This is a genomic window from Sessilibacter corallicola (genome assembly GCF_021290925.1).
Classification (GTDB): Bacteria; Pseudomonadota; Gammaproteobacteria; order Pseudomonadales; family Cellvibrionaceae; genus Sessilibacter; species Sessilibacter corallicola.
This window is the reverse complement of record NZ_JAJSLX010000002.1, coordinates 1,140,072-1,197,742: the sequence shown is the minus strand read 5'-3', so window position 1 is coordinate 1,197,742 and position 57,671 is coordinate 1,140,072. Positions and strand designations below refer to the sequence as shown.

General features: G+C 42.8%; 51 protein-coding genes, 1 tRNA gene and 1 pseudogene (2 of these 53 cut by a window edge). 17 read left to right on the top strand and 36 right to left on the bottom strand.

All coding sequences use genetic code 11. From position 1 onward, the window contains the following. The 3 genes from LU361_RS12395 to LU361_RS12385 form a co-directional block, all read left to right on the top strand. Positions 1–713: the final stretch of a tetratricopeptide repeat-containing glycosyltransferase family protein gene (locus LU361_RS12395; RefSeq protein ID WP_233089155.1), read on the top strand. 880 nt of this gene lie to the left of the window's left edge; only the last 713 of its 1,593 coding nucleotides appear in the window; the start codon falls outside the window, past its left edge; it ends in the stop codon at positions 711–713. 475 nt (positions 714–1,188) lie between these two features. Beyond that, positions 1,189–1,884 carry a CatA-like O-acetyltransferase gene (locus LU361_RS12390; protein ID WP_233089154.1) on the top strand — a complete coding sequence of 232 codons (696 nt, stop codon included), beginning with the start codon at positions 1,189–1,191 and terminating at the stop codon, positions 1,882–1,884. A gap of 9 nt (positions 1,885–1,893) precedes the next feature. Continuing rightward, complete coding sequence (locus LU361_RS12385; RefSeq protein ID WP_233089153.1) at positions 1,894–2,613, top strand: SDR family NAD(P)-dependent oxidoreductase; 720 nt, start codon at positions 1,894–1,896, stop codon at positions 2,611–2,613. Between the two features lie 145 nt (positions 2,614–2,758). Here LU361_RS12385 and ppc read toward each other — a convergent pair whose 3' ends face one another. Next, entirely contained in the window at positions 2,759–5,422 is a 2,664-nt protein-coding gene (gene ppc, locus LU361_RS12380; protein ID WP_350338014.1) for a phosphoenolpyruvate carboxylase, read from the bottom strand. 419 nt (positions 5,423–5,841) lie between these two features. Beyond that, the gene (locus LU361_RS12375; protein WP_233089152.1) at positions 5,842–6,417 is read right to left on the bottom strand and encodes a phosphoribosyltransferase; all 576 of its coding nucleotides are present in this window, start codon (positions 6,415–6,417) and stop codon (positions 5,842–5,844) included. 136 nt (positions 6,418–6,553) lie between these two features. Between LU361_RS12375 and LU361_RS12370 the strand changes: the two genes are divergently transcribed. After that, positions 6,554–7,135, top strand: a complete 582-nt coding sequence (locus LU361_RS12370; RefSeq protein ID WP_233089151.1) for a phosphoribosyltransferase — start codon at positions 6,554–6,556, stop codon at positions 7,133–7,135. A 48-nt stretch (positions 7,136–7,183) separates the two neighbouring features. Beyond that, a complete protein-coding gene (locus LU361_RS12365) occupies positions 7,184–7,972 on the top strand; it encodes an amidohydrolase (RefSeq protein WP_233089150.1) in 789 nt (262 codons plus the stop codon). A 56-nt stretch (positions 7,973–8,028) separates the two neighbouring features. On the opposite strand, the gene LU361_RS12360 is transcribed toward LU361_RS12365, so the two are convergent. Both LU361_RS12360 and LU361_RS12355 read right to left on the bottom strand, forming a co-directional pair. Then, entirely contained in the window at positions 8,029–8,556 is a 528-nt protein-coding gene (locus tag LU361_RS12360) for a rhomboid family intramembrane serine protease (RefSeq protein WP_233089149.1), read from the bottom strand. 337 nt (positions 8,557–8,893) lie between these two features. Beyond that, positions 8,894–9,262 carry a hypothetical protein gene (locus LU361_RS12355; RefSeq protein ID WP_233089148.1) on the bottom strand — a complete coding sequence of 123 codons (369 nt, stop codon included), beginning with the start codon at positions 9,260–9,262 and terminating at the stop codon, positions 8,894–8,896. Positions 9,263–9,390: 128 nt separating this feature from the next. Between LU361_RS12355 and LU361_RS12350 the strand changes: the two genes are divergently transcribed. Next, a complete protein-coding gene (locus LU361_RS12350) occupies positions 9,391–10,317 on the top strand; it encodes an AraC family transcriptional regulator (RefSeq protein ID WP_233089147.1) in 927 nt (308 codons plus the stop codon). 1,191 nt (positions 10,318–11,508) lie between these two features. Here LU361_RS12350 and LU361_RS12345 read toward each other — a convergent pair. The 8 genes from LU361_RS12345 to rlmKL all read right to left on the bottom strand — a co-directional run bounded on the left by LU361_RS12345 (position 11,509) and on the right by rlmKL (position 21,495). Further along, on the bottom strand, positions 11,509–13,347 hold the full coding sequence (locus LU361_RS12345) for a V-type ATP synthase subunit A (RefSeq protein WP_233089146.1): 1,839 nt from the start codon (positions 13,345–13,347) through the stop codon (positions 11,509–11,511). A gap of 16 nt (positions 13,348–13,363) precedes the next feature. Continuing rightward, positions 13,364–13,969 (bottom strand): hypothetical protein, encoded by a 606-nt coding sequence (locus tag LU361_RS12340; RefSeq protein WP_233089145.1) that lies wholly within the window; start codon positions 13,967–13,969, stop codon positions 13,364–13,366. Between the two features lie 80 nt (positions 13,970–14,049). Continuing rightward, on the bottom strand, positions 14,050–14,733 hold the full coding sequence (locus tag LU361_RS12335; protein ID WP_233089144.1) for a hypothetical protein: 684 nt from the start codon (positions 14,731–14,733) through the stop codon (positions 14,050–14,052). 11 nt (positions 14,734–14,744) lie between these two features. After that, positions 14,745–15,191, bottom strand: a complete 447-nt coding sequence (locus LU361_RS12330) for an ATP synthase subunit C (RefSeq protein WP_233089143.1) — start codon at positions 15,189–15,191, stop codon at positions 14,745–14,747. A gap of 1 nt (position 15,192) precedes the next feature. Further along, positions 15,193–16,986, bottom strand: coding sequence for a V-type ATP synthase subunit I (locus tag LU361_RS12325; protein WP_233089142.1), 1,794 nt, complete (start codon positions 16,984–16,986; stop codon positions 15,193–15,195). Next, a complete protein-coding gene (locus LU361_RS12320; protein WP_233089141.1) occupies positions 16,973–17,584 on the bottom strand; it encodes a V-type ATP synthase subunit D in 612 nt (203 codons plus the stop codon). Before LU361_RS12320 ends, LU361_RS12325 begins: the two co-directional genes overlap by 14 nt. 21 nt (positions 17,585–17,605) lie before the next feature. After that, positions 17,606–18,952, bottom strand: coding sequence for a V-type ATP synthase subunit B (locus tag LU361_RS12315; RefSeq protein ID WP_233089140.1), 1,347 nt, complete (start codon positions 18,950–18,952; stop codon positions 17,606–17,608). 380 nt (positions 18,953–19,332) lie between these two features. After that, entirely contained in the window at positions 19,333–21,495 is a 2,163-nt protein-coding gene (rlmKL, locus tag LU361_RS12310) for a bifunctional 23S rRNA (guanine(2069)-N(7))-methyltransferase RlmK/23S rRNA (guanine(2445)-N(2))-methyltransferase RlmL (RefSeq protein WP_233089139.1), read from the bottom strand. Positions 21,496–22,499: 1,004 nt separating this feature from the next. Between rlmKL and rmf the strand changes: the two genes are divergently transcribed. Further along, positions 22,500–22,703, top strand: a complete 204-nt coding sequence (gene rmf, locus LU361_RS12305; protein WP_233089138.1) for a ribosome modulation factor — start codon at positions 22,500–22,502, stop codon at positions 22,701–22,703. Between the two features lie 636 nt (positions 22,704–23,339). Here the strand turns inward: rmf and LU361_RS12300 are convergent. The 3 genes from LU361_RS12300 to LU361_RS12290 form a co-directional block, all read right to left on the bottom strand. Next, positions 23,340–24,377: a quinone-dependent dihydroorotate dehydrogenase gene (locus LU361_RS12300; protein ID WP_233089137.1), complete on the bottom strand. Its 1,038-nt coding sequence runs from the start codon at positions 24,375–24,377 to the stop codon at positions 23,340–23,342. A 79-nt stretch (positions 24,378–24,456) separates the two neighbouring features. Next, on the bottom strand, positions 24,457–24,681 hold the full coding sequence (locus LU361_RS12295; RefSeq protein ID WP_233089136.1) for a DUF2835 family protein: 225 nt from the start codon (positions 24,679–24,681) through the stop codon (positions 24,457–24,459). Between the two features lie 39 nt (positions 24,682–24,720). Further along, on the bottom strand, positions 24,721–29,727 hold the full coding sequence (locus LU361_RS12290; RefSeq protein ID WP_233089135.1) for an NAD-glutamate dehydrogenase: 5,007 nt from the start codon (positions 29,725–29,727) through the stop codon (positions 24,721–24,723). A gap of 581 nt (positions 29,728–30,308) precedes the next feature. Between LU361_RS12290 and LU361_RS12285 the strand changes: the two genes are divergently transcribed. From LU361_RS12285 to LU361_RS12260, 6 genes are all read left to right on the top strand, one after another. Beyond that, positions 30,309–31,268, top strand: coding sequence for an AAA family ATPase (locus tag LU361_RS12285; RefSeq protein WP_233089134.1), 960 nt, complete (start codon positions 30,309–30,311; stop codon positions 31,266–31,268). Positions 31,269–31,353: 85 nt separating this feature from the next. Beyond that, a complete protein-coding gene (locus tag LU361_RS12280) occupies positions 31,354–32,316 on the top strand; it encodes a DUF58 domain-containing protein (RefSeq protein ID WP_233089133.1) in 963 nt (320 codons plus the stop codon). A 96-nt stretch (positions 32,317–32,412) separates the two neighbouring features. Continuing rightward, a complete protein-coding gene (locus LU361_RS12275; RefSeq protein WP_233089132.1) occupies positions 32,413–32,973 on the top strand; it encodes a DUF4381 domain-containing protein in 561 nt (186 codons plus the stop codon). Continuing rightward, complete coding sequence (locus tag LU361_RS12270) at positions 32,966–33,982, top strand: vWA domain-containing protein (RefSeq protein ID WP_233089131.1); 1,017 nt, start codon at positions 32,966–32,968, stop codon at positions 33,980–33,982. The genes LU361_RS12275 and LU361_RS12270 overlap by 8 nt, the downstream gene beginning before the upstream one ends. A gap of 18 nt (positions 33,983–34,000) precedes the next feature. After that, positions 34,001–35,869, top strand: coding sequence for a VWA domain-containing protein (locus LU361_RS12265; protein WP_233089130.1), 1,869 nt, complete (start codon positions 34,001–34,003; stop codon positions 35,867–35,869). Positions 35,870–35,970: 101 nt separating this feature from the next. Then, the gene (locus LU361_RS12260; protein ID WP_233089129.1) at positions 35,971–37,698 is read left to right on the top strand and encodes a BatD family protein; all 1,728 of its coding nucleotides are present in this window, start codon (positions 35,971–35,973) and stop codon (positions 37,696–37,698) included. A gap of 81 nt (positions 37,699–37,779) precedes the next feature. On the opposite strand, the gene LU361_RS12255 is transcribed toward LU361_RS12260, so the two are convergent. Then, entirely contained in the window at positions 37,780–39,498 is a 1,719-nt protein-coding gene (locus LU361_RS12255; RefSeq protein WP_233089128.1) for an Aq_1262 family (lipo)protein, read from the bottom strand. A gap of 411 nt (positions 39,499–39,909) precedes the next feature. On the opposite strand from LU361_RS12255, the gene LU361_RS12250 reads away from it, so the two are divergent. Continuing rightward, on the top strand, positions 39,910–40,095 hold the full coding sequence (locus LU361_RS12250) for a hypothetical protein (protein ID WP_233089127.1): 186 nt from the start codon (positions 39,910–39,912) through the stop codon (positions 40,093–40,095). Positions 40,096–40,099: 4 nt separating this feature from the next. Here the strand turns inward: LU361_RS12250 and nhaD are convergent, their stop codons facing one another. The 4 genes from nhaD to LU361_RS12230 form a co-directional block, all read right to left on the bottom strand. Next, entirely contained in the window at positions 40,100–41,341 is a 1,242-nt protein-coding gene (nhaD, locus tag LU361_RS12245) for a sodium:proton antiporter NhaD (RefSeq protein WP_233089126.1), read from the bottom strand. A 226-nt stretch (positions 41,342–41,567) separates the two neighbouring features. Next, positions 41,568–42,368 (bottom strand): SDR family NAD(P)-dependent oxidoreductase, encoded by an 801-nt coding sequence (locus LU361_RS12240; protein ID WP_233089125.1) that lies wholly within the window; start codon positions 42,366–42,368, stop codon positions 41,568–41,570. Between the two features lie 62 nt (positions 42,369–42,430). After that, the gene (locus LU361_RS12235) at positions 42,431–43,276 is read right to left on the bottom strand and encodes an enoyl-CoA hydratase/isomerase family protein (RefSeq protein WP_233089124.1); all 846 of its coding nucleotides are present in this window, start codon (positions 43,274–43,276) and stop codon (positions 42,431–42,433) included. Between the two features lie 120 nt (positions 43,277–43,396). Further along, complete coding sequence (locus LU361_RS12230) at positions 43,397–44,305, bottom strand: LysR family transcriptional regulator (RefSeq protein WP_233089538.1); 909 nt, start codon at positions 44,303–44,305, stop codon at positions 43,397–43,399. Between the two features lie 109 nt (positions 44,306–44,414). On the opposite strand from LU361_RS12230, the gene LU361_RS12225 reads away from it, so the two are divergent. Continuing rightward, on the top strand, positions 44,415–45,401 hold the full coding sequence (locus LU361_RS12225) for a zinc-dependent alcohol dehydrogenase family protein (RefSeq protein WP_233089123.1): 987 nt from the start codon (positions 44,415–44,417) through the stop codon (positions 45,399–45,401). A 57-nt stretch (positions 45,402–45,458) separates the two neighbouring features. Here LU361_RS12225 and LU361_RS12220 read toward each other — a convergent pair whose 3' ends face one another. Next, positions 45,459–45,866, bottom strand: coding sequence for a hypothetical protein (locus LU361_RS12220; RefSeq protein ID WP_233089122.1), 408 nt, complete (start codon positions 45,864–45,866; stop codon positions 45,459–45,461). 20 nt (positions 45,867–45,886) lie between these two features. Then, a complete protein-coding gene (locus LU361_RS12215; protein ID WP_233089121.1) occupies positions 45,887–46,612 on the bottom strand; it encodes a hypothetical protein in 726 nt (241 codons plus the stop codon). 480 nt (positions 46,613–47,092) lie between these two features. Between LU361_RS12215 and LU361_RS12210 the strand changes: the two genes are divergently transcribed. Further along, on the top strand, positions 47,093–47,320 hold the full coding sequence (locus LU361_RS12210) for a hypothetical protein (RefSeq protein WP_233089120.1): 228 nt from the start codon (positions 47,093–47,095) through the stop codon (positions 47,318–47,320). Positions 47,321–47,455: 135 nt separating this feature from the next. Here the strand turns inward: LU361_RS12210 and LU361_RS12205 are convergent, their stop codons facing one another. The 4 genes from LU361_RS12205 to LU361_RS12190 are packed head-to-tail and all read right to left on the bottom strand — an operon-like array spanning position 47,456 to position 49,158. Continuing rightward, positions 47,456–47,779, bottom strand: coding sequence for a hypothetical protein (locus LU361_RS12205; protein WP_233089119.1), 324 nt, complete (start codon positions 47,777–47,779; stop codon positions 47,456–47,458). Further along, positions 47,776–47,979 carry a hypothetical protein gene (locus LU361_RS12200; protein WP_233089118.1) on the bottom strand — a complete coding sequence of 68 codons (204 nt, stop codon included), beginning with the start codon at positions 47,977–47,979 and terminating at the stop codon, positions 47,776–47,778. The genes LU361_RS12205 and LU361_RS12200 overlap by 4 nt, the downstream gene beginning before the upstream one ends. A 22-nt stretch (positions 47,980–48,001) precedes the next feature. Continuing rightward, positions 48,002–48,583, bottom strand: a complete 582-nt coding sequence (locus LU361_RS12195) for a hypothetical protein (protein ID WP_233089117.1) — start codon at positions 48,581–48,583, stop codon at positions 48,002–48,004. Continuing rightward, positions 48,580–49,158: an AHH domain-containing protein gene (locus LU361_RS12190; protein ID WP_233089116.1), complete on the bottom strand. Its 579-nt coding sequence runs from the start codon at positions 49,156–49,158 to the stop codon at positions 48,580–48,582. The genes LU361_RS12195 and LU361_RS12190 overlap by 4 nt, the downstream gene beginning before the upstream one ends. A 212-nt stretch (positions 49,159–49,370) precedes the next feature. On the opposite strand from LU361_RS12190, the pseudogene LU361_RS12185 reads away from it, so the two are divergent. Next, positions 49,371–50,121 (top strand): annotated as a pseudogene (locus tag LU361_RS12185) (IS5 family transposase). 138 nt (positions 50,122–50,259) lie between these two features. Here the strand turns inward: LU361_RS12185 and LU361_RS12180 are convergent. The 10 genes from LU361_RS12180 to LU361_RS12135 all read right to left on the bottom strand — a co-directional run. After that, positions 50,260–50,721 (bottom strand): hypothetical protein, encoded by a 462-nt coding sequence (locus tag LU361_RS12180; protein ID WP_233089115.1) that lies wholly within the window; start codon positions 50,719–50,721, stop codon positions 50,260–50,262. A 10-nt stretch (positions 50,722–50,731) separates the two neighbouring features. Next, positions 50,732–51,298 (bottom strand): hypothetical protein, encoded by a 567-nt coding sequence (locus tag LU361_RS12175; protein WP_233089114.1) that lies wholly within the window; start codon positions 51,296–51,298, stop codon positions 50,732–50,734. Positions 51,299–51,918: 620 nt separating this feature from the next. After that, positions 51,919–52,701 carry a GNAT family N-acetyltransferase gene (locus LU361_RS12170; RefSeq protein WP_233089113.1) on the bottom strand — a complete coding sequence of 261 codons (783 nt, stop codon included), beginning with the start codon at positions 52,699–52,701 and terminating at the stop codon, positions 51,919–51,921. After that, positions 52,691–53,146: a DMT family transporter gene (locus tag LU361_RS12165; protein WP_233089112.1), complete on the bottom strand. Its 456-nt coding sequence runs from the start codon at positions 53,144–53,146 to the stop codon at positions 52,691–52,693. Before LU361_RS12165 ends, LU361_RS12170 begins: the two co-directional genes overlap by 11 nt. Position 53,147: 1 nt before the next feature. Then, entirely contained in the window at positions 53,148–53,774 is a 627-nt protein-coding gene (locus tag LU361_RS12160) for an NAD(P)H-dependent oxidoreductase (protein WP_233089111.1), read from the bottom strand. 112 nt (positions 53,775–53,886) lie between these two features. Continuing rightward, positions 53,887–54,495, bottom strand: a complete 609-nt coding sequence (locus LU361_RS12155) for a Crp/Fnr family transcriptional regulator (RefSeq protein ID WP_233089110.1) — start codon at positions 54,493–54,495, stop codon at positions 53,887–53,889. A gap of 440 nt (positions 54,496–54,935) precedes the next feature. Further along, positions 54,936–56,081, bottom strand: coding sequence for a slipin family protein (locus LU361_RS12150; RefSeq protein ID WP_233089109.1), 1,146 nt, complete (start codon positions 56,079–56,081; stop codon positions 54,936–54,938). Positions 56,082–56,323: 242 nt separating this feature from the next. Continuing rightward, positions 56,324–56,396, bottom strand: a tRNA-Lys gene (locus LU361_RS12145). A gap of 306 nt (positions 56,397–56,702) precedes the next feature. Continuing rightward, positions 56,703–57,410 (bottom strand): response regulator transcription factor, encoded by a 708-nt coding sequence (locus LU361_RS12140; RefSeq protein ID WP_233089108.1) that lies wholly within the window; start codon positions 57,408–57,410, stop codon positions 56,703–56,705. Next, a protein-coding gene (locus LU361_RS12135; protein ID WP_233089107.1) for a cache domain-containing protein crosses the window boundary here: on the bottom strand, positions 57,397–57,671 show its final stretch. It continues 2,578 nt past the right edge of the window; 275 of the gene's 2,853 nt are visible here — the last part of the coding sequence; its start codon lies beyond the right edge, outside the window; the stop codon is at positions 57,397–57,399. The genes LU361_RS12140 and LU361_RS12135 overlap by 14 nt, the downstream gene beginning before the upstream one ends.

Genomic DNA, 57,671 nt, shown 5'->3' with positions numbered 1-57,671 from the left:
CAGAAAATTCCAACATCAAACTATTACCGAGTGACTATTCTCAGGACTATTCGGAATTCGACGGTTTTATTGCCTTGGGATCCATGGCGCAATATTTTTTCCGTGATTTTTCCGATTTAATGCATCCGAAAGATTACACAATGTTTAAAAAGTCAAAACCGACCATGCAATCAAACCGTAAGATCAGAATTGGTTTTTCCTGGAAAACAGACGCAGCCTCTGAAGCGCGAACTCAAATTGATCTGCGACACTGGCATCATTTATTGAGCAATACCAACTGCGAATTTGTGGCACTGGAAAGTGACATCAATTCAGAAGACTTAGGGTATTTAAAAACGTTGAATGTCACCGTGAATAGACAGGATTCAGCCAATCCTCTGATCGAATTATCGTCTCAATTGAATACACTTGATTTATTAATAACAGTCGATAACGTCACAGTGCATCTTGCAGGTGCCCTAGGAATTCCAACTATTTTATTCCTTCCGCCAATCAGCCATTGGTATTGGTTCAGCGATGAGCACGACGCTTGTTGGTATTCCTCGGTTGTAATCTCAAGATCGCTACCGACGATTAATTGCTCAGGCTTCGAGCCATCGGTTAATAACGCTATAAAGGAGTGGCAAAAAGACTCACAACAGCTTGTTGACGATCAATTATTGCGTTTATCAGGGAAAAAATGTGATTCACATACAACGGATTTGGCTATATAACTGGTATTGTATTATTCTGCGTTCGAGCCGCTGAGCAATTTCGGATAAGCACAATTTTAATAATGAATTAGCCGAGAACGACATACACGGTCTGGAACATCGCAATTAACACAAGAGCTTGCCATTACAAACCTGAATATGCAGATGTAATTTACGATTTACGAACAACCACCTATTATCCGCGGTACTTTATGACGCTGTATAACAGCCTGCTGTAACGAGATGTTAACCAACCAGTTAGAATTCAGAAACCTGTGGTGAAAGAACCTATGTAGTATATGTAGTAAAAGAACCTATGGTGAAAAAACCTCTGATTGGTACATACATCTTAATTTAAACAATTTTTTTTAGTTCAATTTACATTAAATAATACCCAAATTCTTCTTTCAACGAAGAAACAGGAGTGGCAAACTTTTCACTGTGTTTGCTCGACGACTGATTATTAATTTAATAACTACTTATTCAGGAGAGTACTATGGGCGCTTATCGGTATCCTCAAAAAAAGTTAATCGATTTAGACTCCTACGCACGCAAAGATTTATTCCACGTTTTTAAGCAATACGACAACCCCACCATTAGTGTCACCGCAGAGGTGGACGTCACTGATCTTAAACATGCGACAAAAGAAAATGGATTTAGCTTTTTTATTGCCCTGGTGTACTGTTTTTCTCGCGTAATGAATGAGATTCCAGAATTCAGACACAGAGTTGTCAACGACGAACTGTGCGAATTCGAATCGGTCGATCCTGGATACACCGTTTTATTGGAAGATAAAACATTCAGTTTTTGCGATTCGAAATACAATCAGGAATTTTACGCGTTTAATCAATCGCTCAGCGACGACATTGCCCAAACCCGAGAAAAACCGGATTTGGCCATTAAAGATAAAAATCATATGTTTTTTATTTCCAGCATTCCCTGGATTTCATTCACCCATTTTCAACAACCGTTTTTTTCTCACTACGGTTACAACCCGGTATTAACCATCGGTAAAAAAATAGGTTCGAGACGAAAAGATTTTATCGTACCCGTTGCGCTGCAATGCCATCACGGTGTCGTCGATGGTTACCATTTAGGGTTGTTCTACGAACACTTAGAGTTTCAAATAAAAGAACTGTCATCTGAGCTATTGAGACATTACAATAAGCGAGAAATCAGTTACAAATTCTAAGGACGTATTTTGGCAGAGAACAACGCAAACCTCGCGGTCGTCGTTACTGGAGGTACAAAAGGTATTGGTCGTGCACTGGTTGAGCGCTTTTTTCAAGAAGGTTATACCGTTATCACCTGTGCACGCTCTCTCGAAGATTTAGACGCATTAAAAAAATCGCTAGAACAAAACGGTTCCAACAAACTTTACGTTAAGCAGGCCGATTTATCGCAAAAGCCAGAAACATTCGCGTTTGCAGAGTTTGTTCTGTCGTTGAATTTACCGATTGAAGTACTCATTAACAATACCGGCGTATTTACACCCGGTGAAGTGCACACCGAAGACGACGGTGTTTTAGAATCGCAAATAAATACCAATTTGTATTCGGCCTACTATCTGACTCGCGCACTTATTGAGCCCATGAAATCGCAAAAGCGCGGTCACATCTTCAATATGTGCTCTATAGCCTCGGTGATGGCCTACAGCAATGGCGGCTCTTACAGTATCAGTAAATTTGCGTTGTATGGGTTTTCGAAGGTTCTCAGGGAAGAAATGAAGCCGTTTAATATTCGAGTGACCTCGTTGCTGCCAGGCGCGACCTACACCGACAGTTGGGCGGGAGTTGATGTTGCACAAGAGCGACTGATGAAACCGGAAGATATTGCCGAACTCACCTACACCACTTACTGCCTCAGCGAAAGAACCGTGGTAGAAGACTTATTGATTCGACCTCAGTTGGGTGACTTGTAATACAAAGCGTATTCACATCAGATTGATTACTTAAATCACTCGTTAGAGAAATATTCGAAAAAATAAAAGCCGGTAATCAGTACCGGCTTTTATTGATCTTAAACGTCTAATGTTTTACTAGAAGCTAGAATCTAGCAGCCAACAATTAACCCGTATTTCTCAAGCCAGCGGCAACACCAGCAATGGTGACCATCAAGGCTTTTTCTAGCATGGTACCGCCACACACCTCACCGCAATCGCGCATGCGCTTTAACAGCTCTACTTGCAAAATATTCAGCGGATCAATGTAAGGACTGCGGCCTTTAATAGACGCTTGAATTTGCGGATCGGTCTTCATCAATTGATGTTCAGGAACCAATTCAACCACTTGGTCAACGGAGTTTTGCAGCATTTTCCGCAGACGTTCGCCCCAGTGTTGCTGACTCTCATCCACCAGTTTTTCATCGTACAGCGCCGCCAACCAAGGGTCAGTTTTGGAAAACACCATTTCTAGCATCGACAAGCGAGTTCTGAAAAACGGCCACTGTTCGGTCATTTCATGCAACGCTTCTGATTGTTCGCGCAAGGCGATTTGCAGTGCTTCACCGGTACCTAACCAGGCCGGTAACATCATGCGATTTTGCGACCAGGCAAAAATCCAAGGAATCGCGCGTAAAGTTTCAACACCACCGCCGGGCTTGCGCTTGGTTGGGCGTGAACCTAACGGCAATTTACCCAGTTCTTGCTCAGGCGTTGCAGCACGGAAGTAAGGAACAAACTCAGGATCTTCACGCACAACCGATCGATACACGCGACAGGATTCTTCGCTGAGTTTTGCCATAGCGTCGCGCCAAGACTGTTTTGGTTTTGGCGGTGGAATTAAATTGCCTTCCAAAATTGCAGCGGTGAATCGCGACATGGATTGCACGGCCAGTTCAGGCAAACCGTATTTAAAGCGAATCATTTCGCCCTGCTCGGTTACGCGTAATCCGCCCGCCAAACTGCCCGGAGGTTGAGACAACAACGCACTGTGTGCAGGCGCACCGCCACGACCAACCGTGCCGCCGCGACCGTGGAATAGTACTAATTTGAGATTATTGTCTTCGGCGACTTTAATCAGGGATTCTTGAGCGTGGTACTGCGCCCAACCTGCGGCAAAGAAGCCTGCATCTTTGGCGGAATCGGAGTAGCCAATCATTACGTATTGACTGCCTTGAAGGTAACCGCGATACCAATCGTATTGCAGCAACTGGCTGATTACCGACTCTGCTCGCTCCAAGTCATCAAGCGTTTCAAACAATGGTGCAACGGGCATTCGGAATTGGCATCCGCACTCCCGCAATAACAGTTGCACGGCCAATACATCCGACGGCTGACGCGCCATAGAAATAATGTAAATACCCAGTGCTTCTGGATCGGTATCGGCAATCAGTTTGCAGGTATCGAGCACTTCTTGCACGGGTTCAGAAGCTTGCCAATCGGCCGGAATTAATGGCCGTTTGGAGGTGAGCTCAGTAAGTAAGAAATTTTGTTTATCGGATTCAGTCCACTGGGCGTAATCGCCAATGCCTAAATAGCGCGTTAATTCCGACAACACATCAGTATGGCGCTCGCTGTCTTGACGAATATCCAATTTCAGCAGAGGCACACCAAACGCGTAAACACGCCAAAGTGTATCGCGTAAGCGGCCATTGGCAATTGCGTCTAAACCAACTTCAACCAGAGACTGATAACACAGCTCCAGAGGCTCAACGAGTTGCTGGGTATTTTTAATGAGGTCTCGGGCTGGAGATTTCTCGTTCTTTAATACAGCGGCAATCGCGGCTTTGGTCTCGCCGATTTCATCGCGTAATTTACGCATGATGGCTCGGTAAGGTTCGGAGCTGCCTTCGGCTTTTGCCTTCAGTTCATCGTTGCATTGCCAAACAGATAACTCGGTATAAAGACGATCGATGTCTTTATAGTACAGATCCATCGCCATCCAACGGCTCGACAACAAAACTTCTTGAGTAACAGTGGCCGTTACAAAAGGATTGCCATCGCGATCGCCACCCATCCAAGAACCAAAAGTTAACGGCATCCAATTTAATGGCATGGTCGCGTCCATTTCGGATTCGAGCATTTTGTGTAGGCTGCGCATAAATTTGGGCACGGCAAACCACAAGGAGTGTTCGAAAACCGAGAATCCCCACTTTGCCTCGTCCACAGGTGTTGGTCGGCGCTCACGAATTTCATCGGTATGCCAAGCTTGGGTGATTAAATCGGCAATGCGCAATTCGATTTCTTCGCGCTCTTGGGCATCGCCAACCCGAGTTAAGGCATCCAAACAGCTGTTAATGGACTGATGTTTTTGGACAAGGGTTCGACGCGATACTTCTGTTGGGTGAGCGGTAAAAACCAGATCAATTGATAAGTCATCCAACGCTTTATAAAACTCCGCCGGATTGACATCATTTTTGGCTTTGATCAAAAAGGCCCGAAGAGAACTTTCGCCTGCGTGGGCAGAACCTTCTCCGGGTGTGATTGTTTGATATTGCTCGGCAATATTGGCGAGATTCAAAAACTGATTAAAAGAGCGTGCTACCAGCAACATTTGCTCATCAGAAAGAGAGGCGAGTAATTGGGTGAGCTGATTTCTAGCGTCGTCATTACCTTTGCGAGAATCTAAAGACATTTGCCGAATGGCTTCGATTTGTTCGAGTACTTCGTCGCCGTGGGCTTTAGAAATCGTATTGCCAAGGACACGACCGAGCATACGAATATTTTCACGCAAGACATCGTCACCCGATGTGGTCGGCTGCGTTAGTTCTGAGCCAAGTGATTGTTTCACAGACGTTTCTCTCCTTTCTATGAGCTTGGTACCTATAAGCTTGGTACACCTACCCTATCATTGAAGCTCTGAGGTTGAAATTGAAATAGCCTATTACAATTATTTAACACCAAGTAATAAGCATATTCAATTTAAAAGGAGTTTGTGAAGGAACTTTTCGGACTCACAACTTAAGCAAATCGCTACAAATTAAAGAACTGAGGAAAGAAAGCCGAGAAAAGAGAACTGAGAAAATAATTCAGAAAGCGATTTAGACAATAAAAAACAACGGAATGAAAAAAGGTGAAATCACAGGAGAAAACGAGCGTCGGTTAATTCATCACCTTACTGACTTATCAATCAATTATTCGATGCTCGTTCTATTTATGGATATCTATCGCTATCCATTGAAATCAAGCATCGAATATTTAAAAAAGCAGTTACTGGTCGTCTTCTAAAAGGTCACCGATAATTTCATAGATTTTCGGGCGATTTTTCTTGATCTCATCAACGGTAAGACCTTCAAGCGAAAATGGAAACTTCAACCACTGCTCGGTCTCGTGTAAATAATAGTCAGGAACACGATCCGTTAAATTCGATTTAGGCTTGTAATAAGGAACAGCAACGCGAATATCCTGAGGACAATTCTTTTTCGTTTTATTTTTAAGTTCCTTAATTAATGCATCAATGGTGCGGCCGGTGTCGAACACATCGTCCACAATCAACAGCGGATCGTCGTAATTGATGTTCTTCAATAAGTAGTTCAAACCGTGAATGCGAATGTTATCGGAACGCTCACCAATGCCCGAGTAAGAAGACGTTCGAATCGCGATGTGATCAGACTGACAATTGCCGTAGTAATCGATAAATTCTTGTACCGCAATACCAATGGGGGTTCCACCGCGCCACAGTGCGATGATAACTTTCGGCCGAAACCCACTGGCAAGCACTTGTGCGCCCAGCTTAAAAGAATCCTCTAACAGTTGTTGGGAAGAAAGGTACAGTTTGTCGGCCATGAATGTTTTTACTCAAGTTTTTGTCTCTTCGGTCAGTTATTATATACTTGCGTTCTATGTTAATGCGAACTTTTGCTGAATACCTATTTTTTCACTGAATTTCACCGAATACTTATAAAGACGAGAAACGTCCTGAATGATCAAACAATTTTTAACCGCAGAAGATACCCTTCTTGATTCCTACCGCCTTGCTGCAAAAATCTACAAAAGCGGCTTCAGACCGGATTTTATCGTGGGCCTTTGGCGCGGTGGCTCTCCAGTCGGTATTGCGGTGCAAGATTGTTTGGAGTATCTGGGCGTCAAAACCAATCATATCTCGTTGCGCACGTCTTATCGCGGCTTGAGCAGCTACAACGAGATGGTTGAACAACACGAGAACATTCGTGTTCACGGCACACAATATCTATTAGATAATCTCGAATCGCACCATAAATTGTTGATCGTTGACGACGTATACAGCACCGGCCTGAACGTGCAGGCAGTGATCAGCCGATTAGAGAAAAAAACACGTCGCAATATGCCCCAAGAGGTAAAAATCGCAACCTTGTACCGTAAACCGAGTTTTGAACGCGTAGAACGAGCGCCGGATTTTTATATTCACTCAACCGAAGATTGGCTGGTTCTTCCCTATGAATTGGATGGCCTGGACCAATCTGAGATTACGATTGAAAAACCGTTTATCAAAGAAATTGCCGACCAATACAACATTGCTCAGTAAATTTTAAAATCACGCGATTCTAATTTATTACTATTAGGTTAGCTCACCATGATCCAGCCCTTGCGAGTCTCTTTGGTTCAAACCGATTTAATTTGGCACGAACCGGAAAAAAACCGCCAAATGCTGGGTAAAAAATTCGATCAGTTATCGGGAAAAACCGATCTTATCGTACTTCCAGAAATGTTTACCTCAGGCTTTACTACCGAGCCTGACTTAGACATTACCGACAGCGCAGCGCCAACGCTCGCCTGGATGGTTGAGCAAGCCAATCGACTGGATGCAGCCATTTGCGGCAGCACGGCCTTTAATGATGGAACGTCCAATACCAATCGATTGTGGTTTGTGCCGCCTCATGGCGAGCCGGTTCACTATGACAAGGTTCATTTGTTCCGCATGGCCGACGAACACAAGCGTTATGCGCCGGGCGATCAGCGCAAATGCGTGACCTATAAAGGTTGGAAGATTTTATTGACCGTCTGCTACGACCTTCGCTTCCCGGTATTTTGTCGCAACAAAAACGACTACGACGCAATGATCTGTATCGCCAGTTGGCCTGAAAGCAGGCGTCACCCTTGGCGCAGCTTATTAATGGCTCGCGCGATTGAAAATCTGAGCTACGTTATTGGTGTGAATCGAGTCGGAGAAGACGGAAAAGGTTGGCGTTTTAGCGGCGATTCTATGTTGATCAATCACCGAGGTGAAACACTGATTGATCAACCGACACATCAAGAATTTATTGAAACAGGTGTATTGGACTACAACGAATTACACGCATTCAGAGAAAAGTTTCCCGCCTGGATGGACGCCGACGATTTTGACATTACGCTAAAACAGTAAACGATCCATTCATTGGTAATAGGTGCCCTCTCGGCACCTCTAATGTAATGCTACTGCTACTGCGCCCAGGACTTTTTAGCAAACAAAGACGCAAATACTGCCCCGGCAATAGCGCCAAATAAATGCGATTCAAACGAGATTCGCGCGTTAGTCGGCAACACACCAAACACCATACCGCCGTAAAAAATCACCACTAATACGGCAATCGCAATACTGCCAAATCGACGATCAAACCACCCCATCAAGATCAGCAAACTCCACAAACCAAACACCCAGCCACTGGCCCCCACGTGCAATGTGCCGCGAGCCAACGCCCAGGTAAGAAATCCACCAACGGTAATGATAAAAATCGAAGCCGTCAGCCAAAATCGCAGCGATCGCATCAGGCACAAAGCGCTGAAAATAACCAAACCAATCAGATTATTGATAAGGTGCCCCCAGCTACCGTGAATAAAGGGCGCCGTATAAATATGCCACAGTTCCGGCACATTTCTCGGGGCAATACCTAAGTAAACCAAACGTCCGCTCAGATAAATATTCAATGCGTGAATACCAATGAGTACCAAACACAAGATAATCAGCATCTTAAGATGCCGTTCTGCCTTTTTTATCACCCGCCACCTCGACGTATTAATTCGCAGAAATACACTGCTTTCATCCACTATTTTAGAGCGATTAACGACGAGCCTACAAATAGCAAACCGAGTACTGGTTAAAGCATAGGAGATAAACCACAGAAGATTATGAGGCAATCAAAACTGAGAGATTATTATTGACGGGTTAAAGCTCAAAACAGGCGGCTATTAAAAGCCTGCAAGCAAAAGAGAAAATGACGGAAAAAGAAGCGTAAATTTGCTGGGCATTAAAACGAAAAAAGCACGCCTGTAAGCGTGCTTTTAAAGCGTTTTTTAACTAAATAACTTAGTTAATAACGTCTACGTCGTACCAAGGAGTTGGGTTTAGCGGACAACGGAAACGAACGCCTTCTTTACCAACTTCTACCTTAGAAGTACGAGTTTCGCCTGGTTCAAGAAGAAATACGTCTAAGTTTTTCTTGTTAGAAAGATTTTGTACTTGGAAGCCAACTTGCTTTTCAGACTTGTTTTCTACTACGAATTCGTATTTACCTGGTTTTAGATCAGCTAGAGTTTCTTGTGCAGCGAAATAGCCACCGTGCTGATCAAGGTGAATTACAGTTACACCGTCTTTATTTTGCTTAGCAACCTCAGCATTGGCAAATACGCCACAAAGTACAAAGAAAGCCACCGCTAGAGTTTTTAAAGCTTGCATGTTTACCTCCGAGAGGATGAATTAATAGTTCTATAGATTTCGACGCCTGAATTCGCTGGCAAGCAAATTAGGCAGGCGCTACTATAAAGGAACATTTCATACGCAATGAATCAGTTAGTGCAATATTTATGTCCATTCGTACAGATTACTCGATAGATCAACCCGATGCCCTCAGCTCGGTTGTCTCCAAACTCGACTTGAGAGCTGAGGTGTATATGGACGGTCGTTTCTGCGGCAATTGGGCGGTTGATACCTCTGGCCATCGCAAAATGCCCTTTCACCTAATTGCCCACGGCGAAGCTTGGCTGCATTTTGAAAATCAGCCGCCAACCCGAATGGGTGCAGGCGATATGGTGGTTTTTCCAAGAGACGATCAACACATTATTTGTCACGGTCGCAATCCACCTGATCAAAAATGGATCAACCAACCACCAGAAGTGTTACAGCATTTAGAGGAAACACCCGATACCCGAATGATTTGTGGTTTTTTCGAATTTCGAAATCAAACCAGTTGGCCATTACTGGATTCTTTGGATTCTATGATTTTCCTCGGTTTGCAGCAGATGAGTGAAACACCTTCATTAAGATTGTTGATTGATTTATTAGTGGCCGAATTACAACGCAAAGACGCAGGCTTTCATGCAACGGTTAATCAGATTTCTTTTTTAATGTTTATTGAAATTTTACGCCTGCAAATTCGTCGCGGTTACGTTAAAGAAGGATTACTCACCGCCTTTTTTGATCCGAAACTCAGCAACGTGCTCACCGCAATTCACAATCAGCCTCAAGAATCTTGGACATTGGAAAAATTATCGAAATTAGCACTGATGGGCCGCTCCACCTTTGCGCAGTATTTTCACGAAAAGGTAGGAATTCCTGCTATGCAGTATTTATCGCAATGGCGAATGACCGTGGCAACCAACCTACTTAAAACAACCGATTTATCCATTGCCCAAATTTCTGATCAAGTTGGCTACGAAACCGAAGCAGCATTTCGTAAAGCCTATAAAAATCGTGTGGGAATACCGCCGGGTCAAATCAGGAAGACTAACTAGTGCTCAGATTCGAACGTGTGCATTCAGACTAAACACAATTTTTCAAACTAGATTTAATCTCCAGGCCAGACACGCACTCTTAAGTATTTCAATCTTGTGAAGAGTGGCCTGGATTATTTTAAATAGTAAAATTGAATATTAATAAAAATTTAATTCCCAATTGCTTTAGAAAACGAAATTGTACAATTTTGGAAATTAAAATAATCAGAAAACTTAACAATATTAAAAAAATAGCACCAAATCGGTGCATAAAAATCATAGCCGCAAATTAAAGAAAAATAATGCGCTGCAATTGCATCAGTTCTGCCTTGAAATAAAAACCTACTCTCTTAACAACATATCTGTTTTACTTTAAATAATTAATTTAAAGCAAATGGTTCTTATTTATAATTTAAAGTTTACAAAACGAATTTAATCGAACCATTTGAATACAAAAGCAACAAGCTTAACCGACTCACCGGTATTTAAATCAAAATAATTTTTCTTCAGTACAAATTTATTCAAAAAAAATCGCGTTAAATTCCATCACTAAAGTCGATTTAATACTTTAGTTGATTAATATAAAATCATTACTCATTGGTAATTTAAACGGCTAACACTCAATCATTTAACGCCGTTAAATACCCTGGCGCTTAAAAACAAATCAAAGAAAACAATTCACCGGTTAAGTTAATCGGTTCGCAGAACATCATGTTCAATAATTTTGTCTTCACTTTTCTACAAAATCGCCCACAATACATTTATCGATGAATGCGAACTTATTATTCGTTTAATACTTAACTATGATTTTGGCTTTATTAAAACCACAGAATACAGACAAGCAGTAAAAATCACCTATGACTGCGATTAGAAATTCTATATAGTACTGTTGATAAATTTCTAATTAAATGTATTCCAACGTGTAGATAATAATTCAGTGTTGGCAATTTTTATTTTTTGTATTTATACTCTGATCAAATCACGAAATTTAGCTTTCTAGCATCAGAGTTATTCCACTCAGAACCAATTTTTTGTACATCAGTTTTTGTAATACATAATGTGTAACACACAACAACTGGTGTCACCGATTTCAGTAGGTAGAAGCACTTGAGTCGGCAATGTAAATTGCCTAAAGAGTGATTGTTGGCTGTGGCACGGATGCCAGCCATTTTTCTCAGGAAGGGAACCTGCAGCTTACCTCTTTTATAAAAATTACTTCATCATTTCTTTTATTTTAGAAATATAATTTTTATAGCCAACATCATTCATTTTTGAATAATTTAAGTTCTTTACGATGTTTGTTAACTCCGTAAACCATTCTCGGATTTCGGTTTTGTCACTGCATTTAAGATCATAAACGCAAATCTCATCGATTAAATTTAATAGTGCATTTTGCCGTTCTAACGGTACTGATACGTCCACCGAATCAAAGGCATCTTGTTGTAAAAAGATTCTGTCGATGAATTCTGCCCTCTGATGTAAAATAAAATCATCAACTGTAATACCTTCTTCACCAGCGACCTGCATCATACTTCTGACATCTTCCCCTTTAGTGAGAATCTGTTTTAACTTATTAATCCTTGGTAACCAATCTTCACCCATATTGTTGACATACCAATCTTTTAATTGAGGTACGTATCGAGACCAAGAAATCAAAGGATCAATGGCAGGATAAAAACGGCGGTAAGCACGATCAGACGATAAACCTAAAAATGTTTTCACCGTCGACAAAGTAGACTGAGTTACGGGCTCCTCAAAATTACCGCCCGCTGGTGACACTGTACCGATCATGGTCAAACTGCCCGAACGAGATTTTTCGGTATTCATCGTCGTTAAAATTCCGGCGCGTTCATAAACCGATTTAATCGAAGAATCCAAATACGCTGGAAACGCCTCTTCACCGGGAATCTCTTCTAAGCGCCCGGAAGTTTCTCGCATGGCTTGAGCCCAACGAGACGTAGAATCGGCAATGAGCAACACATCGAGACCCATCGATTGATAATATTCCCCCAATGTAATGCCGGTATAAATGGATGCCTCTCGGGCGGCCACAGGCATCGACGAGGTATTGCAAATGATGATCGTGCGCTCCATTAACGTGCCGCCGGTTTTTGGATCTTGCAGATTGGGAAATTCTCGGATGGTTTCAACGACTTCACCCGCTCGCTCACCACAGGCCACAACAATGACGATATCTACATCGCTGTAGCGAGAAATCAAACCCTGCAATACTGTCTTACCGGCGCCGAAAGGCCCAGGAATACAAGCAGTGCCACCTTTAGCAATAGGAAAAAAAGTATCGATCAACCGAATTGTGGTGACCAACGGATGAGTAGGGTAACCTCGCTCGGCTTGGCTGCGCTGAATTAAACTTTTACCGATGGGAATACGAATTGGCCACCGCTGTTTTAAACCGATCAACCGAGGCGCTTGCACAGAATTCACCTCATCGGAAACCGGTACAATTTCTAATACGTTTTCCTCAACGGTAAAACTGCCCTTTTGAATCCAAGAAATTTTCCACGGCCCCAACAAATCAAAAGGAGCCATAATTAAGTGATTAAAACGAGATTCCGCCACCCAGCCAAGTTCGTCACCGGCTCGGACAATATCTCCGGCTTTCACCGACGGATTAAACAGCCATTTTCGCGAGTGATCTAATGCACTGAGATCAACGCCACGCGGCAAAAAAGTTCCGTATTGATTCGATAACTCATTTAAGGGGTTTTGCAAACCGTCGTACACGGTACCGAGCAAGCCAGGCCCCAATTCCACCGAGAGCAATTCATCCGTTTGCACAACACTATCGCCAACGCCGACGCCTGATGTACTTTCATACACCTGAGCATCCGCGCGATTACCGGAAATTCTTAAAACCTCAGCCTTCAGATATTCCTGGCGGCCGTCGTCAGCCAATCGCGAAGGTAAGATGTAAATCACTTCATTTTTGGTTAATGGATGAGAGCCATTCTCCGTAGTAATACTCTCGATAGTGACCAAATCATCCTGAACAGCAACGACTCTCGCGGTAATTTTTGGCTTGGTATCCATTGTCGACTCAACAAAGTTAATCTTTCTGTGTTTGGTAACGGTGAATTGCGCGCTGGGCAGAGTGTTCGAACATGTCGAAAATGGGATTCTCAGACGCGGTTAACTTGTGGTTTACCATTAGCCATTGCATGACATACATCGTTACGCTGTGAATATCAAATTCCGTCTCATTCAGTTTGTTATAGAGCAGTTTCCAAACGGATTGCATCTCCAGTTTTTTCAGTTCGGCAAACTGGTTACTTTCAATCAATTGCTCCATACTTTCTAGATACGCGTAGCGTAATTTAAAGATGCTTTTATCAATATCCCATCGACTGCGTACGTTCATTGCAAAGGTTTTATTAACCCATTTAGGGATCAACAATTCTTTATCGTAGGTTTTGTATGTAAAAAACAAGGCAAAGAATCTGAACTGTGACAAATAATTCAGCACGTCGGATTCAATCGACGGAGAAATACCAAATGGATTATTTAAATCGTATTCTTTCCGATGAAAAAACATATTATTCAGTGGTTTATCGAACAACAAAAAAGAAAATACATTGCAGGCATTGTTCAATAAACGGCGATCAGATTCGGTTAACGAGTTCAGGCGCTGATTCAATCTTGGTTTTGAAATCAAAGACGAATTCTTTTCCCATGTTTTGTGAAACCTGGGTAAACTGGACATCAAAAACGTATACTGATAACGCCTAGAGGACATCATGTATGAATAATTCCATCCAACACCGCGCGAAATCTTGGATTTAGGTACGACAGCAATAAATCCGAAATGGCTTTATCACTAACATCCACTTCCACCGTGTTGTCATTCAGCAATATTTTAATGCCCGATAAATTGTCGTTTCTCTTGGTAAAGAAAATGCCTTGCTCAAGAACATCTTTTTGCACAGAAAAAGCCAAATCAGCGATTTTTCCCTGAGCCGCTTTTTCGGGGTTCTCTTTAATATCGTGCAGATCTAGTGCTTCCCGAGATAATTGAACTTCAACTTTATCGTCGCTGTTGGCCCCAATATCACTGAGCAAATGTTTGCATGCTTCAACTACAAGTGTTTCGAGGATTTCCGTTTGATTGACGGTCGAACGCACCAAATGACTGACCTCTTCTGAAAAGCGATTCAGCAAATGCCCTTTGATATCTAAGATCATATCTCGATAAGCAACCTGCAACGCATCGGTAGCTGCTTGATGATCGCGCTGAATTTGTAAGCGTGCATCTAACAGAATTTTTTCAGCTTGTTGTTCGGCATTACGAACGATATCGTTCGCCTGATTATTGGCATCGGCAAGAATTTGTTTGGATTCTGATTTCGCATCTTCTACGCCTTCCGTGCGAATCCGCTCAATTAATTCTTGAACACCCGACGATATAACAGTCGATTTCATGGATGAGCCCCTTACGCAGAAAGATTACCAGAAAGCACCAAAGCAAAAATAAAAACAAAAACACCAAACCCTTCGATGATTGCTACGGGAGTAATCGACAAACCAAAGATTTCAGGTTTTTCTTTGATTGCATTAATCGCCGACACACACAACCGACCCTGCCAGAGCGCCGTCACCAATAGCGCAATGCCCGACAACACTCCAATGGCAAACAAACCACCACCTGAAACTGGGGACACTTGAGCTTGCAAGGTAAACATTAAAACAATGCCGTAAATCACAAACGTTGACGGTAGAACCGACAAGCCGATAAAGCGGCCGTAATTAGTATCGGTATCGAGGAGCGCTCCTATGGCCGCTTGACCGGCAAACGCACACCCTAAAACACTGCCAATGGCACCAAACGCAACCGGAGCAAAAACCCCAACCCAAGCCAACATATTGATAAAGCTTTCCACGTTAAACCTCTTTCATCATAAAAGGTACAAAGGCGTATCCCTCTCCGGGATTTGACCAATTATAAAACTCTATAAAATTCAGTCGTAAACCGTGAACAACCCCACTCATAATTCCTAAGATAAAATTAATACTGTGACCAATCAGCCAAATTAAGCAGCCACCAATTAAGCCTACGCCACCGTAATCGAACGCACTTTGAGACAAATCATTAAATGTTATTGCCAAGGAAGCACTGGCCAACCCCAAGGCAAAAAGGCGCATGTAACTCAACACATCACCAAATAATTTAGTGATATTGCACAATGCCAAAAATCCAGATTTAATCGTCAACCAGAATTTCTCGTTAACGTTTTTCTCTACCAACGAATCGTGACTGAACAGAAAAATACCGATCAAGCCCATTGCTATCATAGAAGCAAACATTCGAAATGCGCTGTCATGCGCAGAGAAAACCCAAGAAAAATAAGCACCAACCGACACTAAAATCCAACCAATTTTGGCAAGCCAACGATTATCAGAAAATGTTAAAACACGCATGTGTACGATGTTGGCAATAACGATGTGAACAACGCCAATACCAACCGCTAAAAACATCATGAGGTCATAGTTGTTGATATCAACCACAGGAGCTACACGGTTAGTGTCTATCAACGAATAGCCAAAAAAGCTATTGACCAGCACTCCCCAGACGGATGCCGCCAGTGCCATTGCCAATAACAGCGGGCGCAATACTTTCAGTGTTTTTTGATTCGACATCTTTTTCCAAAAAACCAATAACGCTAAAAGAGATATCGACGCGTAGCCAACATCCGATAAAATCAGCGCAAAAAACAAAGAAAACGAAAGGTATAGATGAATCGAAGGATCCGAAGAATAATAGCTGGGCAATTGATAAATTTTTGCCAACAACGATCCTGACTCAAACATACTGTTAGGCTTAAGTAATGTAGGTGGATCGTCTTGCTCCTTTGGCGTCTCAAGCGTCAACGCGAACTGCGCTTTTTTTGATAAAGCAGTCAAATCTTTTACATTAACTTCGGGCACCCAAGCTTCAAGCGAGAAAAATTCACCATAAGACGTTATATTGCGGATTGTATTGTCACGTTGACGAATATTTTCTTCTTTGTACGCCGCACTTCTGAGAGCATCGAGGTATTTCGTACAGTGAATTCGTTCTACGTTAAGTTCATCTAGTGTTAATAGTAGATTGTGTCGTTTCTCATACAAGACGGATAAACTTTCCGAAGGCAAATCCAACGATTTTTCCGGCAAACAGTCTTCGACTGGTTTTTGCTCGGAAATAACCACCACGTAAATCCGAGTATTATTCTGATTAACGACCTGATAAGGCAGCGACAACCGGTGGATTTTTTTCAAACTTGCCAAGGGTAAATCATAAAACCAGAATGTACGCCGAATATCAGCCTCTAACCCCAAAAGCTCGAAATCACCCCAGGGTTCCAGCTGCTTTATTTCGTGCATAACGTGATCATAGTGATTTTTTTCAGCATGAATATTGGCTTTTAACGCGCCGATTTTGCTGATCACCTCATTCAAATCGTATGATTGATACCGTTTTTCTTGTTTTATCTTTCTCTCAGATTTTTCTAAAAAATTAACGTAATCAATCATTCGACCGTAATTGTCGCTGTTACGGTTTTCAGTGTTATCTTGAGCTTCGTTTGGTTTTTCAATAATGTGTAATCGACCAAATTTTTGCAACGCCTCAACGACTTGCTCTACTTGATTGTTACTTGCCAAAACGGTGGCTTTTTTTAGCTTAACAATACTCACTGCGACTCGCCGATCTTTTCTTTGACAGTTTAGATACCACTACGGATTCTCTTGCCCTTTCTCCCAAACTGAGTTCGATGGTACTGATGAATTGCTCAGACCGGGGAATCAGCAGTTTTTCGAATAGATTAATGCGTTGGGTTACCTTTAATAAAGCCGCATTCAGCGTGAATATCTGTTGTTCCAAATTCTCTACTTGCAAAAGGAGTTTGACATATTTCTCCAAGCTTGCTTGATAGAACAATCCCCACACGGGCAAACGAGCAAAATCACTGCCTGATTCAGAAAACGTAACGTCCGTCATCTGAGAAACCTTTACGCCAGCAATGCTTTTTAATTCGTAATCGATGGTACTGATTGCCACTAGTTGGTCGATATCAGAGACATCAACGTAAGAACTTGGGATTAGGTTGGGAAGCGCTTGTTGAAACTGAGTTATTTTCTCGGTTAATCGGCGGATATCGGATTTCAAACCAACAATAGCGAACCTTAATTGCTGACGCTTTAAATCCAGTGAAGGCAAATACTTTTGATAAGCTCGCAGATCGTGCTTAAGTTTCAGCAAACTGGTTTTTGAAACAGATACCTTATCGGCCATAAGTTTTTCACTGCGTATGGGTTACGATTTTTTCTGGTAATAATACTTATCGATGAATTCTTTTTTCATCAGTAATTGCTCTGGGCTAAAGCAAGCTTTTAAAATTTCCCAACAGGTATCCAAAGCGGTTTCCAGAGGCATGGAAATATCGATGCCTAAAAATTGGCGCTTGAACAGCTCACCAAAACGCAACAATTTTTCATCAAATTCATTCAGCTCAAAGGCCATGGATTGCTTTTGCTTGGCTTCAATACTGCCGGAATAAAACCGAATCATAGTATTCATTACTTGATGATGGTCTTCACGCGTTTGCTTTCCAATAACCTGTTGTTTTAGGCGTGATAAGGAACCAAATGGATCGATAATGCCGTCGTGCAAATAAAATTGACCTTCGGTTATATAACCGGTGTTATCGGGTACCGGATGAGTCACATCGCCGCCGGGCATTGTTGTTACCGACAACACCGTGATTGATCCACCTTTAGTAAAATCGCACGCTTTCTCGTAGCGCCTTGCTAACTGAGAATACAAATCCCCCATGTAGCCGCGATTCGACGGCACACGCTCGTTTGCAATGCCGACTTCTTTTAGCGCGTCTGCATAAGCCGTCATATCGGTCAGTAAAACCAGTACGCGCTTATTGTGTTCTACGGCAAAATGTTCCGCCACAGAAAGCGCCAAATCAGGGATAAGCAATCGCTCGACAATCGAATCTGACGCTTGGTTTACGAACATGACCGATCTCGCCAGCATGCCTGCGTTTTCAAATTGATGTTTAAAATAGTGATAATCATCAAAGATTAACCCAAGCCCGCCAAAAACAATTAAATCGGCGTCGGCTTCAATGCCAATTCTGGCTAGCAGCGTATTGTAAGGCTCACCAGAAACTGAAAATATTGGAATTTTCTGGCTTTCTACCAAACAATTAAAAACATCGATCATCGGCACATTGGTTCGAATCATTTTCGATGCCACTTGCCTTTTAACAGGATTAACAATGGGCCCGTTAATTACGATTTTTTGCTCGTACTCTAACGACGGTCCGTTATCAATCGCTTCACCTTTACCACTAAAAACACGCCCTAAAATATTGTCACTGGCAACAACCTTCATCGGCTGATTTAAAAAATTCACTTTCGCGTCTGTAGAAAGACCCTTAGTCGAATCAAACACTTGCAGTGATACAACATTATTTTTTATATCGATAATTTGCGCCAATCGTGAATCAGAACCATCGACAGACAATACCGCCAAATCATTTAATCTTACCAATGGCGACGCTTGTTCAGATTGTTCCGGCAAACGAACTTTTACAATATCACCAACAATTTCAATAATTGTTTTATAGGATGTATAACTAGTACTCATAGCTCGTACTCGGGCGAATACATACTGTGTGGATTTCGGTTATAAGAGCAAACTTGGAATATCTACAATCGAAATCAATGCGCGCTTATGTTCACAAAAAACATAAACACAATCACTATTTGACTGTTTAACTTTTTATACCACGACCAACAGCCCGTCTCTATGACTCAATTTTGGCTATTTGCGGTATCTCAAAACTGAAGCAGTTAAACTTAAATTGTTTACACTACAAAAAACAAACTTATAAAGGTAAGCCTTTGATACGAAAAATATTAATCCCAAAAAACGAATACAGAAAAGAATGGCACAATGAGAAAGTAAAAAACCCACCAATACACGACTGTAATGGTGGGTTTTTAAGAATGGCGTTGATGAAATATTTATTTGTTTCGAATCAACCAACAGTTATGTATTTTTTGATTGCGTGCAAAATCGGGATCGAGGCTCTTTTTCGTGTAATCTTCGATTTCAAAATGCGACAAACTGCTTTCATCGAGTTTAAAGCTGCGTAAATTATTGGAAAAAATAAGTAAGCCACCCGGAAGCAATAAATCCATGCAACGATTAATCATAGAAACATGATCGCGTTGAATGTCCAATACGGTTTCGGTTTTTTTCGAATTCGAGAAAGACGGTGGGTCTAATAAAATAAGATCAAACCCCTCTCGACATTCATTTAACCATTTAACGCAATCGGCCTGTTCAAAACGGTGATTTTTACTGACCAGTCTATTCAGCTCAAAATTGCGTTTTGACCAGTTGATGTAAGTGTTCGACAAATCAACACTCACCGTTTCTTTAGCGCCGCCAATGGCTGCGTGAACACTGGCAGTCGCTGTGTAGCAAAACAGGTTTAAAAACTTTTTGCCGTGGGCCAACTCGCGAATTTTAAGGCGCACTGGACGGTGATCTAAGAATAATCCGGTATCGAGGTAATCCCACAAATTAATTTCAAACTTTGCTGCGCCTTCTTCAACGACCATTAATTCGCGTCTGTCTGCGCGCTCATTTAAGCGCTCATACTGTTGTTTACCTTTATTGCGTCTGCGCTGCTTGATACTGATTTTTGATTCATCGCCTTGCAGCTCTTGCTTCACTGCGGCGACTATATCGTTAAAGCGCTGTTTTACTTTTTCTTCGTCGACGGATTTCGGCGCTTGATACTCTTGAATGTGAACATGGTCGCCGTAAATATCAACGGCGGCGGAATATTCCGGCATGTCCGCGTCGTAAATTCGGTAGCACTCAATGTCATTCTTTTTGAGCCATTTGCCCAATTGTTTTTTATTTTTCGCCAAGCGATTAATCAGCATTTTAGCACCTTCGGTCACCTTATAAGGATCACTTGGACGCGTTAAAATGTGTTCGGGCGCAGGTGCATTCACAAACTGGGTTTCATTAACATCAAACAACAATAATTCGGTTTCAATGCTGCCGTTATAAAGCTTGTATTTTTTATTGCTGCGCAAGCCCATGTTTTTAGCGGCATCTGGATTACCGGTAAAAACACCCGCCTTCCAACCCACAAACTCTTCACGCAACGAGGTACCGAGCTGTCGGTACAGAGGAATAAGCTGCTCAAGATCCCCTAAACGCTCTCCGTAAGGAGGGTTAGTCAATACTAAACCCGTATCAATAGGCTTGTGAGTTGGCTTTTTGAATGCCGCTAACGGTTTAGCCGTCACACGAACCTTGCCAATCAACCCAGCTTGAGCAATATTGAATTCCGCCGCTTCAAGCACGGTTCGGTTGAAATCATAACCACGAATTTCGGGAATTTTATCGAGATTAATGCGCTCTTGAGCTTGTTCTCGCAGTTCAAGCCAAACGTCGTTGGAGTGATTTAACCAATGTTCGAACGCAAAAGACGATCGTTTAAGCCCAGGTGCGATATCCGCCGCCATCATGGCCGCTTCGATCAGAATTGTTCCTGAACCACACATTGGGTCGAGCAATGCGCCATCGTCAGCGGCGATTTCAGGCCAACGGCAGCGATACAACAACGCAGCCGCCAAGTTTTCTTTTAACGGTGCAAAGCCCTGTCGCAATCGATAACCACGACGATGCAAGCTATCGCCGCTCAAATCGATGGAAACGGTCGCCTTGCCCTTCGACAGACGTACATTAATGATTAGATTGGGATTTTCTTTATCAACGGAGGGGCGAACGCCGAATCGATCGCGAATCCGATCAACAATGGCATCCTTAACCTTTAAGGCGCCAAATTGGCTGTTGCGGATAAAACGGTTGGTACCGGCGAAATCCACCCACAAACGGCCATTGGGGCTGAGATGATCTTCCCAAGGAACCGAGGCAATCAGCTCATAGAGATCTTTATCATTGGCCACAGATGACTTCACCAGTGGCAACAGCACCTTGTTTGCCAGTCTCGACCACAAACACACACGATAAGCTACCGACAAACCGCCCAAAAACCATATTCCACCTATGGTTTCTCGTTTAAACTCACCCCCCAATTGGGTGATTTCTTCAGCCAATAACTGCTCTAGGCCTTTTGGGCAACTTGCGTAATATTCGATCATGTGAAGGTCTGTCTGGATAAAACTGCGATTCTACCCGGAATCACCGCTTTATACTAAGAAAAACAATCATTTAGCCCGCGCTTAAGTAGCGAGAGATTTGCTCATAGAGGCATCACACAGTAATGCCACGAATCACACCCTCTGTTGTTTAATCTCCGTTGTTGTTTAGTGTTCCTAATTAGTGAATATAAATAATCGCGAAAATAAATGGTCGTGTGTATAAATGGCCGTGAAAATAATTGAATTAGTGTTATGGGATTAACCCAAAATACCTACCGTTAAATCAACTGATATTTGTGTTTTTATTATTTAGAAGTTTTTTAATGCCATTGCGTCATGCAGGTTTTTCAGAAGTTAATTATCTTAAAAACCACAAATACAAAAACTCATCAGAAAAACTGTCGATAAGAATCAATCAGTAAAACGAATACAGTAATAATCAAAATATTTTTAATAAATATTCTAAATTAAATTATGAGACTCTTTTCTCACACAAAATCCGAATAACAATGATTAAATAATCGACGTACAAAACTGTCTCAGCGTTGCTAAAATTCGCTGGGATAATATGTTAAAGAGTTAATGTCTTATTAAATTTAGTGTTTTTAATACAACTATTGATAATTTAGAGCAATACGTAATTATTGTGGAATTATCGATAACAAAGTGAAAACCAATATTATCATTCGGTATATAATCTCAATCTTTTATAAATTTAAATTCATTCCCAAAGCATTCAATATTTGGTGTACTGAGTTTCCGGCTTCATAAAAGTGCAATTAAATCGGTGAACTTATTATTCGAGTTTCCACATACATTATCAAAGCATTTTCCGTGCTTTATTTTTTTAAACTTTGAGAATTACATCCCATCAATTAATTCGAATCATTCATGTTTTTATACAGTAATTTTAAACATTCAAGTTTATCTCCCCCAACTTTTTAGAAGCTTGGTACACAATATTTTTGAAATGGATAAACACCAACCTTGAGGTAAATTACATTATGAAACGTCAGAAGAGAAAACCATCTGAAAAAGCGTTTGCAAAGGGTTATGTCGTAGGATTTGAGGGTCGCTCTAGAAGCCTCTGCCCCCATGAAACCCAGCAAGCACGCTATGATTGGCTTAATGGCTGGCGTGAAGGACGGAATGATCAATGGAACGGTTTTAATCGCATGGCATCGGTTCAAAAACTCAGTAACCGCTAAATTAATTGCCGTTTTTATACGTGTTATATACTGTTACTGCAGCAATCAAGAAAACCCAAATTAATTTGATAAATAACAATATTTCCAATTTACACCGAATCAATATTGACTTACTCTTGATACATACGCAGGCAAAAGCAACACTAAAATTACTGCACCAAAAATTTTAATTAAATTTAATTTATAGAGGCAATCAAGCGCAAGTACAGAAACAAAGGCACAGAATCAAACACACCAATACAAACTCATACCAATACAAACGCATAGAGAGGTGCGAATTTTACAGGTTTGAACTGAACAGGTGTGAACTTAATAGGTGTGAACTTAACAGGTGTGATTCTTGAAGGTGTAGTTTTTGTAGATACAAATTCCTGTAGGTATCGTTTCTTAATCGTCATATCGACAAAAAAGGAGCAAAAACCCGATAAATTAAATGCAAAACTTTTAATTTAAATGTTTAAGCCCAAAGGTCTTCACTCAAGACCGCGAGCAGGGGTAATTCCCCTGCTCTTTTTATTTCTAGATCAAGTTTTTAGCCTTCCAGACTTTCCCAATCACTTAATTCTTTTAAACACCACAATTATCAAACAGTATTAATCGTTAATTTAAAACTGTCGCTCATTTAACGGCAACAGATTAATCGTTATCGTCAGCAGCAGAATACTTATTTGTGGCTTTTACCAAATCGGCAATCAATTCCGGGCCCTGATAAATAAAACCGGTGTATACCTGCAAAAGGCTGGCTCCGGCTTCCAGTTTTTCCATCGCAGAATCAACGCTGTTAATGCCGCCAACACCAATAATGGGAATATCCGACTGCAATTGCGATTTTAAAATTTTAATGGCCTGGGTTGATTTGTCTTGAACAGGCAAACCAGACAAACCACCCGCTTCGTTTGCGTGAACCGAAGCGGATACCGAAGATTTATCAATGGTGGTATTGGTGGCAATCACACAATCGATGTCTAACTCTAAAAAGGTGTGCGCCACATCAATAAGTTCTTGCTCAGTCATATCCGGCGCAATTTTTACCGCTACGGGAACGTAATACTCGTACTGATCCGCCAATTCTGACTGCTTGGTTTTAATGCCTTGCAACAGATTATGCAGTGTTTCACCGAATTGCAGGTCACGAAGCCCAGGCGTATTCGGTGAGGAAATATTCACCGTAATATAATCGGCGTAGTCATACACTTTTTCCATACAAGCGGTGTAATCTGACAACGCGTTTTCTTCGGGCGTTATTTTATTTTTCCCGATATTAATACCTAACGGATGTTTCAAGGATTTTCCCGCAACTCGTTCAACCAGGTAATCAACGCCTTTGTTGTTGAATCCCATCCGATTAATGATTGCCTCGTGTTCTGGCAAGCGAAACAATCGTGGCTGTTCGTTACCCGGCTGAGGTTTCGGGGTGACGGTTCCAACCTCAACAAAACCAAACCCCAACGTCGATAACGCTTGAAAGTAATCGGCGTTCTTGTCTAAGCCTGCCGCCAAACCAATGCGATTTGGAAATTCAATACCCATGACCGTCACAGGATTACTGGGAAGATCGCATGAGACCAACGATAAAATCTTCAAACGCTCACCCGCGGCGAGCATATCTAAGGAAAATTCGTGGGCAATTTCGGGATCGAGTTTAAAAAGAAGCTTACGCGCTAGGGAATACATTCAGGGCTTATCCTGTTGTGTTTGTTAAATTTGAGCTTTTATTCAGCTGAATTTTGAATGAGCAGCTGACCTTTGCCGTTTAGCTAAGGCGTTCAATTCTACTCAATCGATTGCTGTCATCAAAATAAATTACGAATAAACCGACAATACCGCTGTGGTTTAACCAGCGACGCAGAGAAGAGGCGGGAAATTGAATTCGGCGGCCGTCACGTGCTGTTGCGAGCACGTTAGCACGGCCACCGGATTGGTAGAGTTTTATAAATTCGTCTTTTGAGATGTTTAAATGAATCTCAACCGACTTCATCGTTCTCTAACAGTTAACACAAGCAGTTAACAGGCTTAATCACGCCGAAGCCTTTGTCGATTCGACTGCCTGCAACGGTGTACCCGTCGTGCACGCTGGCGAATCGTCGCCCAAGTTTTGGCAATAGCTTGAAGCCTGCGCCAAATCGTAAAGCTCACGCATGGCCACCGAGAACATGGCAAAGTCGGAAACACTGGTGCTTTGCAGCTCCAGCATCATCGAAATCCAACGATCGTACATGTCTTTGTGCTGCTGCGCCCAAACATCGAAGGTTTCCTCCAACGACATTTGCGTGGGCTGTAAGCGCACAAATGATTCGGTCAGCGAACGAATTTGGCCTTCCATATCGTCGAGGAACGACTCGCGCGCCATTGCCTGCCAATAGTTTTCAACCGACACGTCCGAAATTTGTTTCGAGAACCAATTCAAGCCGAGCTTATCACTCAAATAGAAGAAGATATGAGCAACACGCTTTAGATCCGCACCGCTGTGGTTGGCCGCTTCAACTACACCCAAACCTGAGTAAAGATTCGACGGCAACGCCGAAGCCTTGGCGTAGCGATCAGAGAAGCCCAATCCCAGCGATCGATCATAGGTAGCCTGCCACTGTTCCAACTCTTCTCCCGTCAACACGCTCGGCATGATGTCGCTGAGTTCGGTTAACGAATTGGAGAAATGCTCGATCTCTTCGCTCGGGTTCAAACGCGAACGGCGATTGCGCAAGAACCAACGCGTGCCTCGGCGAACTCGACGAACCAAGTCGTCCAATTCTTCCATTTGCACGGTGTTGGTTTGTTTGAAATCCAACGCCTCGATTTCTTTTCGCAACGACGGCATTTGGAAGGAATCGCGCGCGGTAACGTAGGCTCTGGCAATTGTTGTTGCCGGGGCGCCAGTGGATTCCAGCAAACGATGGAAGAACGTGATACCGCCGTTGTTCACCAAATCGTTAGCCAATTGAGTGGCGACAATTTCTTTTCTGAGAACATGATCGTAAATCTCAGAAGGGAATTTCTCGCGCAATAACGGCGGGAACGCCGACTCGATGATGTTAACGATGTATTGATCACCGGCGATATCATCGTTGGCCAGCAGTTCTTTCAGAATCACTTTGACGTAAGAAATCAGCACCGACAATTCAGGACGAGTCAGGCTTTTATTGTGGCTGTGACGCTCCAACAAGCTCTCTTCGTCTGGTAAAAACTCCAGCTTACGATTTAAGCGCCCTTCGGTTTCGAGCTGGCTGATTAAGCGTCGGAATTCCGCAAATCGTTCGTGACCGGAGTGATCCGCCAAGCTAATGGCTTGGGTTTGCTGATAGTTATTTTCCAGCACCAATTCACTCACAGAATCGGTCATATCGACCAATAACTGATTGCGGTGTTTTTCGGTTAAATCGCCCTGCGCCACCAATTTATCGATCAAAATCTTGATATTGACCTCGTGGTCGGAACAATCCACACCGGCGGCGTTGTCGATAAAATCGGTATTACAGGCACCACCGTGCAGGCAATATTCAACTCGCCCGAGCTGGGTCATTCCTAAGTTGCCGCCTTCACCAAAGACTTTACAGCGCAGATCTTTACCGTCGATGCGCAGCATGTCGTTGGATTTGTCGCCAACGTCGGCGTTGACCTCTTCGGACGATTTCACGTAGGTGCCAATACCGCCATTCCAGATCAAATCCACAGGCGATTTCATCAAGCGATTAATCAGATCGGTGGGCGAAAGGCGATCTTCAGAAATTCCGAATCGGACCTTCATTTCTGGAGTTAAGATAATGCTCTTCGCCGCGCGGGAGAAGACACCGCCACCTTTGGAAATCAATTTTGCGTCGTAATCGTTCCAACCCAATTGCGGATTCGCAAATAAGCGCTCACGCTCTTTGTAACTGGTAGCCGCGTCTGGGTTTGGATCGATAAAGATCGACAAGTGGTTAAACGCTGCCACCAAGCGAATGTGCTTCGACAGCAACATACCGTTACCAAACACGTCGCCGCTCATATCGCCAACGCCAATAACAGTGAAGTCTTCCTCTTGAATATTCACGCCCTTCTCTTTGAAATGGCGCTGCACTGAAACCCAAGCACCGCGAGCGGTGATACCCATGCCTTTGTGGTCGTAACCTTGGCTACCGCCGGAGGCAAATGCATCGCCCAACCAGTGTTTGTATTCAATGGAAATTTCGTTTGCGATGTCGGAGAAGGTTGCCGTGCCTTTATCGGCAGCGACCACGAGATAAGGGTCATCGCCGTCGTGACGGACCACTTGCGCGGGCGAAACGGTTTCACCGCCGACAATGTTGTCTGTGATATCCAACAAGCCTTTAATGAAGGTTTTGTAACACTTAATCGCCTCGGCTTGCATGGCTTGTCGCGTCGGCTCTTTTGGCGGTTGTTTTACCACGAAACCACCTTTAGCACCGTTGGGTACAATCACCGCATTTTTAACTTGTTGAGCTTTAACCAAACCCAAAACCTCGGTGCGGTAATCTTGCAATCGATCGGACCAACGCAAACCGCCGCGCGCTACCGGACCACCGCGCAAGTGCACACCTTCCATTCGCGGCGAATAAACAAAGATTTCATACAGCGGCCGCGGCTCTGGAATGTCGGGAATATCGCGAGGCGACAATTTAAAGGAAATATACTCTTTTTCCTCGCCCTCAGCGGTTTTTTGGTAGTAATTGGTTCTGAGCGTTGCCTTAATTAAATCCAAGTAACGACGCACAATTCGGTCGTCATTTAAATTATCCACGTTTTCGAGTGCGTCGATAATTTTGGTCTGTAGCCGCTCAATTCGGCTGACATCTTGCTTAGTAAATTGATTGACTCGAGGATCGAATTTTCCTTTAAACAAGGCAATTAAATTGCGCGTAATATCAACGTGAGAGCCCAAAGTATTAGCGACGTAACTTTGGCCGAAATTAACCACCGTTTGCTTCATGTAACGCGCATAGGCACGCATAATCGACACTTCACGCCAACTGAGCCGCGCGCCTAATACCAGGCGATTAAAGGCGTCGTTTTCTGCCTTGCCGAGCCAAATAGCCTCAAAGGCTTCTTGGAATATACGTTTGGAAGAACCAACATCGATGTCGCCATTGCCGTCAAACACCAAACTAAAATCGTGCAACCACACAGTTTTGCCAACCGCCGGTTCAATGTCGTAAGGAAACTCGCCCAAAACTCGCAAGCCCAAGTTTTCGAGCACAGGAACCACCGTTGACAGCTCCAACGGTTTTTCACAGTGGAAAACCTTAAAGCGAATTTCATTGGGTTTTGAATTTAGCGGCTGATAAAAACTCATCGCCACTGGACTGCTGTCGCTCAAATGGCTGAGGGTTTCAATATCCGATACTGCCGAGCGGGCGTCGTAAGATTCTCGATACGCATCCGAGAAAGCATTTTTATAAATCTTATACTCTTTTGTGCCGCGCTCTTCGCCCATGGCTTCCGACAGTGCCGTAAGGAAGTTTTCATCCCAGCCGCGGGTAATATCAACAGTTTTTTGTTCGAGTTTTTTTACATCGTAAGACACAGTCGTGTTTGGTTTGATTTTAAAAACCAAATGCGCACGAGCGAGAATGGATTCTGAAAAATGCGTGTTGAACTCGCATTCTTCGGCGTCGATTTCTGAGGCAATGAGCTCTTGGATTTTCTCACGCACTTGAGTGCTGAATAAATCCCTTGGTACGTAGACCAAGCAGTTTACGAATTTACCGTAAGGATCCGATCGCATAAACAAGCGCACTTGCGCACGTTCATTAATTTGCGCAACGTCAGTGATAACTCGCAGTAATTCTTCGCTCGAAATTTGGAACATCTCATCGCGAGGGAAGGTTTCTAAAATGCGAATTAGCGCCTTGCCTTCGTAAGAGTTTTCGTCAGTTTCGGTTTTGGTAATAACGTCATTGGCTTTGTCGCGAATCAGCGGAATGGCGCGAACTTTATCGTCGTAAACCGTGCTGGTGTACAAGCCAATAAAACGAATTTCACCGCACACCTCACCTTTATTGTTAAATCGCTTAACAACCACATAGTCGGAATAAACGCCGCGGTGCACGCGTGATCGTGAACTGGATTTAGTAAACGCAATACAGTCGGAAGATTGATAAAAGGTCTCCATGCCGGAGTTAAACTTCGACAGCGGCAACGGATCAACCTTTGTATTAGAAATAGCAAAAATACCCTTTCGGTTATCCGTTATTTCTTTCAACACCATTTCTGAATCGTTTTTGTTGCCTTCTTTAGCAATTTCGAATTCGCTGTACCCTAAAAAGGTAAAGTGTCCTTCACTGAGCCATTCCAAAAACGCCTGAGATTCTTTAATAGCGGCAGAGTTTGCTGTTTTGTTTTTCAAGGCAAAATCGAGATTGCTTTTTGCTTTAAAAACTTCGTCGCACATCGGCTTGTAATCGGTAACTACCGCTTGCAGTTCGCGAATGATCGCAACAATTGAATCCCGTAACGCCGACAATTCACTGCGATCAGTGTGAAGGTTTATTTCAAAATACACCAAGGCTTCGCGTTGAACGTGATGCTTACTCGAAAGCGTGCCCACTTCTGCGTTTCGGTCGAGAACATCGACCAACTGCCCTTTATCATCGCGAACCGATTGAATCACTTGGCTCTTTAAAAAGTGTACTAATATATTTCTTCGGTTCAGCTCCAAACGTATGGAGTCCGTTAAAAACGGCATATCGACAATGCGAACCTGAATCACCGAATGACCACAAAGCCAACTGTGCTCTTCTAAATTTGGGTTATAGACGTAAACTTCACTCTGACCGGGCTTGAATTTCTGCATGATTTTCCACCAACTGGCGAGAAAACCGTACATATCTTTATAGGAACGTCCTTGAATTTCGTTTAACGGAAACCGATTAAAGTAAAGCTTTGAAAATTTTTCTAATCGGGCGTGTTCTAAATCCGGCAGTTCGTCTTTTATGTTTTGGCTTAGGCGATCTAAAAAATGGTCTGTTGATTCGGTCATCACCGTGTTTATTTCCACAAACACCTCATAAGCAAATACATGGGATTCCATGTAAGGTCATTTATTTGATTGTCCATTTATAAGAAAAATGGGTATTTAGGAGCCTCTGGTTAACCTCAAGATCACTCAGGCCAATCAGTTTTTTTCTGATTAAGGCGTGCTTTTGAAGGTCTAACGGGTTAAATCGAAAAAGCACAACGCAGAGCAGGAAAAAACTGGAAGGCTCCGAAGGACGTGTTCTCAAGCGCACATTTGCGGCGTTACCGCTTTTATTAAGGACTAAGGCCATTAATTTCAAGCGTCGCCTTGCAACTGCACGCTTGAGATCACGCTGAGTAATTTTGAGGTTAATCAGAGGCTCCTTTATATTGAAATGATAGTACAGGCGAATAATTTCGTAAGGCGCAAGCACGAAAGTATGGTTTTGACCAGAAATGATACTGTTTGCTTTTGCAGGTAATACGCAAAACCAGAACTTTCGCTGAGAACAAGAGTCCTCGATTAGACACTGTATTGTTATAATATTCTACCAAACTAATTTTTATGGTTCTTAATTGCGAAATTATAATTCATCATTTCGCTAATCAAGACAGCAATAATGCTCAGAGTGTTCAACGTGGTAAGCAGTTTTTATGTCAAAGCAAAATGCAATTTTATCATTACGAGACTGGCTTAATGAAACAATTGTTGGCCAGCCCCATCTAATTGATCGATTATTGATCGCACTGCTGGCCGACGGCCACTTATTAGTTGAAGGAGCCCCAGGACTTGCAAAAACAAAGGCTATTAAAACACTCTCTGATGGTCTAGAAGCAAGTTTCCATCGCGTACAGTTTACGCCTGATTTATTACCTTCGGATGTGACCGGTACCGATATTTATCGACCTGAGAACGGAACCTTTGAATTCCAGGCAGGGCCTATTTTTCACAACCTTGTGCTCGCCGATGAAATCAACCGTGCGCCGGCCAAAGTTCAGTCGTCTTTACTGGAAGCCATGGCCGAGCGCCAGGTGAGTGTTGGCAAATCCACCTATCCATTGCCGGAGCTATTTTTGGTTATGGCAACCCAAAACCCGGTGGAACAAGAAGGTACTTATCCTCTTCCCGAGGCACAATTAGACCGCTTCTTGTTACACGTTGGCGTCGACTACCCAAGCGCCAGCGCCGAAAAAGAAATTTTGAGGCTCGCCCGCCAAGAAGCGCGCAACGATGAAATGAAACAACCAACGCCAATTACCCAGGCGGAATTGTTTAAAGCCCGTGAAGAAGTTCTGCAAATTCACATGGCCGACAGCATTGAGGATTACATCGTCAATCTTACCTGCGCAACGCGTAAACCCGATACCATCGATATGGATTTAGCGCGCTGGATTGAATACGGCGTAAGCCCGCGCGGTACAATTGCATTAGATCGCTGTGCGCGAGCAAATGCCTGGTTAAATTCGCGAGATTACATCAGCCCAGAAGACGTCCAAGCCGTCATTCACGACGTATTTCGTCACCGCCTCATTTTAAGCTTTGAATCGGAAGCCAGTGGCATTACCCCAGACGAAGTAATTGATCATCTTTTAGAGTTAGTCGCGGTTAGCTAATCAAGTTAATGCTGTTACTTGTTTAACACTTACTTGTTTAACACCGCCGTCGTGCGATTTCGAAATTTACATAAGTGGCTGAGTCTTGAGTTTAAATGAAGAACTGGCTCCTCGCGGAGCCTACTCAAAGTTACAAGATTTACTAAAAACCCGGTTCTTAGTATCAAATCTAACGCTTAAAATAACGCGCCCTTCGGCGGGCGTGATTAATGGTCCTTTACGCACGCAGTTTAAGGGCCGCGGAATGGAATTCGAAGAAGTTCGAATCTACCAACCCGGCGACGACATTCGAACCATCGACTGGCGCGTTACCGCTCGCACGCAAGTGCCTTATACAAAACTCTTCAAAGAAGAACGTGAACGCCCGGTGGTGTTGATTGTGGATCAACGGGCAAATATGTTTTTCGGCAGTCGCACCTGTTTTAAGTCGGTTTACGCAACCCACCTTGCCGCCATGCTCGGCTGGATGGCCCTCAACCAAAACGACCGTATTGGAGCGTTGATTTTTGGCGATGAAAAACAATGCGATGTGCGACCCCGGCGAGGCAAACACGCGCAAATGGAGTTGGTGCATCGCTTAATTGAATTCAACGAGCAGTTAACCTCACCGGTCGCCAGCGACAAACAGCAATCCCTAGAGCAAATGGTGATGGAAGCCCACCGCATTGCCAAACCTGGAACGTCCGTTCTTATCATCAGTGATTTCCACGACTTTACCGACGAATGCGAAAAACAATTAGCGTTGATGTGTCGCCACTGCGACGTGAATTTATTTCATGTTTTTGATCAGCTAGAAACCCAGCTGCCCGAAGAAGAATTGATGATCAGTGACGGCAAAAAAAGACTGAAACTCAGCGGTCACAATAAATCCTTCAACCAAACCTTTCGTGAACAATTTCAGGAAAAAGAAAACAAATTACAGAGCTTCGCGAATAAACGCCTGATTCCCTTAATTATAGCCAACACTTTGAACGAACCATCAAATTTAATTCGTGCAATTTACGGCAAGGGAAAAACCAACGCGAGCAAAAAGAAGAAAAAGTCGTGATTAATTGGCAAATGCTGGTAAAAGAAAAGTACTGGTAACAAGCAATAACCAAAAAAACATCGGCAATAAAAATTTAGATATGAAACTTTATCGGCTATGAATTCATTACTTCCAAACGGCATTCAGGCTCAGGCGCCCGCAGACGGAAACGCTGATCCTATTCCGCAGCTCAACGACATTATTCTGCCCGAGCAGTTGTACAGCTATTCGCTAGCGCCGGGATGGTTTTTGGTGGCACTCGCTGTCATTGCCATTGCAGTGATTGTTTTGCTTGTCTGGAAAAAACAACAATTTAAAAATCGATTTAAAAAACTGGCGCTCAAAGAACTCAACAATTGGCACACGGCCAATAAAAATGAAGCCATCTCAGTCGATGTTTTGCGCCACCTTAACGAATTGCTTAAACGCTACGTCATTACCGTATCGGGAAGAAAAAAAGTCGCCAATCTTTATGGCAACCAATGGCAGCACTTTTTAATGGAAAATGGCGGCGTGGAAGAGAGCTTCGCGCACATGCTGGCCCACGACCAATATCGTAACAACGCTCAATTCAACCAGCCTCTAGGCGATCTTGTCAGTCAGTGTCAGCGGTTTATAAACACCTACAACCCTGAGCTTTCGGATCAATCCACGCAAGAAGGAATCGTCAATGCTTGAATTCGCTTGGCTTTGGGTATTTCTGTTGTTGCCATTGCCGCTGGTAATACGATTGATTTTTCCGCGCCATGAAAAGCAGCAATCGGCGCTGCTGGTTCCGTTCTTTTCATCCGTGGCACCGCTGGTTCAATCTCAAAAGCAAGAAATAGCACTCAGCTGGGTCAAGCTGGTGGCTCTATCACTGATTTGGCTGTGTCTGGTCGCTTCTGCCGCGCGCCCCCAATGGGTGGGCGAACCTGTTGATCTGCCCTCATCCGGTCGCGACTTACTGCTTGCGGTGGATATTTCGGGCAGTATGGATACTCGCGATATGCGTACAGGCGGCCAAAACATTGATCGTCTCACGGTGGTTAAGTACGTGGTGGGTCAATTCGTCGAGCGTCGAGCCCAAGATCGATTGGGGCTCATACTGTTCGGCACCAACGCCTACCTGCAAGCGCCGCTGACCTTTGACCGAACCACGGTCAATACCCTACTGCAAGAAGCGCAGTTGGGATTTGCCGGTGAAAAAACCGCCATTGGTGAAGCCATTGGCCTTGCCATCAAACGTTTACAAGACCGCCCGGAATCGTCCCGCGTGGTTATTTTACTAACCGATGGCGCCAATACCGCTGGTGCGGTCGCTCCGCTGCAAGCGGCTGAGCTTGCTCAGCAAGCAAAAGTAAAAATTTATACCGTTGGCGTCGGCGCCGATGAACTGCAATCGCGACAGTTTTTCGACCCGCGTGGACGCAGCTTTAACCCGTCGCGAGATCTCGACGAAGACACCCTAACTCAAATCGCAGATCTCACTGGCGGACAGTATTTCCGTGCCAGAAACCCCGATGAGCTGTTTGAGATTTACCACAAGCTCGACGAGCTTGAGCCAATCGAACAAGACCCAGAAACCTTTCGCCCAATTCAAACCTTGTTCTATTGGCCGTTGCTGGCGGGAATTCTGCTAAGTGTGTGTTGGGCGATTCTATTGCTGGTGCGTTCGCCCGGATTAACGTCACAAAAATCAGACTAAGAGACTGCTGTTAGTTCTATGAATGAGTTTCACTTTCTAAGACCCGAGTATTTACTGGCCCTGATTCCGCTGGCAGTGATTACTTACCTATTGTTGCGCCATTTAGGCAGTCAAAACAGTTGGCAAGGTCTGATTAACCCCGAATTATTAAAACACCTGATCGATCAACCCAATCAATCCGCACGCCGCTGGCCAATCGTAGCCATTGGTGCACTCTGGTCGTTGTTAGTGATTGCCGCCGCCGGCCCCACCTGGGAAAAGCTGCCTCAACCGACGTTAAAAAAAGAGCACTCTCTTTTGATTTTGTGGGATTTATCCCCGTCTATGCGCGCCGAAGACGTGAAGCCCAGCCGGTTAGATCGATCGCGCTTTAAACTGATCGATTTGCTCAACAAACGCAAAGAAGGCCAAACCGGCTTGATTGTCTACGCGGGCGAAGCCTACGTTGTTACACCGCTGTCTGACGACACCGAAACCATCATCAGCCAACTGGATGCCCTGGTGCCAGAATTAATGCCCGTACCAGGCAGCAATACCGAAATGGCCATTGAACAAGCGCTGGAAGTCTTTAATGACTCCGGCATTGCCTCTGGCGACATATTGCTGGTGACCGATGGCGTGGTGCCATTGGCCGCTCAGACGGTGAAGAACTTTTTAACTGGAACCAATCACAGATTATCGGTCTTAGCCATAGGCAGTGAACAAGGTGCGCCAGTGCCAAGGGGCAATGAATTTGCTCGATCGGCCAGCGGCGATATCATTATAGACAGAACCGATTTCGACCTATTGGCCAATTTGGCCCGAGACAATAACGGTCGATACGCTCAATTGAGCCTTAACAATCGCGACGTGGACTATTTGACGCAAATGTTCGATAACCAAACCGGTGATACTCCCTTTGACGCCGAATCACAGAACGACCGCCAATTTGATTCCTGGTCCGAAGCCGGACCCTGGTTGGTGCTGATGTTGTTGCCCTTTGTTGCCTTGGCGTTTCGCCGAGGCTGGTTGATTCCAATGGTGTTGGTCACCACAACCAGCGTATTCACGGTAAACGACGCCTCCGCCCTTGAATGGCAAGATTTGTGGAAAACCAAAGATCAACAAGCCTACGAGCTATTTGAAGACGGTAAAAACGCCGAAGCCGCCAATGTGTTTGAAGATTCACAGTGGAAAGCAACCGCGCAATACAAAGACGGCAATTTTGAAGCCGCGAGCGAGCTTTTCTCCGGCGAAACCGCCAGCGCCTACTACAATCGCGGCAACGCCTTGGCTAAATCAGGCAAGCTTGACGAAGCCATTGCAGCCTACGATCAAGCACTGAATTTAAACCCAGAATTAAAAGTCGCCGAAGAAAACAAATCCATCGTCGAGCAGCTGAAAGAGCAGCAACAGCAACAACAAAATCAGCAGCAGCAAAATTCCGACGAGCAATCCGACCAAGATCAGCAGCAAGACCAATCCCAGCAACAAAACAGCCAGTCCGATCAACAAAACGGTGATCAATCCCAAGATTCCCAGGATTTCGCCGACAACGATCAGTCCCAGCAAGAGCAAGACGCACAGCAACAAGACCAAGACTCCAAAGACGAGCAGAAAGACGGCGAAGAATCATCACAGGAACAATCTGAACAAGAAGTCGCTGAAGATTCTCAGAATTCTGAGCAAGACGGTGAAACTCAAGAACAGCAACAAACCGCTCAGCTACAGGAATCGGATTTAACCGATGAAGAACAGCAAGCGTTGGAACAGTGGTTAAAACAAGTGCCCGATGATCCGGCAGGCTTGTTGCGCAGAAAATTCCAACACGAGTACCGCCAGCGCCGACAGGAATATCGCTCGGGCCAATGGAGTTTGCCAAGCAATAATGCGGCGTCTCGACTTTAGTAATGGTCGAGCTTGGCAAACAAAGATTGGCTCCGATTAAACCGTGTTTTTGCCAGAAACGGCAAACTGATTGAACAAAAAATAAAACGTAAGCGTTAGATATGATGTTAAAAAATGTGAGAATCAAACACTCTTGGTTCTGTTTCCTCTTGTTATGTTCTACGACTCTGTTTGCCATCCATAGCCAAGCACAAAATGTCAGTGCCAGCGTCGACAGAAAAAACGTAACCACCGAAGAAACTCTGACCCTAAAAATCCGCCAACAGGGACCGCACGATACCCCGCGCCCGGATTTAACGAACCTCGAAAAAAACTTCGAGATTGTCTCAAACACAGGAACCAAACAGTACCGAAACATCAACGGTCGCGAAGAGAGCTGGATAGAATGGAATATTGTGATTATTCCCAAAAAAGCCGGCACCTTACTGATTCCATCGTTTGAATCGCGGGGAGAATTTACAACACCGATTGAAATTAACGTCGAAAATGCCTCGCAAACCAATTTATCCAGCGGACAAGTGAACGACATTTTTGTCGAAAGCGAAGTCGATTCCAGTTCCGTTTACGTGCAGCAACAAATTCTTTACACCATTCGCCTAGGCACTTCCCTGCCAATTTCCAATCCGGGCATGCAAGATATTTCCCTGGAAAACACCAAAGTCGAACTCGTCAGTGAGCAGCGCTACCAGCGCCGCATTGGCAACAAAGAATTCGCCTTTCTCGAATGGGTTTACGCCATTTATCCGCAGCAATCGGGAAGACTGGTAATTCCGAGACAAGTTTTTGATGTCAGTATTGGTTCTCGATCACCGTTTTTTGGCCACTCTCGCCGCTCGAATTTACGCCGCTTAGTGGCCGATCCGCAATCCATAGAGGTTAAGCCGCGTCCAGCGTCGTACACCGGTAATACGTGGCTACCAGCAAAACAAATCACGCTCACCGACAGCTGGGGAACGGACATAAGCTCGGTAAAATTAGGCGAACCCATCACCCGATCGATTATTGTCTCGGTCGACGGATTATCCAGCTCGCAATTGCCCGAGTTATCCATTCAATACCCCGACGCCATTAACCAGTACCCAGAACCGATTAAAGACGACGAAGATAAAAGCGAAAACGGTATTCTGACCACACTGAGTCAAAGTCAAGCCATTGTTGCCACGCAACCGGGCACATTCACACTGCCCGAAGTTAAAGTGACTTGGTGGAACACGGAAGACGACCAACAAGAAACGGCAATATTGCCGTCGAAAACCATGACCGTGATCGGTGACGTGGTCAACGACAACACCACAAACAATGATTTGCCGCAAAATAATCCGGTGGCGCTCGATTCAAACACCAACGCCGAGCAACTGCTCCCAGAAACCCAAACCTCAAGCAATAACATTTGGTTGATTGCCAGTAACGTCATTACCGCCTTAATCGCGTTATTTTTCGCGCTGCTTTGGTTTACTCGATACAAACCCAGCCACGCAAATACAGCAAGCGCTGCTCAGCCAGAAAAACAAACGCCTTCTGCCAAACAAGCATTAGCGCAATTTGTAATGATTACCAAAACCGGCAATATCGAATCGATTCGCAACGGCTTAATCACTTGGACAAAAGCAAAATGGTCGCACGGCCCCTACAACCTTGCTCGCATTCGACATCTGTTGATCGACGATGACGCTAAACGCGTGCTTGATGATTTGGACAAATCCCTGTTCAGCGATGCCGAGATTAAAATAAACAGTTTTGAGCCATTAATCCAAGAACTCGAACGGCTTTCTAAACAAGAGCAACAGTCGAAAAACCAGGTTGCGCTCGAACCGCTTAATAATATTTAGAAACTCCACTTAATAACCAGAAACAAAAAAGCCAGGATCACTCCTGGCTTTTTTGTGTTCGATGATTTTATCGACTGACAATCAGTCCTCTTTATAGCCCGACCAATCCAAACGAATATCGTAAGTTGCTCGGTGTTGAGGTTCCAACGGTGGCACTTCCGTATCAATGCTTCTAAATACGTTAGTTGCAGGCTTTAAGTTAGCATCGCGACCGTAAACGTAATCTTGATCTTCAACGATCGTACGATACGCTTTGTTTAAAGCACGTGCTCGCTCAGGAGACGGTGTGATAAGTTCGTAAACGTCTTTTACCGCAGCCACTTTTTCTTTATTTAATTTACCGTGATCAAAATACAAATTTTGAATTTCTTCGTTTTCACGGAATTCATTACCACCGCCGACTCGCTCTAAGTATTCTAAGTTAGACGGTATTTCGCCACCAAACATAGGCACATCGGGCATACCTTTCAGATTTAAATACCCCCAACCTTGAGCACCATCCACTTTACGAGCAAAGGCAAAGGTTTGATCGATGGTTGAACCAATGGTGGTGTGACACCCCATACAAAACAGGTTTTCTTCGTATTTTTGTTGTCTTAACACGCCCTGTTCGTTTTCAATAAAGCCAATTAATTGCCATCCGAATTTATTGTCCAAACCTTCCTGACCAAGCGTTGCATAACGCGGCAGATTGCCTTCTTCCTTGTCCTTTTGTTCTTCTGCGTAAAATGCGCCAAGAGTCGACTTTTTATGGTCTACCGTTTTCACCATGTAACGCACTTCTTTCATTCTAGGTGGCGTGTAGACATCACCTTGATCATCAATACCAACGTAACGCACGGTGTGCAAAAACTCGGTGTATCGCGGGTATAAAAATGTTTTCACCGCAATATCCGATGCGCCACCCAAATAATGCGTTGGGCGTTTTAAGCTTTGAGTTTTTGTTAATTCGCCATCGCCATTTAAATCAATACCCAACGCTTTTTCGTCCATTTCTGGAATCGAAATTTCAGTGAAGTTTTTGATGGCTGCTTCAACAACAGACAAATTCAACAGATAAATATCTCGGCTATTTTTACCGTCAGCGGCTTGCTGAAAACCTTCTGGCAAGCGAATCATGACATCATCGGTAGAACCGTTGGTTGGCCAAAACGTACTTGGTAACGGCATATAATTAAACGCTACCCAGCCGCTGCCATCTTTCGCGAAACCTTGATCATCAAACGCATCAGCGGCCAAATGAAGATCTTTTAAATCTGGATACCAAGCATCCCAACCCTGCTCCATCAACCGCCCAGCCAAAGACGAATAATTGTCTTCGTTTACGTATTCATCAATTTCTTGATCTGAGATTTTTTCAATTCGAGCGGTGCGATCTTCGAATAAATTCAACCAGTGATTGGTAACGCCCAAATCAGAAAAACCGTAATCGCCTTGCAATTCACCATCGCTCATCCAATTAGCGCGACCTTCTCCCGGCGTAGCAAATTGGTGGCAGGTATAACAAGGGTTAAAGTGACCTTCCGTTTTTGTATAGCATTGAGGAGGAATAACCGCTTCTCGGTTAAACATATTCGACTGGCTGCTCACCGACGCAGAAATAATATCTTTCACAAACGCAGGGTCTTGCTCTAAATACACCATGTCTTCTTTTTTTGCTTCAGTATCAACCGATACCGACTCGGTCGATTTAGCTGTCGACTCAGGCGCATTCACGACAGGTTTTTTACTTGAATCATCACTACAAGCAGACAGTAGAAGAACGAATGTTCCAGGTACGACAAAGTTTATTGCTTTCATATCCCTCGACTCACATAGCTAATTATCACGGAGGCCACAATCAGCGTTAAAAATGCAGCGCTATTATTATCACCGTATGAATAAAATCTGGTACGGAGGGAAGGTAATCGAGAATTGTTACAATTTGCTACTTATTTCATAAATTCGACGCATATGTGTCATAAAAAGTGAAAGAGGCCAAAAAGGGGATAATAACAACAACTTGAACGATCAAAATTCGTAAAATCAATAAACTCAAAATGGATTTTAACGAAACTGAAATAAAACTCATGTAGCACAAACCTGCGCTTATTTTCAAAAGAACAAATACCATAAATCTGCGAGAGCCAAACAAGTCTATTCAGTCAGGTTTTGTTTAACAGATTGAGTTGTTGAATAGGTTTAGTTATTTAACGGGTTTTACTGCCTAAAATGGCGCTTACAGACAAAACAAAAACAAGCCACAAAAATCTAGAAAGAGCAACAAGTAGAGAACAAAAGAAAATAAAGAGTAGAAAAACAGAAGCACTAACAAAAGAACTAGCAGAAAAAACAAGGCTAAATAAAAAACTAATAAATCAGAAAGCCCCAACATTTTGGAGCCTTCTGGATTTTTAAAAGATTACAACAACGTTGGAATCGAAATCGACAACAGATAACCGATGGTGTAGCAAATCAGCAACGCCGGAAAATAACGCATATAAGCACCAAACGTCATTTCCTTAACCTTGCTCATGGTAATAATTCCCGCAGCCGAACCAATAATCAACAACGAACCACCAACACCCACAGAATAGGTTAAGCCCAACCATTGCGACGTTGTTAATTCTGGACTTGCTTTCAATAACGCCGCAGTCAAGGGCACGTTATCGAGTAACGCAGAAACCACACCCGCAATATAATTCGAATAAATCGGTGCTAATTCAGAATACCAACGAGCAACCTGCTCCAATACCTGTATTTCTTGGAGCATGCCAACCAACATTAAAATGCCCAAAAAGAACAACAAGGTGTCATACTCAATTTGACGGATGTACTCAAGAACTTGGGTTTGCTCAGCATCGGTAGATACCGTTCGACCAATCAAAAACATAATGGACAAACCCATTAAAAATGTTAAAACCGGAGGAATGGAAAAGAAAATATTAAAAAGCATGGTGCATATAATCGTCGCAAAAAAGACGATTGCAATGGCGATATCAACCGACGTAAATGTTCTCTGTACCACCTCAGTGGTTACTCGCCCATGCATGCCAAAACTGAATAAAATCGCCAGCGCGACCACACTCACGGCAGAAGGAATTAACAAGATTAATAATTGCCCCATATCCACGTGACCAGCTAGAAAAATCATCAGCGTTGTAACGTCACCGGTAATTAATGCAACACCGCCGGAATTCACCGCAAACACAGTGAGTGCGGCCATTTTTAACCGATCTTGTTTTTCTAAATCAAAGGACTGAATTAATCCGATAGTCACCAAGGTAGCGGTAACATTATCGCAAATAGCAGAAAGTACTAATGCAAATAACGCCACCAGTATTAATAACAATCTTTTAGATAACTCTTGGGGAAATAATTTTTGTACAAAAGTTTGAATCAGACCCTTGGCATTTAAATAAGCGACAAAAGTCATCGTAGACATTAAAAACAGCCAGAGCGTTGCTATTTCTAACAGGTTTTCATTTAAAAAATGGCTGATGTTTTCTCGTTCTTGAGCAGAATCAGCAAAGAAAAAAAGCAAAACCCAGGAGAGACAACCAAAAAACAGCGTAGTTTTTGCTTTATTGATATGAATAACTTCTTCAAACACAATGCTCAATAAAGCGAGCACGGCAAGGCCCATCAGAAAATAATGTAACATGGTAATAAATCCAGATTAGTACTGTTTTTAAACGGCAAACAGCAAATAATACAACTTTAGTCCTGGAAAAATTATTTTTATAGATAGAAACGGCAGGAACTCCTGGCAGCAAACAATACTCCTTTTTATAAGTATTGAAAAGCAGTTATCCGTTACATGCGAAAATTTATATATAAATTGTATTCTGATGAGCCTGTATAAAAGCTAAAAATTTTTATACTGATAATTACGCTTCGTAGTCACGAATACAGTCTTCAATGATTGCCATAACATCACTAACCTTTTTTGGATTATTCGCATCGGCGTGAGGGTTGCCAAAATCACCAAGGTCATTATCAAAATATTTACCCGAGGCATGGGCAAATTTTTCTGACAACGCAGCTTCTACCAAAATATTAGCACCTACTAAAATATCATTTCCTGAAATGCCAAATTTTTCTTTAACCATTTTACTGCCAAGCAACGAGCCAGGATTCACAGCAATAAACTCTGGCCCATTTGCGTATTTTTCCGCCAAAAAAATCGTCCACATAGTAATCGCCAATTTACTTTGCGCGTAGGCATCCATACTTTCTAGTACCACATTATTACCCGCAAGAGCAGACAGATTTATCGACGCTTGCGCCGCGGAAGACAAATTAATAATTCGGCTGTCTGACTCAAAATTCGGCATGAGCTTTTTAGTAAGAAGATACGGCGCAAGGGTATTAACCACAAAGCGAACATCGTGTCCGTGCTCATTCAAGGGTGTTTTCGATTCTAAAATACCAGCGTTGTTAATTAAGACATCAATCTTTGAGTACCGTTTAGCCACGTTCACAGCTAGCTGATTAACAGCCTGTAAGCTCGATAAATCGGCGATGACAGAATCCAAAGATCCTTTAGCAGAAAGCTCATCGACCACCGCCGCCATTTTCTTCTCGTTGCGGCCGCTTAAAATAACGTGATGACCTTTGTCGAGAAGTATTTTTGCTGTTTCTAAACCAATACCGTCTGTGGCACCGGTAATTAAAATTGTTTTAGACATAGTCATTTATCCGAAACGCCAGAAGCAAAATACCTCTGGCATAAGTTGAAAAAGTTTTTAAATCACTTAACCTCTTGCACATTGACCAACATATCCGGCCAATTACGCTGATTCTCTAATTCAAATTGCGCTTCGTTGTCGTCGGCCCATTTAAAACGCTTCAGTGCTGGCGTTTGACTGGTAGCCTGATAAAGCCAATACGCCTCTTCACGCAACGCCTCCCGGATGGGTAAATCAACCGAAGCGAGCACTGCCTTTTTAGTTGCATTGATAGATTCACAAGGCCAACGAGCGATGCGTTGCGCGAACGCATCTACAAACGGTCCAATTTCTTCGGGATCCAGTGCGCGATTAATGGTACCGTAAGCTTCTGCTTGGTCAGCATCGAAATCATCCGCTGCCAATACAATTTCTAACGCGCGACCCAATCCCACTTGCCGAGCCATTCTTGAAGCACCGCCGCCACAGGGAAGGATTCCCATCCCTACTTCCATTTGCATAAATTTAGCTTTGCCACGCGCAGCAAAACGCATGTCACACGCAAGCGCAAATTCGTGGCCACCACCACGGGCAAAACCCTCAATTTTAGCGATAGTTGCTTGCGGTAATTGGCTGATTCGTTCAAGCACAACCTGCAAATCCAACAGCTCCACTTCTTCACGGGATACCGGTTTGGCAGATATATCTTTCAAAAAATTAGTATCCGCATGGCAGACGAAAATTTCCGGATGAGCAGACTGAAACACAACAACTTTTATTGTTTTATCCGCTTCTAACTTTTGCGCCAGCATATTTAGATCAGCCAGCATTGGTAAACCTTGAACATTCACCGGAGGAAAATCAAACGTTACCATTAAAACACCATTATTAGCGACAGCTTCAAACGTTTTAAAATCAACGTAGTCCATAATACCCTCTTCATTAATCACAGCGGTTAAAGTCCGAGAATCATAGTTATCGGAACACCCATTGATAACAGTAAGAAAAGAGGAATCAGTTTTTAGAATTTATTGATAATCTTAAAATAATTACTTGGTTTTCATTTCCCGCTGCCAATAAGGCACGCCCGCAAAACGCTCTAAAAAGAAATCAATAAACACTCTAACTTTGGGCGCTAACAACCGTGAACTCGGATACACCGCCCAAATATCGGTTTTAGCAGACAGAGGAAATTCCGTTAAAATCGGTATTAGCTCGCCGCGTTGCACCTGCTGATAACAACACCACGTAGAACAAATAATAATTCCAAGACCATCAACGCAAGCGTCTCTGGCAACTTCGCCGTTATCGGTACGCAAATGATCTTGAGTTTTAACCAACTGCTTGCCCGAAGGCGTATCAAAACCCCAGGTTTCAAGCCCCATTAAATTCACGCATTGATGATGCAATAAATCTTGCGGTACTTTTGGCTCACCGTGCTTAGCTAAATAATCCGGCGAGGCACAAACAATGCGATCTACTGGCGCCAGTTTTCGCGCAATCAGCGTTGAATCGTTCAAAGCGGCATCTCGAATTGCGACGTCAAACCCGCCTTCAACCATATCGATAATGCTGTCACTTAACGACAAATCCACATGCAGATCGGGATAACGTTCAAAGAACGCTGTTAACGCTGGCAACACGTGCATGCGCCCAAACGATGCCGGTGCCGTGACCCGCAACTTACCTTGCGGCTTAGCCGCGCCACCGCCCACCGACGATTTAGCGGTTTCAACACTCTCTAACACCTGTTGCGCGTGCGGCAGAAACGCTTTGCCTTCCTCAGTTAACGACACCTGGCGAGTGGTTCTGTGAATCAAGCGCGTGCCCAGGGATTGCTCCAGCTTATTGATATGGCTGCTGGCAACCGCTGGCGACAAACCCAGTTCTTTACCGGCCGAACTGATGTTTTGGGTAACGGCAATTCGAACAAATAATTGTAAGTGATCAATATTCATACGCACGATTTTCAACAGAATCCATAAACTGAATCAACATTAATGCATATTATCAATTATTTCACGAACAATTATGCTGGGTTTTTCAACGATTACAGAGAACTCCCGCATGAAAGCAATGCTACTCAACACCTATGGCAGCGACGCCGTATTTGAACCCACCGAACACCCAAAACCCACCGTTAAACCCGGACACGTTTTGGTAAAAATTGCCGCAACCAGCGTCAACACCGTCGACACCATGATCCGCCAAATGGGCGAAGAACTACCGTTGTCGCCCGCACTACCGGCAATTCTAGGGATGGATTTCGCGGGCACCGTAGAAGCAATAGGGGAAGGTGTGACCGACTTTAACGTTGGCGACGAAGTGTATGGTTGCGCCGGAGGACTCGCAGACCTGCCAGGCACACTCGCTGAATACCTATTGGCAGACGCAAAACTCATCGCCCACAAACCCAAAACCCTGACCATGCACGAAGCCGCCGCCATTCCCTTAGTCGGCATAACCGCCTACGAAGGCTTAACCCGCGCCAATATCGGTGAAAACCAAACCGTATTAGTGCACGGCGGCAGCGGCGGCGTTGGTCATATTGCACTGCAACTGGCCAATTATTTTGGCGCCGACGTGTATTCAACTGGCGGCGGAGAAAAACAACTGGCACTGATCGAACAACTCGGCGCAACCCCCATCAACTACAAAACCGAAACCGTTGCCGATTACGTTACCAAACACACCAACGGAACCGGCTTTAACGTGGTATTCGATTCCGTCGGCGGCGCCAACATTATTAATTCCTTTGAAGCCGCCGCCTTAAATGCACACATAGCTACAACGGTTTCAATGGTAGAACTGGATTTAACACTCGCACACTTTAAAGGCTTATCACTGCACGTAGTATTTATGCTGATACCGATGCTGCACAACTACCAACGCGAACAACATGGAAAAATCCTAACTAAACTCGCCGAAATTGCAGATGCCGGAAAACTAAAACCTATTTTAGACGAGCAAGAATTTGGCTTAGAAGAAATTGGACAAGCGCATGAGAGATTAGCGAGTGGAAAAGCAATGGGGAAAGTGGTGGTTAGTGTTTAAAAGTTAAGAAATGCTCCTAATTCAATTAATGATTTAGGAGCATATTAATAAAATTTTTTATTTTAGTCTCTTAGCAATTCCACCTTCGACACGAGCACCATTTTGAAACAAGTCATATATCAACTGCCCACTCTGATTAGTTTTAGCCTTCATATAAGCAACTTTTCTTTTACCTGGCCTCATATTTCTCTCACACCAAGTACTCAATGTAGTACTAGCCACATAAAAAAACTCATACTCTTCTACCAAACCAGAATACTGAAAGGTAACTGAACAGTTTCGAGGCGATGCAAAACTCATCTTTGTAGATTTATCCTTTAACGCCAACTGAGTAATCACAATATCGACAACTACTGGCAAGCCATCAAATACCTGAGTAGTTTGCCAGTGACCAATCACCGATTCATCCGCCCTAGAAAATAGAGAAAAAAAGCAAAGAACACCAAAAACAAAAATCTTACGCACAAAACCCCCTAAATTAATAATTAATACCGATAAATTGAAACATCACCTAATTCTGTTGCACGAAACTTATTCACACTACTAATGGGATTAAAGTCAAGCGTCAACACCTGCTGAGAATCAGAAAAATTGAGACGTGCCTCTCCTCTACTGGATTCAATTTTATATTCAACCCAATCACCCCAATGATTATTGGCATATTGCGCTCGAATTTTTATTTTAGAAAGATGTAACTGGTAGTCTGAATTAGGTTGACCAATGCCGATATATTTAATGATGACAGGCTCAGCAAAGACCAATGTGAATTTAGCCTGCAGTGTTCGTTTTTGAGAGGGAAATTTGACTGTGGTATTTATATTACCGTCAATCAAATTATACGCATCATCACCTATACCAAGTTCAAAAAAGTTAGAGTTAATATCTACAAAATCCGCTATCTCAATATAATTTTTCGGAGTTTCAGATAGATCAGTATTTTTTTGTTCAGATATTTTCGCAGTAGTTTCTTGGTAATTTTTTGGTTCGTCTATCACCTTAGTTATTAACTCAGGCTTTATCTCTGGAGCAATTTCTGGAACAACGATAGGAATCTCAGCTTTGTTATCTCCCGAATCAACCTCACCAGTCGAACCTGAAAAAAAGTAAAATAGCGAGACGACAGCAGTTCCTAAAGCAGCCATTATTTTCAAGAAGGTCTCAGACGTGCTCAGAGGCGCATTGCTAAACTCCGTTTTTATTTTGGCAAACAAAGCCACCTCCGAAAGAAAAATAGAAACCATGCTTATTCATTGTTAGTGTTCTATTCTCTCAATATTTATCACTCACAAAAATAATATATTAGAATAAATAAAGAATAAGTTAATAACCCAAAATTGGTACCAAACAGATAAATTTAGCGCAATAAAGTTAATATTTAGATATAAATCATATAGTTATGGAATAATTCGGGCATCATTGATCTCAGGGTAATAATTCTAAGAAAGCAGAGCAATAGTAATATCTTCTTATTAAAAGATATAGGCACACTAGCCTTCACAAACAAACCAACTTTAAGCACTGCGCTGTTTTCAGACGACCAAAACTAACAGAAGGTGATTGACGCTTGGTAGATCCTCTAGATGTAATGCAAAGGTGAGAATTGATGTTATCGAAGGTAAAATCCAACAAGCCCGTAACTGATAACTCAGCACCCTCAGACAAAAGCAATAAATCAGACAGAGGTCTACGTGATGACTAAGAAATATAAGCCAGAACCAAGCCTAGAAGAAGCGAAGAAACGACTTAAAGAATTCGGCTACAAACATCGCGAGAAATACCCTGTTCCGCCTATTGACTCGACTGAACCAGAAGGGTTGCTAGCTGGCAACCCGGATAAAATAATTGATCAACTGGCCGATGAGTTCGAGGATGATTATGGCGAAGAAAAACCAGAATTGAAAATCGTTAAACCTGATTGATATTCAATCAGACTAAATATTGGAAAATCCATTTTAAATGGGTTATAACCGCGATTCTGTGCCCCTAAACAATCATAATATTATCACCTCATCTGAGTAGAACCAGTTTCCAATATATTTCTACAAAAGCTGAAATTAAGTCATAGTTCGAACATCAAATTCATGGGAAATATAAAAAACCGTTTTCTCAAATACTCCCATTTGAAAATCTTGAAATGCTTCTTCATGATCTTCATTGTAGTTTGGTAATTCATCGTCCCAATTAGGGTATTTTAATTGGGTATCAATTAATTTTGCTCTAACAGTATCAACGATAGCCTGTGCTTCAATTAAATCATTGATAATCAATTCATCATCACGGCCCCGTCGTAGTATGTCGATGATTTGTTGGTATTTATTGCTCGTTGCAATAGATAAAAGCTTAGCCTTTACTGATGATGGAAATGCTATCGTTTTCATCGAATTTTCACCTCAGTTTTCGTCATCATAGACGCTAATACCTTGAGCTTAGCCATCAAATCTAACACACTCATTTTATATTCCACATTGACCAAGGGATGATCTAATTCCTCACCATCAGACCTGACATCATGGCTTTGAGCACAACCAACACCTAAAACTAAGTATAAAATACGTAAAACTAGTATTTTTAAATTCATCAAGCAACTCTATAACACTAGATCAATGAACTTCACCAAATGACTCACCAATGGGATTAGCAAGATCTTTATGAAAAACAACACCGGTTAAACCCGCCGATTCACACGCTTGCTTAATTTCTTCGGAACAATACATTGCTTTATATGCATCGCGTTGAGTTTTCAAACAACCATAATTTTCGACAGCAAATTCATCAATCGCTAGATACGTTAGATTGCCATTGTCGTCGTACACGCATTTAGATTCATCATAGGCATTAAATTCTTCAACGGTTTTTAATGGATTAAAAATATAACCTCTACCCTGCTTATAAATAACAGGTAACAACTCGCCGGATAGCAACAATAAATCTTTTAAAACCTCATGCGCCCGCTCAGATAGAAACAACCGACCGAAGTTTTCTGACAAATCAGGAATATCCGTGGCTTTACTACCGGAACATTGTTTAAACTCTATGGTTAATGGCTGCCAGTATTCCAAATAGGCTTTTGGCGACGCATCAAAGGCAAACGTGCCGTACACTTCACCCAGCTTTCGCATGGATTCTACAGGAGGAATCACATGCATTAAGAATTGTTCATTGTGGGTTATTCGATAAATCATGGTAACTCATTAGCCTTTAACATTACATAACCAGGAAAAGTGGACGTTTCGAGTTTAAAACGAATATCTTTTAATGTCTTAACCAATGTTTGACTATCCTTAATAAGGCTCACATCAATTAACGTAGCTAACCATCGGTAATAACCATTGCGATGTATTCTACTGTGAGGAACCGCCTTACGTAAATAACTCGGCATTGTAGGAACTGCTGCGGTATTATGTGGTAACCAAACCCCATTGAATGGCATATCTATCCTCAGCTTTAACCACGCCAAAACGGCTCTCAATGGAACCGCGCGCGGGTCACCACCAGCAACAATCGCATGGCAATCACAATTAGATGTAGGCCTTGGATCACCATGGGTGCTCATGTGTCGAGCCAATCGGGAGGAATCATGAGCTTCGTCTATGAGTTGCTCGAACGACATAGATCGACTGCTCGCTTCATAAGCAATTAAATTCTTTTGTACTTGCGAAAGTGATTTAAGCTGGTTCCACTGCAACAATGAAGGGTTATCATCTTTAGCGAATCTGTCGATAGCACGATTAACAATAGAATCGTGAAACAAAGCCATAGCCGCATCCTAAATAGTAAATGATAAATTTATAAAGCCATCTAATTCTCTCAAATTTAAAGAATATCTATAGAATTACAGACGCCAATATATGAGACACAAACCACAAGTTTTAAAATTCAAATACCGTCAAATAATTATGATTAACAGAATTTGAATGTTAAGTTGATACCTAGGGTCTGCTCACACAAAATTTGATAAAATCTGCGCTTATGGAAATTACAAAATCGCAATTTAAAATTATTGAACATTTGCTCCCAGTGCAGCGTGGTAATGTAAAAGTACCGAATATACAGGTCATTAACGCCGTATTATACGTTGCAGAACACGGCTGCAAGCGGAGAGGTCTTCCCGAGCGCTTTGGTTAGTGGTATGCCATTTACATGCGTGTGAATCGTTGGGCAAAAAAAGGGGGGTTGAATCATGTTTTCCCAGTGCTCCAAAGTGCGGATGTTATCAATATCCAAGTCGATCAAGTTTCTCTGAATAGCACAATCATTAAAACTCATCCGATGGCACAGGAGCGTTAAAAAAACGGTCAACAAGCCATTGGTAAATCAAGAGGCGGATGGACAACTAAAATTCACATGGTAGAGGCTGACGATAAGACAGACGTGGCTTTTTCGTTATCGCCAAGACAGTCAGGAGATGCGCCTGAAAGCCGCAATCTGTTAAGAACTATGGAAAACTGTGGCTGGGAAAGGGCAAGTGTCATCATGGACAAAGCCTACGAAGGCGATGATACGCGCCAGCTTTTTTGGATTTAGAAGTGATGCCGGTTGTTCCCCCAAAGATACCGTGGGAATACGACAAAGAGATGTACATGAGGTAGAGCGTATGTTTCGACGATTGAAAGGATTTCGAAGAATATTCAGCCGTTTTGACAAGCTCGATGTTGTATTCAGGTTTTTCATCAACTTCTCACTGATAGCTGACAGTCTGATTAGTGTGAACAGGCCCTAGTTATCTTGCCATTATCCTTAACATTTATCATTACATCAATAATACCGAGAGGCTTGTTCGAAGAAAAATTTAATCATAGTAGACCCTGACTGCGGACTTAAAAGTAAAGCTAATTTCTCGAAACCTTAATTACGCTTATTAACCATTCCATTTACTTTTCTTATTTTTAATAGAAAAGTCACTCATCACTCGACGCACTATTTTTTCAACAGCCTTATCTCTAAAATGATAAGTCTTACCTTTATTCTTTTCATAAAGGAGCTGTTGATAGAAGTCTGTTAGTGTTCCAACACATCTAATACTTCCGAACTGCCATTTAATTATTTCATCATTCGCCAATAATTCCAAGTCAACTGCTCCTATCACATTGCTGTTGATCTCGAAAAGGCCAAACAAACAGTACCCAACAACAATAGGCCGGTCATCATTCAAGCCGCTCACAAAATATTCTTCTGAGTTTTCTGTTAGATCTAAAAATTTATAGAACGCTGCAAGCGGCTCAGGAGTCACAGCACCAAATCCTATGGCTCCTCTATAAATCGTTTTTTCATTCTCGATTGTTTTGATAAAGCTTGTCCAAAGACTATTTTTCAAATCCATTTCTTTCTTATTAAGTCAACTTATACAAAGGTTCAAGCTCTGTTATGGAAAGAGCTGGATCTCCTTCTACATCGAATATTTTAAAACCATCAACAGCTATAGAGGTCAAAACAACTTGCTTGCCGGACTCATGCTCTAATAAAAACTTAACAAAGAAATCAAAACCCTCCTTACCTTTAATTGCTCTCACTCCAATTTTATTTTCAAGTGAAGTAACGTCGATATTGAGCGCCCTAAATATCTTTGTTTTCTTTAGTAATCTCAAATCATTAAAACCTATCACCTGATAAGTAGGCACCCTAGAAGGTTTCCTAAAATTCTTTCCTTCAAGCAAAACACCCCAGTAGTTCAAATCATTTATTTTATAAAAATCGTCAAGGGAGGAAGAACCATGAACAACTAATTCTGGATAGTTCAGACTCTTCAAAACCTCGAGTGCGAGCCAATCAATCCGGTTTTTAACCATTGATGAATCAATAAATCTAGCTCTTTCCGCCACCTCATCGAATGAAGCTTTGCCAGAGAGCGCTGTATTTAGTATGTCTATAATTGTTTTTCTAACGTACTTACTGTCCATCAGGTTTATTCACTTTTGAAACTACTATAGGCATTCCTGCCGATTCATCATCAAAGACTGGGAGAATATCGGGTGAAAAAACCCCTTCTTACCCGCCCATAGCTGTGCAAAAACAATCCAACCCACACACTCTATTTATTCACACACAGACTTAAAAAAGAATATTCGACCATCAAAGGAAATCTGTAAAGAACTTTTGGCATTTATAGCGCATTTATAAACTTCTTCATTATTGCTTTTTAAATATTCAACAAATAAAGATACGCCACTGGCGCCAAAATCCTCCAGGCCGCAATAAAATAATAGATAAGACTCTTTAAAGAGTTTGAAAACAATCTCCATACTTTGTTAGCTATACAACGCAACCTCTGATCTTTTTATTTCATAAACAGTGCTGACACTATAGAAACTGTCCCGCAGATGGGTTACTCACTAACTTCTGATGAGTATGACTGCGGAGCCAAATTTGGCATTGATCCGATCAACAATATCGGTTAACTGATGGCTTTCGTTGTATTGGTGGTAATTTTATAGATGCCTTTTTATTATTGGCATGATGAAAAAATTGATATTTTTTGTCAACCATGATTAGAATTCATCACTCTATATGTTAAATTCAATTACCGCTTAAAACTACCAATCTCAAACAACACCCCAAACCCCAACCGATCATACAATGGCTTCCCTACTTTTGAGGCTTGCAGTACTATAAATTTTTTATTATCCAATTTATTTTGCTCAATAATTTTTTCCATCAGTTGTTTAGCAATGCCTTTGCCTTGTTGATTTTTTCGTACACCTACTTGGTGAACGCCTACGATATCTTGTGTGATATAAGTTAACGCTGTGGCGACGGGTTGGTTATTGATGTGCGCTAGCAGCAGTTGTATTTCGCTGTGGTTTTTTACTTGCTCAATTACGGATTGATCAATGCTGTAACCGAAGGCTTCTTCGCATACAGTTATCCAGGTTTTTATATCTTCAACGGATGATATTTTTTGCACGTTTAATTGATTGTTATTAGCAGCTGAATTAGACGGATAACTTTCTAAATCCAGGTACATGGCGGTTTGTTCTAGCGTTAGCTGCCAATTGTTGTTATCTAGGTATTGCTGTAGCCATTCATTGATTGCTTTATTGCTTTTTTCCGATCCGTTAACCAAAGGCAATATCGGTAACATTTTCGGGCTTGGCACTAAATTTATAAGTTTATCCAGTGTTTTTTCGAGTTGATTGGGCGTTAGGTTATCCACTTGTTCAGAATCGGTAATTTCAAACCAATAACGGTTCGGCCATGAACGATTGCCGCGTAATGTTACGCCATGAATAGATTCAATTGGATTTGCGCCGTATTTATTCCACAAGCCGGTTAGGTTGGTAATATTTAATTGATTAATAGTCATGACTCGATTCCCAATTGATTAATAAGATACCAACAACTAATGCGGCGGTTCCAATAATAACTTTGCTGTCGATGGGTTTTGTTGGTTGATCAAACCAACCGAAATGGCTGGATATTATCGCGGTCAGTATTTGCCCGGATAACGCGAATGACATCATCGAACCAACCCCCATTTTAGGAATTAAATAATAGAATACACCCACGCCAAATGCGGCGATGGCACCGCCGGAAAACCATAAATAAATCGGTACGGTTTTTACATCGGTTAATAGTGGGTATTGTTTGGATGACACAACAACCAGCACGGTAAAAAAACAGGCAAATAAAAATGCAATTCCGGTTCCCAACATGGAGCTTTTTAACAACACCCCCAGTTGAGCATTCATTGACGCCTGTACGGCAATCGCGCTGCCGGCACAAAAAGCCAGTATGGGTAGCGCGTTCACGTTAAATCTCCAACACCATTTCTTGGTGACTAAAGCGTACTTTCGGGCTGTTAGCACGCTGATCTTCCCAGTGGCGATAACCAATAGGACAAACCCAACTGCTGGTTAAACCTTTTTGATGTAACTTTAACACCTTGTCGAAACCGGAGGCATCAAAGCCAGTCATTGGGCAGCTGTCTATTTGCATTATGGCTGCGGCAGTGAGTAAATTTCCGAGGGCAATAAAACTCTGGTGATGCGCCCACTCTTGTTTTTGTTGTGCGGATTTATCTCGAAATACCGATTTAATATGTTCTTCCAACGCTTTTAATTCCGGCAATGATTGGCCGGTAGTAGCACTGTGCTTTGTGATGTATTGATCGATCAAGTGGTCATCGATAACGGTCTCTATCGCCATTACAATCAAGTGAGACGAATACAATACTTTGTCTTGATCACAGGAATAGTCCACCAACTGTTCTCGAATCGAGTCGGTGTTTACCACGATGATTTTATAGGGCTGAAGGCCAAATGCGGATGCGCTTAAGCGTGTTGCATCGAGCAATTGCTGAAGTTGTTCAGAAGAAACTTTGCGTTCTGAGAATTTTTTAACGGAATACCGCCATTGCAATGCGTCTATTACGGTCATGGGAATACCTCTTTGTTGTCCTGTTTGTAACAAGTGAGGCCAGGGTAATCGACGCAATACGCAAACGCATTTACATAGGTTGATAAACCGTAAATTCGGTTTTTAAACCACCCTACAAACTTTTACGAATACGGCTGAGCTGGGTGGGAGTAATGCCTAGATGTGAGGCAATATGGTATTGGGGCAAGCGTTCCACCAGTTTGGGAAAGGTATCGACAAAACGCAAATAACGCGCGGTGGCCTCTTCTTGAACAAGCTCAATCTCGCGGGCATCTTTCGCGAGTAACCAGTTCTTTTCTAAATAATGTATTTGAAATAACTTTAAATCGTCTTTTTCGAGTAACAATTGTCGATAAGCCGAAAAATTAATCTCGATAACATCGGATGCCTCCAACGCCTGAAACGCTAATTTCGACGGCGTATGGGTTAACAATGCCGTCATGGAACCCGGAAACATGCCTTCGTCAAAAAAGTTTTTATTGTACTCGGTGCCTTTTTCATCGCACACGTAACACCGAAAAAGCCCTTGATAAATAAACGCGTAAGTACTGGGAATATCACCGGCGTGGTACAACACGGTATTCTTTGACAATGAACGAAACCGACACACACTTTTTAACGCTTGCCAGGTACTGTCACTGATTGGGGCGTAAGAGGTCATCACCGCTCTCAGTGCAGCTAGGGCGTTGTCTTGCACCGTGTGTAAATCGGAAGCGCTCATAATATTACGTCTGTTTGCATAGGGCCTGTTCACACTAATTTAATCACACCTGCTGGAGTGTATTTTTTTCGTATTTTAGGCGCAGTGAGTGTGATTTGGTTATTCCAAATGAACGAGCTGCAACACGAAATACGGGAAAAATACGCCGAGCCCCTAGGGTCGCCCCTAAAACACGCCATTCGTTGTTGTTCGTCGCTTATTTAGCGCGCTAAACTGCACTCCTCACGCCTAGACTGACGCGTTTTAGGGGCGACAGGTGCGGTTAAATTAGTGTGAACAGGCCCTAGGGCTAGTACAAGTTAGGTTACATAGAAAGAAATATAACACCAGATAAACACAATCGGTAGCATTATGGCCTGTGCCATTTGTAACCAAAACCCCAATCTTTACAGATCCATAACAAGCACTGTATGCACCCGTGCTTGTTATGATCTACGTTATCAATTTTGCGGCGTTTGGTTTATTTGAATCAGGTTATTCAATACACCGTCTAAGCCACCATACACGGTTAATGTATCGATTTTGGTGGTGATTCTTTCTAACGCTTCCAATTCTTTTAAACGAATAATCATGGGGTTATTTTCCATAACTTTTGCGGTGTTGTGCATGGAGCGCATGGCTTGGGTTTCTTCTTTTCGCTTAATCAAGTTTGCTTCGGCTTCTTTTTGGGCTTGAACCACTTGGTTTAAAATCAGCTTCATATCGCCCGGAAGAATAATGTCTTTTACACCCACACTGATCAACTCAATGCCGTAGCTGCCTAACTTTTCGATGGCGCCTTGATAAACAACGTCGTTAATAACGCTTTTATCTTCTAAAAGCTCATCTAAGAGTTTGGTGCCCACCGCTTCGCGCAGCAATAACTGCAACTCTAAGTACATAAAACCGTTAAAGTCTTTTAATGCAGCGGTCGCCAATTCGGGATCAACCACTTTATAGTTCGCCGATAAATTAATACGCACACTAACACGATCTTTCGTTAAAATTTCTTGGCCGCTAACATCAATATTTTGCACTCGTAAATCAATTAATTTAATGGCGATTAAATGATTGTATTTCCAAAATCCGTACCAACCGTTAGCCAGCGTTTTTTCAAACTTACCGTCGACGTATAACAAACCGATATGACCTTCGGGAACGTCGGTAAAAAGAATGGCATCGGCGTGTTTTCGCAGATTACCGCTTCTTCTCACCGATCCAATAATCGGCACATACTGATCAGGCACTTGATAACCTTCTGATAACGACAGTACTTTTACCTTAATATCTTGGCTACCTTTCCAGGTTACATAAAGCGTTCCCGGATTAATAATATCGTGAAAATTGCCATCTAAGTAGACGATACCCACTTGATCATCAGTCAATTTAATAACATCGACAAACGGCTCGAACAATTGCGAATTATTTTTCAGAAAGAAGGCTAATTTTTCGTGCTCAAAGACTACGCGAGTAATATCGTAAACCTCAACATTAATGCGCTTACCCCACCCAACCAGCCAATGTTTGCCTGGGCCTAAAATTTTGGTGAGATTGTTATCAACAAACAGTAATCCACGTTCGTTGTCAGAAAGTATTTTATAAAACATTTGCATCATTCCATGTAACGAGACCCACCGTCCACACAAGAGAATATTATTTAAATACACAAGGGATTTATCGGAAACTAACGTTTATCGTTCTACCCATAAATACGTTGCGTATTAACCCATAACATTCAAACTTGGCTTCAGATCTCTGTTGAAAAATAAACATCAACAGAGTTATGAGTCTCTTTATCTATTCATTAAATAGGGAGTCGAACCCTGTCCTTTCGGATGACCAGTAAGGGAGTTTTTGGCGAGAATTGAACTCGCTACCAATCGATTAAATGTCCGATCGCTCTACCAGTGAGCTACAAAAACGGCTGGGCTTAAATTGAAGGTTAATTGGTATACATCGAGATCAGGGATTCGTGCACCAGGCTGACAAACAGAATCAGACCCGCTAATTACAATCACGATTTAAGCTCGGTGGGTATATAGCGAAGGACAGGCCAAGTAGCGCCAAAAATACAAAATACTTTATAAGCCTTTGTATTTATTGAATATTATTTTTATCGCCGCAGATTGAAGAGCAACACCACAAACAGAAAGTTATCCAAAAAGATATGTACCTATTTATTTTGATATGAAAGGCTTATTTTGATATGAAAGACAACCAACGGGTAATCACACCCAATTGACATCACAGGCCAACATATAACCCGCACCATATACGGTTTTTATCAGTACAGGGTGCTGAGGATCGGACTCGATCTTTTTTCTCAATCTCGACATTCGAACATCAATGCTGCGATCATAGGGCGCGCTGTTTTCACCCAACAGCTGGTCACGCGAGAGTATTTGGAAGGGATGCTTGAGCAGTGCCAGCAAGATCTCACCTTCTGCGCGACTGAGCGTTTCATCGCTTTTGTCGATTAAATGCAAGCTCAGCGATTCAGGCTTAAAAACCCAATTGGCAAAATGCGCTTGTTTGTATACCGTCACACTCTGCTGTTTTTTCTTGCGCAAGCGACGCAACAAGCTCTGTACTCGCGCCACTAATTCACGCGGTTCAAACGGTTTAGTGATGTAATCGTCGGCACCGAATTCCAAACCCAAAACACGGTCGGTTAAGGCATCGCGGCCAGAGACAATAATCACGCCGGTATCTTTATCTTCTAACTGCTTAACCAATTCCATGCCGTCAATATCGGGAAGGTTTAAATCAACGATACAAATATCGGGTGTTTGCTTATTAAATTCTAACAACGCTTGTTCGCCGCGAGAAAAATAACGAACCTGATACCGAAAACTGGTCAATGAACGACACATAAGTTCGCCAAGATCTTTTTCGTCTTCAATCACAAAAATGGAAGGCTTCTCAAATTCGCTCATAAACAACCCCATTATTATTTTTGTTCATACGGTTGGGTAAAACGCGCCGCAAGGCTTGCGGGTCAAACGGTTTGTGCAATAACGATATATTAAAATCGACGGGCGGTTCGGACTCTGTGTACCCGGTCATTAAAATAATAAACGCCTGTGGGTGGCACACGTTAACGGCGCTCGCCACTTGATAACCGTCGGCCTCTCCTGGCATAACCACATCGCTTACAACTCCAGCAAGCTGCTCTAACCCGGTTAACATCGCCAATG

Bases quoted from the DNA above. Each gene is read 5' to 3' on its own strand.
- LU361_RS12335 (WP_233089144.1), bottom strand. From the start codon at position 14,733: ATGAAATCGACTGTTATATCGTCGGGTGTTCAAGAATTAATTGAGCGG.
- LU361_RS12345 (WP_233089146.1), bottom strand. From the start codon at position 13,347: ATGGATACCAAGCCAAAAATTACCGCGAGAGTCGTTGCTGTTCAGGAT.
- LU361_RS12375 (WP_233089152.1), bottom strand. From the start codon at position 6,417: ATGGCCGACAAACTGTACCTTTCTTCCCAACAACTGTTAGAGGATTCT.
- LU361_RS12160 (WP_233089111.1), bottom strand. From the start codon at position 53,774: ATGACCGTAATAGACGCATTGCAATGGCGGTATTCCGTTAAAAAATTC.
- LU361_RS12155 (WP_233089110.1), bottom strand. From the start codon at position 54,495: ATGAGCGCTTCCGATTTACACACGGTGCAAGACAACGCCCTAGCTGCA.
- LU361_RS12355 (WP_233089148.1), bottom strand. From the start codon at position 9,262: ATGCAAGCTTTAAAAACTCTAGCGGTGGCTTTCTTTGTACTTTGTGGC.
- LU361_RS12200 (WP_233089118.1), bottom strand. From the start codon at position 47,979: ATGAATTTAAAAATACTAGTTTTACGTATTTTATACTTAGTTTTAGGT.
- LU361_RS12370 (WP_233089151.1), top strand. From the start codon at position 6,554: ATGATCAAACAATTTTTAACCGCAGAAGATACCCTTCTTGATTCCTAC.
- LU361_RS12170 (WP_233089113.1), bottom strand. From the start codon at position 52,701: ATGACTATTAATCAATTAAATATTACCAACCTAACCGGCTTGTGGAAT.
- LU361_RS12390 (WP_233089154.1), top strand. From the start codon at position 1,189: ATGGGCGCTTATCGGTATCCTCAAAAAAAGTTAATCGATTTAGACTCC.
- LU361_RS12360 (WP_233089149.1), bottom strand. From the start codon at position 8,556: ATGCTGATTATCTTGTGTTTGGTACTCATTGGTATTCACGCATTGAAT.
- LU361_RS12175 (WP_233089114.1), bottom strand. From the start codon at position 51,298: ATGGACAGTAAGTACGTTAGAAAAACAATTATAGACATACTAAATACA.
- rlmKL (WP_233089139.1), bottom strand. From the start codon at position 21,495: ATGATCGAATATTACGCAAGTTGCCCAAAAGGCCTAGAGCAGTTATTG.
- LU361_RS12190 (WP_233089116.1), bottom strand. From the start codon at position 49,158: ATGGCTTTGTTTCACGATTCTATTGTTAATCGTGCTATCGACAGATTC.
- LU361_RS12265 (WP_233089130.1), top strand. From the start codon at position 34,001: ATGAATGAGTTTCACTTTCTAAGACCCGAGTATTTACTGGCCCTGATT.
- LU361_RS12275 (WP_233089132.1), top strand. From the start codon at position 32,413: ATGAATTCATTACTTCCAAACGGCATTCAGGCTCAGGCGCCCGCAGAC.
- LU361_RS12270 (WP_233089131.1), top strand. From the start codon at position 32,966: ATGCTTGAATTCGCTTGGCTTTGGGTATTTCTGTTGTTGCCATTGCCG.
- LU361_RS12250 (WP_233089127.1), top strand. From the start codon at position 39,910: ATGGCGCTTACAGACAAAACAAAAACAAGCCACAAAAATCTAGAAAGA.
- LU361_RS12225 (WP_233089123.1), top strand. From the start codon at position 44,415: ATGAAAGCAATGCTACTCAACACCTATGGCAGCGACGCCGTATTTGAA.
- LU361_RS12230 (WP_233089538.1), bottom strand. From the start codon at position 44,305: ATGAATATTGATCACTTACAATTATTTGTTCGAATTGCCGTTACCCAA.
- LU361_RS12350 (WP_233089147.1), top strand. From the start codon at position 9,391: ATGTCCATTCGTACAGATTACTCGATAGATCAACCCGATGCCCTCAGC.
- LU361_RS12195 (WP_233089117.1), bottom strand. From the start codon at position 48,583: ATGATTTATCGAATAACCCACAATGAACAATTCTTAATGCATGTGATT.
- LU361_RS12210 (WP_233089120.1), top strand. From the start codon at position 47,093: ATGACTAAGAAATATAAGCCAGAACCAAGCCTAGAAGAAGCGAAGAAA.
- LU361_RS12180 (WP_233089115.1), bottom strand. From the start codon at position 50,721: ATGGATTTGAAAAATAGTCTTTGGACAAGCTTTATCAAAACAATCGAG.
- LU361_RS12300 (WP_233089137.1), bottom strand. From the start codon at position 24,377: ATGTATTCCCTAGCGCGTAAGCTTCTTTTTAAACTCGATCCCGAAATT.
- LU361_RS12260 (WP_233089129.1), top strand. From the start codon at position 35,971: ATGATGTTAAAAAATGTGAGAATCAAACACTCTTGGTTCTGTTTCCTC.
- LU361_RS12290 (WP_233089135.1), bottom strand. From the start codon at position 29,727: ATGGAATCCCATGTATTTGCTTATGAGGTGTTTGTGGAAATAAACACG.
- nhaD (WP_233089126.1), bottom strand. From the start codon at position 41,341: ATGTTACATTATTTTCTGATGGGCCTTGCCGTGCTCGCTTTATTGAGC.
- LU361_RS12205 (WP_233089119.1), bottom strand. From the start codon at position 47,779: ATGAAAACGATAGCATTTCCATCATCAGTAAAGGCTAAGCTTTTATCT.
- LU361_RS12320 (WP_233089141.1), bottom strand. From the start codon at position 17,584: ATGGCCGATAAGGTATCTGTTTCAAAAACCAGTTTGCTGAAACTTAAG.
- LU361_RS12140 (WP_233089108.1), bottom strand. From the start codon at position 57,410: ATGAGCGAATTTGAGAAGCCTTCCATTTTTGTGATTGAAGACGAAAAA.
- LU361_RS12235 (WP_233089124.1), bottom strand. From the start codon at position 43,276: ATGGACTACGTTGATTTTAAAACGTTTGAAGCTGTCGCTAATAATGGT.
- LU361_RS12240 (WP_233089125.1), bottom strand. From the start codon at position 42,368: ATGTCTAAAACAATTTTAATTACCGGTGCCACAGACGGTATTGGTTTA.
- LU361_RS12365 (WP_233089150.1), top strand. From the start codon at position 7,184: ATGATCCAGCCCTTGCGAGTCTCTTTGGTTCAAACCGATTTAATTTGG.
- LU361_RS12295 (WP_233089136.1), bottom strand. From the start codon at position 24,681: ATGAAGTCGGTTGAGATTCATTTAAACATCTCAAAAGACGAATTTATA.
- LU361_RS12150 (WP_233089109.1), bottom strand. From the start codon at position 56,081: ATGTTTTATAAAATACTTTCTGACAACGAACGTGGATTACTGTTTGTT.
- LU361_RS12255 (WP_233089128.1), bottom strand. From the start codon at position 39,498: ATGAAAGCAATAAACTTTGTCGTACCTGGAACATTCGTTCTTCTACTG.
- LU361_RS12285 (WP_233089134.1), top strand. From the start codon at position 30,309: ATGTCAAAGCAAAATGCAATTTTATCATTACGAGACTGGCTTAATGAA.
- rmf (WP_233089138.1), top strand. From the start codon at position 22,500: ATGAAACGTCAGAAGAGAAAACCATCTGAAAAAGCGTTTGCAAAGGGT.
- LU361_RS12315 (WP_233089140.1), bottom strand. From the start codon at position 18,952: ATGAGTACTAGTTATACATCCTATAAAACAATTATTGAAATTGTTGGT.